Raw genomic sequence first — 41,490 nt, 5'->3', positions numbered from 1 at the left:
CGGGTCCGAAGTTCAGTGACAGCAGCCCGGTCCCCGAGCGCCCCAATGTGGCCTTGGTTGCGTTCAACGCACCCAAGGCGGCCTTCGGTGCGTTCAACGCACCGAAGGCCACATTGGGCCGCTCTTCCCGGACGTCAAACAACTTGCGACGCGCGACACTAGGTGTTGCTCAGCCACCCGCGCGCCAAGCATCCCGGCGGGCACAGCGGCCTCACTGAGCTGAAGGCAGCAGATCCAAAACCCCGGTCCACGACCGCCGGACATCCAGCCGGTGCAGCGTCACCCCGGCGCCCGCGAGGGTGTCGAGGTGGCGCCGCCACGCCGGGTGGTGCTTCCGGGTGTCCTGGATCTGGTACGCCACCACCACCGTGATCCCCGGCGCGCCCAGCACGTCGCCGAGGACCGTCAGCGCCTGGTTGTCCGCGATGCCCAGCGCCAGCTTCGCGACCGAGTTCGCCGACGCGGGCGCGAACAGGAACACCGAAGGGTCCGGATGCGGCCGCGGCTCGCCGGGCAGCCGGGAGACGCTGCGGACCGGCAGGTCGGTGCACGCCGCGAGCTCGTCGAGGCCACCGGCCGATTCCAGCCAGCGGTGAGCGGCCGGGGTCAGCGTGATCGCCGGGCGCCAGCCGCGCTCGGCCGCCGGGCGGGCCAGCTCGGCGGCGAACCGGACGTCCAGCCCGCCGCACGAGCTGGCGACCAGCCCGAGGTCCCTCACGGTTTGCGCAGCACGGCGCAGAACATCGCGTCCGTGCCGTGGCGGTGCGGCCACAGCTGGACGTACGGCCCGTCACCGAGCTCCGGGACGCCCGCGAAGAACTCGCGTGAGTCCACCACTTCGGCCTTCAGCCGCCGCGCCGTCTCCGCGAAGACGCCTTCGGTCTCGGCCAGGTGCGGCGAGCAGACGACGTAGGTCAACGCGCCGCCCGGCCGCAGCAGGTCGTAGGCCGCGGTGATCAGCTCGCCCTGCAGCTTCGTCAGGTCCGCGACGTCGGACGGCTGACGGCGCCAGCGCGCCTCGGGCCGCCGCCGCAGCGCGCCGAGCCCGCTGCACGGCGCGTCGACGAGGATCCGGTCGTACCCCGGCTCCAGGCCGCTCTCCCGCCCGTCGGCCACGTGCACCTTCACCGGCAACCCGCTCGTGGCCTTCTCGACGAGCTTCGCGCGGTGCGGCGCCTTCTCCACGGCGTCGACGGCCGCCCCGCTCAACGCGGCCAGCGCGCCGAGCAGCGCCGCCTTGCCGCCGGGACCGGCGCAGAGGTCGAGCCAGCGCTCGTCGGTGCCCTCGATCGGCACCTTCGTCGCGGCGATCGCGCAGAGCTGGCTGCCCTCGTCCTGCACCGCGGCCAGCCGCTCGCGGACCGGCTCGACGTCGGCCGGATCGCCGGCGCCGGCGGGCAGGCGCACGCCGTAGGGCGAGTACGGCGCCGGGTCGCCGCCGGTGATCGCGGCGAGCTCGTCGGCGCTGATCTCGCCGGGACGCGCCACGAGGTGCACCTCGGGACGCGCGTCGTCGGCTTCCAGCGCGGCCTTGAGGCCGGCGCCCTTGTCACCCAGTGCTTCGGCGAACGACCGCGCGATCCAGCGCGGGTGCGCGGTGCGCAGCGCGTAGGCCCCGATCGGGTCGGCCGCCTCGTCCGGCGCCAGCTCGTCGAGCCACGTCGTTTCGTCCTTTTCGGACACCTTGCGCAGGATGGCGTTCGCGAAACCCGTGGCCCACGAACCGGCTTCCGCGCGCACGAGGTCCACAGTGGACGTCACGGCGGCGTGCTCGGGGATGCGCGTGCGCAGCAGCTGGTAGACGCCGAGGCGCAGCGCGTCGAGCACCGCCGGGTCGGTCTGCTTGAGGGGGCGCTCGGCGCAGGACTCGATGATCGCGTCGAGCAGGCCCTGCGCGCGCGACGTGCCGTACGTGAGTTCGGTGGCCAGCGCCGCGTCCCGTCCCGTGATCCGCCGCTCCCGCAGCAGGTCCGGCAGGACGAGGTTGGCGTAGGCGTCCTTCGTCCGGACGGCCGCGAGGACGTCGAACGCGGCCTGCCGGGCCGGGTCGACCTCCGGCGGGCGGCGCGGCCCTTCCTTGCGCGGTGCCGGACGGCCCCGCTGGGGCCGTGACGGGCGTCGTTCCCTGTGGTCGTTCACCGGAGGCGCTCTCCCTGGTCGATCCTTGTTCCGCGCGCCCAGTCGGTGGCCGCCATCCGTTTCTTGCCGGGTGCCTGGACTTCGCCGAGCCGCAGCGGCTTCGTCGCCGTCCCGACCAGCACCCGCTTGCGTTCGACCACGATCTCGCCCGGCGGCGGGCCGGGTTCGTCGAGCACCGTGACCGGGCCGAGCTTGAACCGCTCGCCGCGGAACTCCGCCCAGGCGCCCGGCTCCGGGGTGACCGACCGGATCAGCCGGTCGACCGCCGGCGCCGGGTCGGCGAAGGACACCCGCGCGTCCTCGACCGTCACCTTCGGCGCGTAGCTGACGCCCTCGGCGGGCTGCTCCCGCGCGACGAGGCTGCCATCGGCCAGACCGTCCATGGTGGACAGCAGCAGCTTGGCCCCGGACTCCGCGAGCCGCCCGAGCAGGGCGCCGGCGGTGTCGGTGGCCCCGATCGCCTCGGTGACGACGCCGTAGACCGGGCCGGCGTCCAGTTCCTTGACGATCCGGAAGGTCGAGGCGCCGGTGATCTCGTCCCCGGCGCGGATCGCGGCCTGCACGGGCGCGGCGCCGCGCCACGCGGGCAGCAGCGAGAAGTGCAGGTTCACCCAGCCCAGCCGCGGAATGTCGAGGGCGGCCTGCGGCAGCAGCGCCCCGTAGGCGACGACGGGGCAGGCGTCCGGCGCGAGCTCGGTGAGCCGCGCGAGAAAGGCGGGGTCCCCGGCGCGCGAGGGCGTGAGGACCTCGATGCCGTGTTCGTCGGCGAGGGCACCGACGGGCGACCGCACGACCCGCCGGCCGCGCCCGGCCTGCGCATCGGGCCGCGTGACGACGGCGACGACCTCGTGCCGCCCGGAGTCGAGCAGGGCACGCAGGGCGGGGACCGCCGGGTCGGGAGTGCCGGCGAAGACGAGCTTCATCGGCCCACCCCCGGCGGAAGCAGGGTTTCAGGTGGCTGGAACATCGGGGCCGAGTCTAGAAGGCCCCGTTCAGCTGGGCGCGGCCAGCTCAGGCCTGGCTGTCCACAAGGTCACCGCGATGTGGACAACCAGGTCCCGGCGACGTGCTTTCGCGGCTTTTCGTCGGGGGGTGGCGATAGGCTGGACAAGGGCACGCCCCCCAGGGAGGGCAGGGTTCCGGCAAAGTATTTTGTGCTGGTCATGGGGTGATTCCGAAGAGTGTGAGTGGCCGGGTGGTGTGGCGGAGGGCTGCGGCGATGCTGGTGTGTCCTGCGGTGCGTAGGGCGCTGATGGCGAGGTTGCGCAGGGAGGCCATCGCTCGGGGTCCGGTGCCAGTGCGGACGCGGGATGCGTCTTCGTTGTAGGTGGTGTCGCGGACCCAGTGCAGCCGGTTTTCGATTTCCCGGTGTCGGCGTAGGTGGCCGGCGATGCTGGCGGGGCCGGTGCTGGCGGGCAGGCAACAGCAGGCACGGCTCTCTCACAGATCATGGGCTTCGACAACCACATGATCACCACCGAGAGCCGTGTCTGCCTGCACCAACACGACTTTGCCGGAACCCTGCCAGGGAGGGCGGGGGCTTTTTTTCCCGCCGGTGCCGGGTCGCTAGGCAGTGCGCGCGGCCTGCCCGCCTCTCCCGATGCAATCGACCTGCCCGCCTCTCCCGAACGAAAAGGCGGGCCTCGACCTCAGCCCTACCAGCGCGCCGGCCACACCACCTGCGCCGCACCCTGCCCGCGCCGCACCGGTTCCGCCGCGGCCAACCACCGGCCGTCCCTCAGGCGCTCCACGCCCGTCGCCGCGCCGATCTCTGCCGGGGCCGTCGAGAAGCCCTGGCCTCGGGCCTGCAGCGCCGCCGTCTCCGGCTGGTCCAGGAATGCCTGCTCCACCTGGGCCTGCGCCGAGTTGCGCTGCGACGCCCGCGGGGCCGCGATCGCGTCCTCCAGCGACAAGCCGCGGTCGAGGCGGCCGAGGATCACCTGGAGCACCGTCGTGATGATCGACGCTCCGCCCGGGGAACCGGTCGCGAAGAACGGGCGGCCGTGGTCGAGGACGATCGTCGGGGCCATCGACGAGCGGGGGCGCTTGCCCGGGCCCGGGAGGTTCGGGTCCGGGACACCCGGCGTCACCGGCGTGAACGAGAAGTCGGTCAGCTCGTTGTTCAGCAGGAACCCGCGGCCCGGCACGACGATGCCGCTGCCACCCTCCTGCTCGATCGTCAACGTGTAGGCGACGACGTTGCCCCACTTGTCCGCCACCGTCAGGTGCGTCGTGTTCTCACCCTCGTACGGCGTAGGGGCCGCCACCGAGCCCGCGGCGCACGATGCCGGGTGCCGGGGGTCGGCCGGGGCGACCGGGCTGGTCGCCGCCTTGTCCTTCGAGATCAGGCACGCCCGGGAGTCGGCGAACCGCTGGCTCAGCAGCTCGCGCGCCGGGACGTCGACGAACGCCGGATCGCCGATCCAGCGGTTGCGGTCGGCGAAGGCGAAGCGGGTCGACTCCAGGAAGTACTGCAGGTAGTCGGCCTTGCTCGCGTGCTTCAGGTCGAAGTTCTCGAGGATGTTGAGCGCCTCGCCGACCGTCAGCCCGCCCGACGACGGCGCCGGCATGCCGTAGACGTCGAGGCCCTCGTAGCGCGCGTGGGTCGGGTCGCGCTCGATGGCTCGGTAAGCGGCGAGGTCGCCCGTGGTGAGGTTCCCGGGGCGGGCGTTCAGCGTCGAAGCCGGGTCGACCGGCGGTTTCTGCACGGTCTTGGCGATGTCCGCGCCGATCGGGCCCCGGTACAGCGCGTCGACGCCGGACCGCTCGAGCTGCGCGTACGTGGCCGCCAGGTCGGGGTTCTTGAAGACCGTCCCCGGCGCCGGGGGCGCGCCACCCGGCAGGTACAGCGACCGCGTCGACGGGAACGCGGAGAACCGCGCCGCGTTGTTCGCGATCTGCGTCTGGAACGTCTGGTCGACGACGAAGCCGGTGCGCGCGAGGTTCTCGGCGGGCCTCAGCGACTTCGCCAGCGACCGCGTCCCCCACTTGCGCAGGGCTTCGGCCCAGGTCGCGGGCGTGCCGGGCACGCCGACGCTCAGGCCGCTGGTGACGGCGTCGGCGAACGCGAGCGGCTTGCCGTTTTCGACGAAGAGGTTCTCGTCGGCGGTCTTCGGCGCGGTCTCGCGGCCGTCCAGGGTGTGCACGCGGTGGGTCTTGGCGTCGTAGTAGACGAAGAACCCGCCGCCGCCGACCCCGGCCGAGAACGGGTCGGTGACGCCGAGCGCGGCGGCGACCGCGACGGCCGCGTCGACGGCGTTCCCGCCGTCGCGCAGGACCTGCGTGCCGATCGCGGTGGCGTCGGCGTCGATGCTGGCGACAGCGCCTCCGAAGCCGACGGCGACCGGCGACTTCGGCGTGGGCGTGGCGGCGGTGGCGGGCACGGCGGCGCCGGCGGTGAGCACGGCGGCGACGGCCAGGACGAGCGTGGTGCGGCTCCAGTGCGCGGGCATGCGAGCGAGTCTGCCCCTTGGTCAAGGCGGCTTCAAGACATCGACCGACTTATGCACGGTTCTCGGATCGCTTCCCGACCGGAAGACTGGGTGGCGGAGATCGCTCAGCGACGTGGAGGAAACCCGTGCGCCTTTCCGCCCTGCTCCCCTTGCTTTCCGCCGTGCCGATGTTCGTGCTCCCCGGCGTCGCCGCGGCCACGCCGGCGCGGAGCTGCTTCGACGCGGCCGTCCCGCTGACCGTGGAGGAGCAGCGGCTGACCGCGACGATGCCGTCCGGTGGGCCGGCCGTCGGCCCCGAACTGGTCCGGCTGGCCGGGCTGGCCCCCTTCGTCGCCGACGTCGAGCACGACCTCTGCGCCGCACGCACCCCGCGCCGGGCCGAACGGGTGGTCGCGCAGGCCGGTGCCCGGCTGTGGCGGACCGCGGTCGACCGCGCCCAGGGCCGCACGCCCGGCCTCGGCACGCTCGACCGCTTCGACGACCGGCCGCTGTACTGGGCGCGGCTGCAGCTCAGCAGCGCGGTGCGGCAATGGCGGCCGTCCTTCCCGCTTCCGGCGTCGCAGCGGGTGTCGCTGCTCGCGGCGTTCGACCGCGGATCGCGCGGCCTCGACGACGTCCGGTTCCCGCTCGGGAAGACGCGGCGGGTCATGGTGAGCGGCTTCGACCCGTTCCAGCTCGACGGCGCCGGTGTCCGGATCTCGAACCCGGCCGGCGCCGCGGCCCTGCAGCTGGACGGGCGGATCCTCGCCACGCCGTCGGGGCCGGCCGTGGTGCAGGCGGTGAACTTCCCGGTCGTGTGGGGCTACTTCGACGCGGGCATCGTGGAAGCGGCCTACGGCACGGCGTTGCGCGACCGCGCGCGACGGCCGGACGTGATCATGACCATCAGCCAGGGGCGCCCGGGCCGGTTCGACATCGAACGCTGGGCCGGCGCCTGGCGCGGCGGCTTCCCCGACAACGACAACGTGTCGATCACCGGCGGCGTGCCACCGGCCGCGGGCTGGCCGCAGCCGGACGTCCAGTTCATCGAGACGACGCTGCCGTACGACCGGATGCTGGCCGCACCGGCCGGCGCCTATCCGGTGAACTTCAATCAGGCGTTCTGTGTCTGGCCGGACGCGGCCCACCCGGGCACCGGAACCCCGGTGTGCCGCTCGGACGCCCCCGCCGCGGGCGAGATCGCCGCCTCCGGCGGGGGCGGGAACTACCTGTCCAACGAATCGATGTTCCGCAGCAACCGCGTCCGCACCGGCCTGGGGTTGACGTCGGTGGCCGGCGGGCACCTGCACACCCCGGTCCTGGGCGAGCCGACGGCCCCGGACGCGCTGACGGACGCGGACTTCGAAGCCCGCCGCTAGGCGATCGCGGCCCAGGTGCTCACGTTGACGACGGCGGCCGCGAGCGGCCCGGGCACCGCCGCTCCGCCCGGAGTCACGGAATCGCCGCGTGCCGCGGTGGAATCGTTGCCGGGCACGGTCCTGCCGGGCTGAGCAGCGCACGGTTCGCCGCCGGGGACGTAGGCGCTCCCTCACCGGCTGCCCACACAATGGGTGATACACCCACCCGAAATCGGATCGATCACGGAATTACTTTCGCATTCTGATTCCGGTTTCCGGTCGTACACTGAGCGGATGGGCAGCCAGGAGCAGCACGCACTCGATTCCCTCTACGCGATCGACAATGTGCTGACGATCGATATCACGCTGCCGCAGGCGGACTGGGACGCCGTGCGCAGCGAGCAGCCCGCCGGTGGGGTGTGCAACTTCGACTGGACCGGCGGCAGCCGTTACACCTGGCGGAAGGCGACGTCGGTCGAGCTGTCCGGGACGAAGTTCCCCGCGCGGACGGCGTTCCCCGACGTCGGGATCAAGAAGAAGTCGTTCTGCGGCTCGATCAACAGCGACAAGCCCTGCCTGCACATCGACTTCGGGAAGTTCCTCGACGCGAACAAGGATCCGGTCCGCGAGCTGATCGGGTCGCGGTACCTGACGCTCAACAACTCCGTCCAGGACCTGTCCTACGTCCGGCAGCTGCTCGGCTACAAACTGTTCGAGCTCGCCGGTCTCCCCCATTCCCGCGGCAATTACGCTCAGGTGCGCGTGAACGGCGTGCCGATCGGGCAGGGCGTGGCCGGCGTCGACAGCCCCGGGGTCTTCGTCAACGTCGAGCCGATCATGCCGCGGTACATCGAGCGGAACTTCGGCCACCCGAACGGCAACCTCTACGAACTGGAACACCAGGACGACTTCGTCGCCGCCCGGCTGCCACTCATCGGGGTGGAGCCGCTGTCGAAGTTCGACGACAAGGCCGATCTGCGGTTCGCCATCGACCACATCGCCGCGCACGGGGTGGCCGGGGCGAGCGAAGTCTTCGACCTCGACCAGTTCATCAAGATCTACGCGATGGAGTTCTTGCTCAAGCACTGGGACGGCTACTCCCGCAACACCAACAACACCTACGTCTACAACGACGTGGACGCCGTCGCCGATCCGGGCGTCGGCGACATCGATTTCAAGCTGATCCCGTGGGGCCTCGACCAGACCCTCCAGCCCACCCGGCACTTCCGGCTCGACACCGTCGGGCTCCTCGCCAAGCTCGTGCGCGACGACCCGGCGCGGCGGGCTCAGGTGGTCGACCAGGTCCGCAGCTACCGCGAAACCGTGTTCGGCTTCCGGACCCAGCAGGACGTGCTCAAGCCGTTGCTCGACGGGATGGGGACCGTGCTGGCCGGGCTCGGCGTGCCGGACCCGCCCACGCAGCTCACCGCCGTGCGCAAGCAGCTGCGGCTCGCCGCGTCCGCCGGCTACCTCTGCGGCGGCCTGCCCGGCGCCGAGGGCGCCTACGTCCGCGACGACGTCACCAACGAGTGCCTGCACGCCAGCGGCAGCGAAGCCATCCCGGCCACGGCGGCCGAGCCCGGCGGGGGCGAGGTCGTGCACCGGCTGCGGCCGGCGAACGTCGACGACACGGACCTGTGGTGCTTCGCGCCGCTCGGCACCGGGCAATCGGTGGGCAGCAAGGCGTCCGGCCGGGTGCTCCACGCGACCACGACGACCTCGAGCCAGGGCCACGAACTGCTCTGCACGCGCGCGGCCGACGACTCCGCCCACGCCGACGAGTTTTCGGTGACCGCGATCGACCCGGTCGGCGACGAATTCACGTTCAGCGGCTATTTCACGATGACGAGCGTCCGGACCGGGCTGGGCGCGGCTTTCGGCACGGATCCGACGGCGGCCGGGAAACCGCGGGTCCACCAGGACCCCACGCCGTCGAAGCTGTACTTTTCCTGAAATCAGAGAACCGCGTAGCCGCCGGCGTCATCGACGATCAAGATCCGCCGCCCGCCGTAGACCGGAAACGTCGTGACGCCCTCCGGCTTCGCGGTCCGGTGGAAGGTGACGTCGAGCAGCCCGGCGTGGTCGTCGGCGCGGTGCCACGCGGCGAGCCGGAAGGGCGCGTCGCCGTGGCTGGTCGAACGCCCGAGCAGCAGCAGGAAATCGCCGGTGGCCGCGTCCCCGGAAATGTCCCGGATCCCTTGCGTCCCCTCCGGCCGGGGCAGCCGCACGTGGATCAGTTCGGGCCGGCCCAGTGACGCGGTCGTCCACCGGGCGCCGCCGACGTCGGCGGGCACCCGGACCAGCGTGACGCGGCCCGGGCTCGCCGGTCCCCGCAGGCCGAACAGCAGCGCGCCCGCCTTCCGGTCCCAGGTCAGGCCTTCCACGTTGAGCCCGCCCGCGTCCGGCTCCCGCCGCCCGGCCGCGGCGAGCGCGGGTTCGCGGGCGAGCAGCCAGTCCCGGAACCCGGTCATCGGTTCCGCGGGCAGCTCACCGTGGGGCGAGTAGCGGACGCGCACGAGGCCGTCGCAGCGCCGGTTTCCGTCCCCGACGCACAGAGACGACGAAACGACGAGGAAGATTTCGCCGTTCACGTCGACCCGGGTAAGGCCTTCGGGATCGCGCAGCATTCCCTTGCCGACGCCGGCCAACGGGCGGCGGTGAATGCGTTCGACCGCCAAGATGCCGGGATCGAACGTCATTTCGAACAAGGCGGTGGGGTCTTTGTTGTCGATGAAGACGAACCGCCGGAAATCCACCTGCGCCACCCCGGAAGCGTTGAACGGCTCGGTGCCGTTCCGCTCCGGGAAAGGTACCGGCCGGACCTTCGTCATGGCCCCAAAATACCGCCATCGCGGCGGAAATCCGGAAAATCAGATCAGGTCGAGCGGATCCACCTGGATGCGGATCGGTTCGGTGGCCTTCCGGGCGTCCCGGCGGGCCGCCGCCGCGTGGATCGAGGCCGCCAGGGCCTTGCCCTCCGCGCGGGACACGCGCACCAGCGCCCGCTCCCGGTCCGCGTTGCCCTCCTCGTCCAGCTCGCCGATCGGGACCGGGCCCAGGACCTCCCCGGACGACGGCAGCGGCAGGTCCTCCAGCAGGGCCGCCACCGCGTCCGGGCTGCCCTCCACGCTCGCCATCCGCATCGCCGGCGGGAAGCCCAGCTCGCGCCGCTCCCCCAGCTCTTGGGCCGCGTGCCAGGCCGGGTCCCAGCGGACCAGGGCCTGGACCACCGCCAGCCCCGCCTCCGCGCCGACGATCACGCGGCCGCCCGCCGCGGCCGGGCGGACCAGGGCCGCCGCCGCCATCCAGCGGCGCAGGGTCTCCTCGCCCGCCCGCAGGTCCTGGCGGCCCAGCAGCGCCCAGCCGTCCAGCAGCAGGGCCGCGCCGTAGCCGCCGTCGGCCACCGGTTCCGCGCCCGGCGTGCACACCACCAGCGCCGGTTTGCCCGGCACCGAGTCCAGCACCTCCGCCGCCCCGGACGTGCGGACCGGGATGCCCGGGAACGCGCGGCCGAGCTCCTCCGCCGTCCGCTTCGCGCCGACGATCACCGCGCGCAGCCGGACCGAGCCGCACGCCGTGCAGCGGAACGCCGTTTCGGGGACGCCGCACCAGCGGCAGGCCGGCGGTTTCGGCTGCCCGTCGAGCGATCCGCCGGGCAGGGCCAGCGGCCCCGCGCACCGGCGGCAGTGCGCGGGCGTGCGGCAGTTTCCGCAGGCCAGGCCGGGCACGTACCCGCGCCGCGGCACCTGGATCAGGGCCGGGAGGTCCGCCGCGAACGCCTGGCGCGCCGCCTCGAAGGCCACCGCCGGCAGGCGCGCCACCCGGGCGGCCTCGTCCCGGGCGACGTCGAAGTCCTCGCCGACCGGGGTGACGCGCGGGGCCGCCGCGCGCAGCGTCACGCGGTCCGCCAGGACCGGTGCGGCCCAGCCGGACTCGACGAGCAGCTGGGCCTCGGCCGTCCGGGCGAAGCCGCCGACCAGCAGCGACGCCTTCGCCGCGTGGGCGCGGTCCATCAGGACGTCGCGGACGTGCGGGTACGGCGCGTGCTGGTCGAGGTGCAGGTCGTCGCCGTCGTCCCAGACGGCGAACAGACCGGGGTCGCGGACCGGGGCGAACATCGCCGCCCGCGTCCCGACGACCACCCGCACCGCGCCGCGCAGCACGGCCAGCCAGCGGCGGTACCGCTCGGCGGGCCCGAGCCCGGCGATCAGCGCCACGACGGCGTCCTCGCCCACGACCGCCGCGCAGGCCGCGTGCACCCGGGTCAGGTCGCGGTGGTCCGGCACCACCAGCACCGCGCCCCGCCCCGCCCCGGCCACCGTGCCGGCGGCCTCGGCGAGCCGGCGGGGCCAGTCCTCGCCCGGCAGGGCCTGCCAGACGGCGTTCGCGGGCTTGCCCTCGGCCAGTGCCTCCACGAACGCCGGGCCACGCTGGTAACGCGCCCAGGCCGTCGCGTCCGGCGCTTCCGGTGGTCCCGCCGGCGGGACCGGCGGCTCGCCTTCGGCCTTGGCGTGCCGGGGCGGGATGGCGAGCCGCAGGACGTCGGACAGCGTGCCGCCGTAGCGGTCGGCGACCGCCCGGCACACCGCGTGCAGCGACGGCGGCAGCACCGGCTCGGCCGACGTCACGCGGTCGAGGAACGCCAGCTTGCTGCCGTAGTCGCTGGTCTCGCCGCGTTCGATCAGGTAGCCGTCGACGAGCTGCCCGGCGAACCGGACGCGGACGCGGCAGCCCGGCACGGCGGTGTCGTGCAGCTTCTCCGGCACGAGGTAGTCGAAGGTGCGGTCCAGGTGCGCCAGGGGGATGTCGACGACGATCCGCGCGACCGGCAGCTCGGGTGCGCGCGACTGAGCGCCCTTCGCCTTCTCCCCCGGCTTCGGCGCCTTCTTCCGGGCACGCGAGGGCGCCGCCTTGGCGGCGGGCGGCTTCTCCGGGAGGTCCCAGAGAGCTTCGGGCTCGGAACTGCTCACGCCGTGATCTCTACCAGACCCCTCCGACAACCCGGACACGAGGAAGGCCACCCCGGGAGAACCGCGGGGTGGCCTTCACCGGATCGTGCGTCAGGCTCCCGCGGCCGCCTTGAGGGCCTCGGCGCGGGCCGTGCTCTCCCAGGGGAGGTCCAGCTCGGGCCGGCCGAAGTGGCCGTACGCCGCCGTCGGGGCGTAGATCGGGCGCAGCAGGTCGAGGTCGCGGATGATCGCCGCCGGCCGGAGGTCGAAGACCTCGGTGATGGCCTGCTGAATCTTCGACGGGTCGACCGTCTCGGTGCCGAACGTCTCGACGAACAGGCCGACCGGGGCCGCCTTGCCGATCGCGTAGGCGACCTGGACCTCGGTGCGGGAGGCCAGGCCCGCGGCGACGACGTTCTTGGCCACCCAGCGCATCGCGTACGCGGCGGAACGGTCGACCTTGGACGGGTCCTTGCCGGAGAACGCGCCGCCGCCGTGACGGGCCATGCCGCCGTAGGTGTCGACGATGATCTTGCGGCCGGTCAGGCCGGCGTCGCCCATCGGGCCGCCGATGACGAACCGGCCGGTCGGGTTGACCAGCAGGCGCGCGTTCGAGGTGTCGATGCCCAGGTTCTCGAGCTCGGGGCCGACGACGTGCTCCTTGACGTCGACGCTGAGCATCTTCTCCAGGTCGATGCCGTCGGCGTGCTGCGAGGACACGACGACGGTGTCGAGGCGCACCGGCTGGTCGCCGGCGTACTCGATGGTGACCTGGGTCTTGCCGTCCGGGCGCAGGTACGGCAGCACGCCGTCCTTGCGGACCGCGGTCAGGCGCTTCGAGAGGCGGTGGGCCAGCGCGATCGGCAGCGGCATCAGCTCGGGGGTGTCCGAGCAGGCGTAGCCGAACATCAGGCCCTGGTCGCCGGCGCCCTGGCGGTTGATCTCGTCTTCGTCGGATTCGACGCGCGACTCGTACGCGGTGTCGACACCCTGGGCGATGTCGGGCGACTGCGAGCCGATCGCGACGTTGACGCCGCAGGAGTTGCCGTCGAAGCCCTTGGCGGAGGAGTCGTAGCCGATCTTGAGGATGACGTCGCGGACGATCGTCGGGATGTCGGCGTACGCCTCGGTGGTCACCTCGCCGGCCACGTGCACCTGGCCGGTGGTGATCAGGGTTTCGACGGCGACGCGGCTGCGCGGGTCCTTCGACAGCAAGCCGTCGAGGATCGAGTCGCTGATGGCGTCGCAGATCTTGTCGGGGTGCCCTTCGGTCACCGACTCCGAGGTGAACAATCTGCTGCTGGACGCGGTCACGGTGGCCGTCACTTCCTCACCTAGTCGTCGGATGCCTCGAAAGTTAGGCACCCCTTAGCTATGCAAGCGTACTGACTATCGCTCGGGGGACGGTCAACGCTTCATGAAGCTCACAACAGCGTCCCACAACGTGGACGCCAGTTCAGCCTTCGCACCGAGAGGTATAGGGATTTCCGTGCCGTCGGACCCGAGCAGCCAGCCCGAATTGTCCTCGGTGCCGAACGCTTTCCCGTCGCCGACGGCGTTGACCACCAGCAGATCCGCGCCCTTGCGCTTGAGCTTCGCGCGGGCGTGGTCGAGCACGCCACCCTGCGCGTCGCCGGTTTCCGCGGCGAACCCCACGACGACCTGCCCGGGACGCCGGTTTCGCACCAATTCGGCGAGGATGTCGGCGTTGCGGTCCAGGGTGATGACCGGATCCGGTTGGTCGTCGGACTTCTTGATCTTGTGGTCGGCCCGGTTCGCCGGCCGGAAGTCGGCGACGGCGGCGGCCATCACGACGACGTCCGCGGACTGGGACGCGGCGTGCACGGCCTGCCGCAGCTCCTCGGCCGTCGAGACGTGCTCCACGGCCGCGCCCGCCGGGTCCGGCAGCGCGACGGTGTGCGCGGTGACCAGGGTGACGTCGGCGCCGCGCTGGGCGGCGACGCGGGCCAGCGCGTAGCCCTGCTTGCCGGACGAGCGGTTGCCCAGGTAGCGCACCGGGTCGAGGGGCTCGCGGGTACCGCCCGCCGAAACCACCACGCGGACGCCTTCGAGGTCGCGCGGGAGGGCGTCCGGGCGGGCCAGCAGCAGCCGCGCCAGGTCGACGATCTCGGCCGGGTTCGCCAGGCGGCCCTTGCCGGTGTCGACACCGGTCAGCCGGCCGGAGTCGGGCTCGGTCACGACCACGCCGCGCGAGCGCAGCAGGGCGACGTTGTCGCGGGTCGCGGGGTGCTCCCACATCTCCGTGTGCATCGCCGGGAAGAAGGCGACCGGGCACCGGGCGGTGAGCAGGGTGTTGGTCAGCAGGTCGTCGGCGAGGCCGTGGGCGGCCTTGGCGAGCAGGTTCGCCGTGGCCGGGACGACCAGGACCAGGTCGGCTTCCTTGCCGACGCGGACGTGCTGGACCTCGGGGACCTCGGTGAACACGCCCGTGTGCACCGGGTGCCCGGAGAGGGCTTCGAAGGTCGCCGCGCCGACGAAGTTCAGCGCGGCTTCGGTGGGGACCACGCGGACGTCGTGACCGGATTCGGTCAGCCCGCGCAGCACCTCACAGGCCTTGTAGGCGGCGATGCCGCCGCCCACGCCCAGGACGACGCGGGGCTTACTCACCCTCGGTGTGCTCGAGCAGGCCGCCGTGGATCTCGCGCAGCGCGATCGAGAGCGGCTTCTCGCGCGGGCCCGGCTCGACGAGCGGGCCGACGTACTCGAGCAGACCCTCGCCCAGCTGGGCGTAGTAGTCGTTGATCTGGCGGGCGCGCTTCGCCGAGTAGATCACCAGCGCGTACTTGGAGCTGACCTTCTCGAGCAGGTCGTCGATCGGGGGGTTGGTGATGCCCTCGAGCTCTTCGGTCAGGGCTACCTGGGTGGTCACTCGTGGTGCTCCGCTTCGTCGGAAAACTGATCAGCTGTAATCAAGTTTAGCAAGTGCTCGGCGGCCTCCCGCACGTCGGCGTTGACGAGGCGGTGGTCGAACTCCCCCGCCGCCGCCAGCTCGCGCTCCGCTTCGGCCAGCCGGGCCTGTACGGCGGCCTCGTTTTCGGTGCCGCGCCCGGTGAGCCTGCCGACCAGTTCCTCCCACGACGGCGGCATCAGCATCACCAGCCGGGCCTCCGGCATCGCCGCGCGGACCTGGCGGGCGCCCTGCAGTTCGATCTCCAGGACGGCCGGGCGGCCCTCGGCGAGTGCCTTCTCGACCGGCTCGCGCGGAGTGCCGTAGCGGTTGCCGGCGAACTCGGCCCATTCCAGCAGCCGTCCGTCGGCGACCATCGCGTCGAACTCCGCGCGGTCGACGAAGTGGTAGTGCGCCCCGTCGACTTCGCCGGGACGCGGGTGGCGGGTGGTGACCGAGACGCTGAACCAGACGTCGGGCTCCAGCTTCCGCAGCTCGCCCACCACGCTCGACTTCCCGACTCCCGAAGGCCCCGATACGACGGTGAGCCGGTGGCGGGAGAACTCCCCCGCCACCGGCTCACTGCCTCGGTCGGCGCCCCGGCTCACCGGGTAGTCACGACCGGCGCCGTTCACTCGCCGCTGAACTCGGCCAGCAGCGCCTTGCGCTGCCGGTCGCCGAGGCCACGAAGGCGACGGCTGGGGGCGATCTCCAGTCGTTCCATGGTCTGCTGCGCGCGGACCTTGCCGACGCCCGGGAGGGCCTCGAGCAGAGCCGAAACCTTCATCTTGCCGAGGACTTCGTTCTCCTCGGCCTGCTTCAGCACGTCGACCAGAGTGGTACCGCCCCGCTTCAGCCGCTCCTTCAGCTCAGCACGGATCTTGCGAGCGGCGGCGGCCTTCTCCAGCGCCGCAGCGCGCTGTTCCTCTGTCAGCTGGGGAAGTGCCACGTTTTCCTCCGGTAGTTCTCAAAACTGGGTGGGTGACGCGACGGTACCCACCCGTGAGCACCGGCCACAATGCGGGGGTGCCTGGTGGGGGCCCGTTCCGGCCCCTGCTATTGGTCGTTTTCCTGCGGGTCGGCCAGCACTTCGGCGACCCGTTCGACCGCTTGGCGCAAAGCCGCTTGCTCCGGACCGTGCTTCAGGATGTCCCGGGACGACGCGGGCAGCACGCCCGGCAGGGACGCACCGAACAGGGCCCGCAAATCGGCCACAGTGGCTCCCTGGGCCCCGAAACCGGGCGCCAGCACCGGACCGGTCAACCGCGAAAGATCGAGCTCTCCCGGCGGAACGGTGGCCCCGACGACGACACCCACATCGCCGAGCGGTTCCGCGCCTGCGTTGAGTGCCGCGGCCGAGTCGACGATCGCCTGCGCGACCGTGCGCCCGTCGGGCAGCTTCGCGTTCTGCACTTCGCCCGCTTCGGGGTTCGAAGTCCGCGCGAGCACGAAGAGGCCGCGCCCCGCCGAGACCGCCGTTTCGGCGCATTGGGCCAAAGAGCCGAAGCCGAGGTACGGCGAAACGGTGATCGCGTCGGCGGCGATCACCGCACCCTCGGCGACGTACGCGGCGGTGTAGGCGCCCATCGTGGAGCCGATGTCGCCGCGCTTGACGTCCAGCAGCACCAGCGCGCCGGCTTCGCGGGCGGTCTCGACCACCCGTTCCAGCACCCGGACACCGGCCGCCCCGAAACTTTCGAAGAACGCCGACTGCGGCTTCACGATCGCCGCGTGCGCCGCCAGGACCTCCGTCGCGGACAGCGCGAACCGTTCCAGGCCCGAGACGTCCACCGGGAGCCCCCAGGCCTCGATCAGGCCCGGGTGGGGGTCGATCCCGGCGCACAGCGGGCCGCGGGCCGCGACGGCCTTGGCCAGCCGCGCCCCGAACCGCTCCCCCGCCGAAGCCGCCGTCACGACTTCGCCTTCAGCGCCGCCTGCAGCTCCTGCAGGGACTTGACCCCGATGTCGCCCCGGATCAGCGCTTCGATGCCGTGCACGGCCGCCGCGGCGCCCTGCACGGTCGTCACGCACGGGATGTCCCGCGACACCGCGGCGGTGCGGATTTCGTAGCCGTCGACGCGCGGACCACTGTTCCCGTAGGGAGTGTTGATCACCATGTCGACATCGCCGTTCAGGATGACGTCCACGATGTTCGGCTCGGCTTCGGTCGAACCCTCGTAGTGCTTGCGCACCACCGTGCACGGGATCCCGTTGCGCCGCAGCACTTCCGCGGTGCCGGAGGTGGCGAGGATCTCGAACCCGAGGTCCGCCAGCCGCTTCACCGGGAACACCAGCGAGCGCTTGTCGCGGTTGGCCACCGAGACGAACACCCGGCCGGACGTCGGCAGCGAGCCGTACGCGCCGCTCTGCGACTTGGCGAACGCCTTGCCGAAGGAGACGTCGACGCCCATCACCTCGCCGGTGGACTTCATCTCCGGGCCCAGCAGCGAGTCGACGCCGTGGCCTTCGGGGGTGCGGAAGCGGTGGAAGGGCAGCACGGCCTCCTTCACCGCGACCGGCGAGTCGGCCGGCATCCGCCCGCCGTCGCCCTCGGCCGGCAGGACGCCGCTCTCGCGCAGGTCCTTGATCGTCGAGCCGGTCATGATCAGCGCGGCGGCCTTGGCCAGCGGCACGGCCGTCGCCTTGGACACGAACGGCACCGTCCGCGACGCGCGCGGGTTGGCCTCCAGGACGTACAGGACGTCGTCCTTGAGCGCGTACTGGACGTTCAGGAGCCCGCGCACGCCCACGCCGCGGGCGATGGCCTCGGTGGAGCGCCGGACGGCCTCCAGGTCGGTGTGCCCGAGCGTGATCGGCGGCAGCGCGCACGAGGAGTCACCGGAGTGGATGCCGGCTTCCTCGATGTGCTCCATGACGCCGCCGAGGTAGAGCTCCTCGCCGTCGAACAGCGCGTCGACGTCGATTTCGATGGCGTCGTCGAGGAACCGGTCCACGAGCACCGGGTGCTCGGGGTTGATCTCGGTGGCGCGGCTGATGTAGCCGGCGAGGGTCTCCTCGTCGTAGACGATCTCCATGCCGCGCCCGCCGAGCACGTACGACGGCCGCACCAGCACCGGGTAGCCGATCTCGTCGGCGATCCGCTTGGCGCCCTCGAACGACGTCGCCGTGCCGTAGCGCGGCGCGGGCAGCCCGGCCTCGGTGAGCACCTCGCCGAACGCGCCGCGGTCCTCGGCCAGGTGGATCGCCTCCGGCGGCGTGCCGACCACCGGCACCCCGGCGTCGGCGAGCCGCTTCGCCAGGCCCAGCGGGGTCTGGCCGCCGAGCTGGACGATGACGCCGGCGACCGTGCCGGACGCCTGCTCGGCGTGCACGACCTCGAGCACGTCCTCGAAGGACAGCGGCTCGAAGTACAGCCGGTCGGACGTGTCGTAGTCGGTGGACACGGTTTCCGGGTTGCAGTTGACCATCACGGCCTCGAACCCGGCCTCCCGCAACGCGATCGCCGCGTGCACGCAGGAGTAGTCGAACTCGATGCCCTGCCCGATCCGGTTGGGGCCGCTGCCGAGGATGAGCACCTTCGGCTTGTCCGACTGGACGGCCACTTCGGACTGGGCCTCGGGGTCGGACTCGTAAGCCGAGTAGTGGTACGGCGTCTTGGCGGCGAACTCGGCCGCGCAGGTGTCGACGGTCTTGAACACCGGCCGCACGCCGAGGCGGTGGCGGAGGGTGCGGACGCCGTCCTCGCCGGCCAGTTCCGGCCGCAGCGCGGCGATCTGGCGGTCCGACAGCCCGGTGCGCTTGGCGCGGCGCAGCAGCTCGCCGTCGAGCACCGGCGCGTCACGGACCTCGGCGCCGACCTCGCCGATGTAGGCGATCTGGTCGATGAACCACGGGTCGATGCCACTCGCTTCGTGGACCTGCTCGACGGAGGCGCCGAGCCGCAGCGCCCGCTCCACTTCGTACAGCCGGCCCTCGTGCGGCGTGCGCAGCTCGTCCAAAGTGGACTCCAGCGTGGCGCCGGCGGGGTCGGGCAGCGTCCAGAAGCCGGTCGCCTTGGTCTCGATCGACCGCATCACCTTGCCGAGCGCCTCGGGGAAGCTGCGGCCGAACGACATCGCTTCGCCGACGCTCTTCATCGTCGTGGTCAGCGTCGGGTCCGCGCCCGGGAACTTTTCGAAGGCGAACCGCGGCATCTTCACGACGACGTAGTCCAAAGTGGGCTCGAACGCGGCCGGCGTCTCGCCGGTGATGTCGTTCTGGATCTCGTCGAGCGTGTAGCCGATGGCGAGCTTCGCGGCGATCTTGGCGATCGGGAAGCCGGTGGCCTTCGACGCCAGCGCGGAAGACCGCGACACGCGCGGGTTCATCTCGATGACGACCATCCGGCCGTCACGCGGGTTGATCGCGAACTGGATGTTGCAGCCACCGGTGTCGACGCCGACCTCGCGCAGCACGGCGATGCCGACGTCCCGCATCACCTGGTACTCGCGGTCGGTGAGGGTCATCGTCGGCGCGACGGTGACCGAGTCGCCGGTGTGCACGCCCATCGCGTCGATGTTCTCGATCGAGCAGACGACCACGACGTTGTCGTGCTTGTCGCGCATCAGCTCGAGCTCGTACTCCTTCCAGCCGAGCACGCTCTCCTCGATGAGCACCTCGGTGACCGGGGATTCGGTGAGCCCGGTGGAGGCGAGCCGTTCGAGGTCCTCGGGCGTGTGCGCCATGCCGGAGCCGAGCCCGCCCATGGTGAACGACGGCCGGATGACCACCGGCAGCCCGAGCTCCTTGACGGTGTCGCGGACCTCGTCCATGTCGTGGCAGACGCGGGAGCGCGGAACGTCGGCACCGATGGTGCGCACGATGTCCTTGAACTTCTGCCGGTCTTCACCGCGCTGGATGGCGTCGATGTCGGCACCGATCAGCTCGACGCCGTACTTGTCGAGCACCCCGCGCTCGTGCAGGGCGACCGCGCAGTTGAGCGCGGTCTGCCCGCCGAGGGTGGCCAGAAGAGCATCGACGGGCGTACCCCGTTGACTTTCACACGCGATGACCTTCTCGACGAAGTCCGGCGTCACCGGCTCGATGTAGGTGGCGTCGGCGAACTCGGGGTCGGTCATGATGGTGGCCGGGTTCGAGTTCACCAGGGACACGCGCAGGCCTTCGCTGCGCAGCACCCGGCAGGCCTGGGTACCGGAGTAGTCGAACTCCGCGGCCTGCCCGATCACGATCGGCCCGGAGCCGATCACCAGCACGTGCTGGATGTCCGTCCTCTTCGGCATCAGGCCTTCTTCTCCATGAGCGAAACGAAATCGTCGAACAGGGGGGCCGCGTCGTGCGGGCCGGCCGCGGCTTCGGGGTGGTACTGCACCGAGAACGCCGGGACGTCCAGCGCCCGGACGCCCTCGACCGTGTCGTCGTTGGGGCAGTAGTGGCTGATCTGCGCCGCCCCGAACGGGGACTCGAACCGCTGGCCCGGCTCACCCTCGAGGGCGAAGCCGTGGTTCTGCGCCGTGATCGCCACCGACCGGGTCGCCACGTCGATCACCGGGATGTTGATGCCGCGGTGGCCGTAGCGCATCTTGTACGTCCCCAGGCCCAGCGCGCGGCCGAGGACCTGGTTGCCGAAGCAGATGCCGAACAGCGGGATTTCGCGGCCCAGCACCTGCTTGGTGAGCTCGGTCGCGTGCGTGGTCGTGGCCGGGTCGCCCGGGCCGTTGGAGAGGAACACGCCGTGCGGCTCGATCGCCAGCAGGTCGTCCAGCGTCGACGTCGAGGGCAGCACGTGCACCTCGATGCCGCGCTTGACCATCTGCCGCGGGGTGTTGGACTTGATGCCCAGGTCCAGCGCGACCACCCGGAAGCGTGGCTCGCCGTCGGGCGAGACGACGTACGGCTTGGGCGTCGAAACCTGGCCCGCCAGGTCGGCGCCTTCCATCTTCGGGCTCGCCAGCACCGAAGCGACCATGTCGTCGACGGTGCCCAGCGCGTCACCGGAGAAGACCCCGGCGCGCATCGCGCCGAGCTCGCGCAGGTGGCGGGTCAGCGAGCGGGTGTCGACCTCGGCGATGCCGACGACCCCCTGGCGCACCAGTTCCTCGTCCAGCGTCCGGCGAGAGCGCCAGTTGGACGGCGTCCGGGCGGGGTCGCGCACCACGTACCCGTTCACCCAGATCTTCGAGGACTCGTCGTCCTCGTCGTTCCAGCCGGTGTTGCCGATCTGCGGCGCGGTCTGCACCACGATCTGCCCGTGGTAGGACGGGTCGGTCAGCGTTTCCTGGTAGCCGGTCATGCCGGTGCAGAACACCGCCTCGCCGAGGGTTCGCCCCTGCGCGCCGTAGGCAGCGCCGCGGAACACCCGGCCGTCTTCGAGTACCAGTGCGGCCTGAGCGCGCGCGTTCACTGGGCACCTCCCTTGATCTTGAGCTGTTCGATCCACTGTGGATAGTCGTCGAGGTCGTCGCCGCGGAAGCCGGTGTCGAGGTCGGCGCCGCCGAGCCGCCAGGTGATGACGAGCAGCGCGTCGGTGCCCATCACCTTCCCGGCGATCTTCGTGTCGCGCCGGATGCCGGTGACGGCGTCCCGCGGGATCCAGAAGTCGGGCGCTCCCCCGCGCTCGACGGCGACACCGCCGTCGTGCAGCCGCCAGACCGCGCCGGTGCGCAGTCCCGCGCCGCGGGTGACGATCCGGTCCTGCCAGTTCCCGGCGGTGGTGGTGGCCAGGTAGACGCCGGTGGACTCCAGCAGCGCGTCGCCGGCGTCTTCGGGGATCGCGGGGAACGGCGGCACCCGGGCGCTCTGCGAGCGGGACTTGCGGCGCCAGCCCAGGTACATGCCCCACAGGCAGAGCAGGACGAAGGCGAAGATCGCCAGCACGAGCCAGAAGCGCTCCATCAGCAGATCTTCCCGTCCCGCGCGGTGATCCGCCCGCGCAGCAGCGTCGCGGTCACCACGCCGGGCAGCCGCATTCCCTCGTACGGGGTGTTGGCCGCGAGGCTGGCCAGCTCGGCACCCCGGACCGTCCACTCGGCGTCCGGGTCGACCAGCGTCAGGTTCGCCGGCTCGCCGGCGGCGATCGGGCGGCCCTGGTCGGCCAGGTTGCCGATCTCGGCGGGCCGCTCGCTCATCACGCGGGCGACGCCGCGCCAGTCGAGCAGGCCGGTGCGCACCATCGTCTCGGCCACGATGGACAGCGCCGTCTGCAGCCCGAGCATGCCCGGCCGGGCCGCGGTCCACTCGGTGTCCTTGTCCTGCACCGCGTGCGGCGCGTGGTCGGTGGCGACGCAGTCGATGGTCCCGTCGGCCAGCGCGGTCCGCAGCTTCTCCGCGTCGGACTCGGTGCGCAGCGGCGGGTTCACCTTGTTCACCGGGTCGTAGGTGGCCAGGCGCTCGTCGGTGAGCAGCAGGTGGTGGGGCGTGACCTCGGCCGACACCTTGGTGCCGCGGTCCTTCGCCCAGCGCAGCACGTCCGCGGTGCCCGAAGTGGAGACATGGCAGACGTGCAGCCGCGCGTTCGCGTGCAGGGCCAGCAGGCAGTCGCGGGCCACGATGGACTCTTCGGCGGCGGCGGGCCAGCCGGTGTAGCCGAGCCTCGCCGCGCGCTCGCCCTCGTGGGCCTGGGCGCCGACGGTCAGCCGCGGCTCCTCGGCGTGCTGCGCGATGACGACGTCGAGCGCGGTCGAGTACTCCAGCGCGCGGCGCATCAGCAGCGGGTCGGCGACGCAGAGGCCGTCGTCGGAGAACACCTTCACCCGCGCCTGCGAGGTGGCCATCGTGCCCAGCTCGGCGAGCTTCTCGCCCTTGAGCCCGACGGTGACCGCGCCGACCGGGTGGACGTCGACCAGGCCGACCTCCCGGCCACGCCGCCAGACGTGGTCGACGATCACCGCGTTGTCGGCGACCGGGTCGGTGTTGGCCATGGCGAACACCGCGGTGTACCCGCCGAGCGCCGCCGCGGCCGAGCCGGTTTCGATCGTCTCGGTGTCCTCGCGGCCGGGTTCGCGCAGGTGGGTGTGCAGGTCGACGAAGCCGGGGAGGAGCACCTGCCCGGCGGCGTCGATGACGTCGGCGTCTTCCGGGACCTCGATCGCGCCGATCGCGGTGATCACGCCGTCCTCGATCAGGACGTCGACCGGGTCACCCTCGCCGTACGGGCGGGCGCCCTGGATCACGGTGCTCACGCGGCGGCTCCTTCACTGGCCAGGAGGTGGTAGAGGACCGCCATGCGCACGTGGACGCCGTTGCGGACCTGTTCGGTGATGGCCGAGGCCGGGGAGTCGGCGACCGCGCTCGCGATCTCCATCCCGCGCAGCATCGGGCCGGGGTGCAGGACGACCGCGTGGTCCGGCAGCAGCTTCTGCCGCCGTTCCGACAGGCCGTACGCGATCGAGTACTCACGCGCGCTCGGGAAGAACCCGCCGTGCATCCGCTCCGCCTGGACGCGCAGCATCATGACGGCGTCGACCGCGGGCAGCTCGGCGTCCAGGTCGTGCGAAACGGTCACCGGAAGGCTTTCGACACCGTAAGGCAGCAACGTCGGCGGCGCGACGAGCACGACTTCGGCGCCCAGGGCCGAGAGCAGGTGGATGTTCGAGCGGGCGACCCGGCTGTGCAGGACGTCGCCGACGATCGCGATCCGGCGGTCCTTGAGCGAACCCAGGCGCTCGCGCAGGGTCGCCGCGTCGAGCAGCGCCTGCGTCGGGTGCTCGTGGGTGCCGTCGCCGGCGTTGACCACCGAGGTGCCGGGCTCGGCCAGCCACTCCGAGAGGCGCTGGGCGGCGCCGCTGGCCGGGTGCCGGACGATCACGCAGTCGGCGCCCGCGGCGGCCAGCGTCAGCGCCGTGTCGCGAAGGGACTCCCCCTTGTTGACCGAGGAGCTGGACGCGGAGACGTTGATCACGTCCGCGCTCATCCACTTGCCGGCGATCTCGAACGACACCCGGGTGCGGGTCGAGTTCTCGTAGAACAGGGTGATCACCGTGCGGCCGCGCAGCGTCGGCAGCTTCTTGACCTCGCGGCCGAGCAGCGTGTGCTTCAGCTCGTCGGCGGTGTCGAGCACGGCCGTGGCCAGCGCCGGGTCCAGGCCGTCGGTGGCGAGCAGGTGCTTCACGAGTCCTCTCCAGCAGCTTCGGACGGGCCGGTTTCCGCGGGACGCAGCAGGACCGCGTCCCGGCCGTCGATCTCGGCCAGCAGGACGGACACGCCCTCGGTGCGGGCGGTCGGGACGTTCTTGCCCACGTAGTCGGCGCGGATCGGCAGCTCGCGGTGACCGCGGTCGACCAGCACGGCCAGCTGGACCGCGCGCGGGCGGCCATGATCACGCAGGGCATCGAGCGCGGCCCGGATCGTGCGGCCGGAGAAGAGGACGTCGTCGACCAGGATCACCACGCGGTCGTCGATGCCGTCGGCGGGCAGCTGCGTCTGTTCGAGCGCGCGCGGCGGGCGGCGGCGGAGGTCGTCCCGGTAGAGGGTGACGTCCAGGGCGCCGGCGGGCGGGCGGACCCCGGAGAACTCGCCGATCTTGTCGGCCAGGCGGACCGCGAGCGGCGTGCCCCGGGACGGGATGCCGAGCAACACGGGCGGGGTAGTGCTCTCCGCACCGTTCGCGGTCTTTTCGATGACCTGATGGGCCATTCGGGCGATAGTGCGCGCGACATCGCCGGCCGTCAGGAGCTCGCGCTCCCCGGCCGAACCAGCCGCGTCACGCGGGCGTGACGACAAACCGGACTCCTTCCCCGCCTCACCGGACGGGTCCTTAAAGGACGTCTGTTCCCCTGCTGGTCGGGGCTTTCCCACCGACAGTAGCAGGCACTTTGCTCAGTCTTCCGGGTGGTGTGGCGTGATTCGCGGCAAGCTTCTGCTTGACCTGGTGACAACAATGCGTAACCATTACTCTGAGTATTCGACTCAGCGAGTCCCCCGGCCCGGTCACCCCGACCGGGAGGGGGTGAAGAACGGAGAACGACCAGATGGGCGATTACGCCAAGGCGCTCGGGGCCAAGCTCCGCGGGATCCGCCAGCAGCAGGGCCTGTCCCTGCACGGGGTCGAGCAGAAGTCCGGTGGGCGCTGGAAGGCCGTCGTCGTCGGCTCGTACGAGCGTGGCGACCGCGCCGTCACCGTCCAGAAGCTGGCCGAGCTGGCCGACTTCTACGGCGTGCCGGTGGTCGAGCTGCTGCCCGAGGGCCGGGTCCCCTCCGGTGCCGAGCCCGCCACGAAGATCGTGATCAACCTCGAGCGCCTGCAGCAGCTGCCGGCCGAGAAGGTGGGCCCGCTGGCGCGCTACGCGGCGACGATCCAGAGCCAGCGCGGCGACTACAACGGCAAGGTGCTCTCGATCCGCACCGAGGACCTGCGGTCCCTGGCGATCATCTACGACATGACCCCGGGCGAGCTGACCGAGCAGCTCATCGACTGGGGCGTGCTGCCGCCGGAGGCGCGTCCTTCCAAGGAGGACTGATCTCCTCGTGTGCGGTGCCGACGCAGTGAGCGTCCCCCGGTGGGGCACCGGAGACGCTCACTGAATCGTCGGGGGGCTCGTTCGGGGGCGAGCCTGCCCCGCGGTCACCTGACCGGGGGGCGTTACAGAACGGCGCGCAGGCGGTCGGCGATCGTGCCGATCCGGCCAAGGACGCCGTTGACGAACCGCGGCGAGTCGTCCGTGGACAGTTCCTTCGCCAGGCCGACGGCCTCGTCGATCGCGACCGGGTCCGGCACGTCCTCGGCCCAGAGCAGCTCGTAGACCCCGACCCGCAGCACCGCGAGGTCGACCTTCGGCATCCGGTCCAGGGTCCAGCCCTGCGCGTGCTCGGCCAGCAGCTCGTCGATCTGGGCCTTCCGGCCGGTCACGCCTTCGACCAGGCTGATCGTGTAGTCCGCGATCGGGTCGACCTCGGTCGCGCCGACCCGGTCGGCCAGCAGCGTCACCGCGTCGGTGTCGCGCTGCACGGCCTCGTACAGCATCTCCACCGCGCGGCGGCGGGCCTGCCGGCGGCTGATCGCGCCGCCGCGGTTCGGGTGGGGTTTCGACGTCGGCATCAGCTGGAGACGCGGCCCAGGTAACGGCCGTCGCGGGTGTCGACCTTGATCTTCTCGCCGGTGGACAGGAACAGCGGGACCTGGATCTCCGCGCCGGTCTCCAGCGTCGCCGGCTTGGTGCCGCCGGTGGAGCGGTCGCCCTGCAGGCCCGGGTCGGTGTGCTGGATGACGATCTCGACCGAGGTCGGGAGCTCGATGTAGAGCGCCTCGTTCTCGTGCACCGCGACCTGGACCTCGGTGTTCTCGAGCATGTAGTTGGCGTTGTCGCCGACGACCGAGGCCAGCACGGTGATCTGGTCGTAGGTGTCACCGTCCATGAACACGAAGTCCTGGCCGTCCTTGTACAGGTAGGTCATGTTCCGGCGGTCCACCGTGGCCGTCTCGACCTTCGTGCCCGCGTTGAACGTCTTGTCGACCACCTTGCCGGTCAGCACGTGCTTGAGCGTCGTGCGCACGAAGGCACCGCCCTTGCCCGGCTTGACGTGCTGGAACGCGGTGACGGTCCACAGCTGGCCCTCGAGGTTGAGGACGAGCCCGTTCTTCAGGTCGTTGGTCGTGGCCACGAGCTTGCAGTCTCCTGTGTCGAATCTTCGGGTTCGAGGCCGCTGTCAGACGACCACGAGGTTCTTGGTGCTCAGGGTGAGGAGTTCGGGCTCCCCAGCCCGCACGACGAGCGTGTCCTCGATGCGCACGCCACCGCGCCCCGCCAGGTACACGCCGGGCTCGACGGTGACCGCCATACCGGCGGCCAGTGTACCGACGCCCGTCGCGGCGAAGCTGGGCGCCTCGTGGATCTGCAGGCCGACGCCGTGCCCGAGGCCGTGCGCGAAGCGCTCTCCGTGCCCGGCGTCCTTGATCAGGTCCCGGGCCGCGGCGTCCACATGGGACACATCGGCGCCCGGCGCGACGGCGGCGACCCCGGCCGCCTGGGCGGCGTGCACGAGGTCGTAGACCTCCCGCTGCCAGTCCGCGGGTTCGCCGAGGACGAAGGTACGGGTCATGTCGGAGTGGTAGCCGTCGACGGTGGCGCCGAAGTCCAGCTTGACGAAGTCGCCGCGCTCGAGCTCGGCGTGCGTCGGCTGGTGGTGCGGGATGGCGGAGTGCGCCCCGGCGGCGACGATGGAGGCGAAACTGGGGGCCGAAGAGCCGTGCTCCAGCATCCGGTTCTCCAGGTCACGGGCGATTTCCAGCTCGGTCCGCCCCGGCCGCAGCCCTCCGGCGGCGACCAGGTCGTCCAGCGCCCGGTCGGCGGCGGCGCACGCTTGGCGCAGCGCTTCGATCTCGGCTTCGTCCTTGACTTCGCGCAGCTGCTCGACGAGGCCGGGCGTCCGTTTCAGGGGCACCCGCTCCCGGAGCGCTTCGTAGGTCTCGACGCTGACGTGCTGGCTCTCGAACCCGAGCCGCCCGTAGGTCTTGGTGTCCCCGGCGGCCCGCGCCACGAGGGCCGCGGCACTGGCCCGGTCGACGACGGTCTCGAGATCGGGCACCTCGGCGGCCGACTGGGTGGTGTAGCGGCCGTCGGTGCAGAAGAGCGTCTCGCCGTCGCCGCCGGCGTGCAGCAGAACGGCGGCGTTCGAGCCGGTGAACCCGGTCAGGTAACGGATGTTCAGCAGATCGGTGACCAGCAGCGCGTCGACACCGGCTCCGGTCAGGAGCCCGCGCAGCGCCGCCCGGCGACGTCCATGGGTTTCAGGCACCCGTCCACCCTAGTGCGCGCGCTTCCCGGGGGAAGCGACTCGCCAGTAGGCCGCCTAGACTCCGCAGGATGAGCGCCTGGGTGATTCGCGGACTGGTGATGGCGGTGCTGCACGGCGTCGCCCTGACGGTGCTGGCCAAGTACGCCGTGTACCACCCGACGGACCAGACGCTCCCGGTGTCCTTGGCGCTGGCGGTCCTGGTCGGGGCGGCGGCGCTGTGGAGCGCGCTGGACGCGTGGCGCGGCCTGCCGGACCGCGGGCGCGTGTGGTTCATCTCCGCGCTGATCGCGGGACCGGTCGCGGGAATCCTGTACGTGATCGGCCGAGCGGTGTTCGTGGACCAGACGGGCGTGTCCGAGCTGGGCGGCGCCCTGACGGGCGGGGCGGCGTTCTCGGCGCTGCTGGTGCTGATCCCGGCCGGGCTGGGGCTGTTCGTGGGCGGGCGGATCGGGCGGTCGCCGGAGCCGGAGCCGGAGTCGGGCGAGGAGGCGCGGGAAGTGCCTTCTCCGCGGCCTCGGCGGGTTCGGCCGCCCAGCCGGGAGCCGCGCGGATAGCCCGCGGCCTCCCGCCACACCCGGGCGGCGCTTCACCGACGGCCAGCGGCTTCTCGCCACTCCAGGGCGGCGCTTCGCCGATACCCGGCGGCCTCCCCCACACCGAGCGGCGCCTCGCCGATAGCCAGCGGCTTCCCGCCACACCAAGGCGGCGCCTCGCCGACAAGCCGCCGGCCTTCCACCACACCCAGGCGACGCTTGGCCGACGGCCGGCCGCGGTCACCGGATCCGCGTGCGCGCGACGTCTCGCCGATAGCCGGCAGCCTCCCCCAACACCCGAGCAGCGCCCCGCCCACAGCCGGCCGCGGCCACCGGGTCCGCGTCAACCGGTCAGCGCCGGACCCGCCCGATAGCCGTCCCACTGCGCGTCGGTCACCGGGCGCGCCGTCGAGTCGTTGGCCGCCGCGACCACCGGGTCCGAGATCCGCCACAGCCGGTGGTCGTCGAGGACCAGCGCGAATCCGCGGCCGGGCGCCTGGACCGCCTCGGCCCCCGCGCGCAGCCGGGCCGCCACCGGCAGGGCCGCCATCGCCGGCGGCGCCTTCTCCAGCAGTTCGCCGGCCAGGGCCGCGGCGACCCCGCGCCGGTCGATGCGGACCCGCTGTCCCGCCCGGACCAGGTCCATCGTCCGCTCCGGCGAAGGCGCCGTCACGCCGTCGAACGTCGCGGCCACCCGGCCGGGGTTCTCGCAGGCCCGGCTGCCCAGCAGGTCGATCCCGAAGTGCCGCAGGTCGGTCGGGGCGGCGGCCCCGCCCAGCGAGGTCGCGCGCACCAGGTCGAACGGCACCCGGTCGCACGGGTCGGCCGACGACAGCGGCGCGTGCCCGTCCGCGCGCCGCACCAGGCCCGGCCCTTCCTGCCACGGCCCGGGCACCAGCACGGACCGGTACGGGTGCTCGCTGAAGTCCGCGGTCCAGAACGTCAGCGCCGTCCCGCCGTCGGTCTCGTGCGCGACGACGAACGCGGCGAGCGCGCCCACCCACATCAGGTCCGCGCTGAACCCGTCGACGATCGACCGGGCCCGCGGCGCCGACGTCGAGGCCACCGGCACGAACCCGCCGACGTCCAAGGCCTGCACACCCGACCCGAACGCCGGGTCGCGGGAGCGGAGCAGGAACTGCCCGGCGCCGTTGCCGCCCGTGGCGCGGCCGGTGGTGTCGGTGAACATCAGGTAGAACCAGCCGTCGAGGTAGACCGCCGACGGCTGGCCCGCGCCGTAGACGTTCGCGCGGTGCACGTCGTGCGACGGCCCGAGGATCGGCCGCCCGCCGGCCGCGCGGGTCCAGTGGATCCCGTCGGGGCTGGTCGCGAGCCCGATCGAGTTGCCGAGCGCGTGGTCCCCGGCGGCGCCGGTGTAGTACAGGTAGTAGGTCGAGCCGACGCGCAGCACGGACGGATCGCAGGTGTGCATGCCGTCGAACTGCCCGGGCGCCCCGGAGAACACGGCGGCCGGGATCCCGCCGTCCGGTCCGGTGAACGGCCCGTCGAAGGACGGCGCCCGGGCGTAGAGGATGTCGTCCCCGGCCGGCCCGGCACCGCCGTACTGGCTGCACCACCACATCCGGGTCTGCCCCCGGTCGAGCATCACGGACGGTCCGTAGTTGTAGACGGCATCGGCCCCACCGGCGGCGATGACCCCACCACTCTGCCGGGGGTCACCCGAAGGAAGGTCGACGTCGGTGGGCCGCGGCGACGAGGCGGCCTTCCCGCCCGCGATCGCCGGCTGTTCCCCGGCCGCCTGCGGCTGGGCGTACCCCTCGGTGCAGCCCGCGAGCAGCAGCCCCGCCAGGACACTGGCGAACAGGGCACGAGCGGGTCGCCGACCCCGACGACGAAACGGGTGCACGACATCGGAGTGTAGCGAGACACCACCCGTCCGAGCGGTAGTGCACCTGTCCGGCGGTCCTCCGATCGTGGGGACGCTGGTCGGGCTATGTCCCGAGGCGGGCGCCGCACGGTCCGGCGGCCGGGGCCTTCGCCCACGATCGCCCCGGCCGCCGGGCTGCCCCCTCACGGAGCTCGGTCACGCGACGGCGAGAGGCCCTCCGACAGCCAACCTCTAAGCGATCACGCACCCACGGGTAGCCCCTCGGCCGCTAACCCCCTTGAGCGCGGCCACACGCCCGCGGAAGCCCCGCGGCCGCCAACCCTCTCAAGCGCGGCCACCCCCGGCGGGCGGCCCTTGACCCGCCTCCCCTCGAGCGCGGTCACACACCCGGCGGGCAACCCCCTCCACCCGCCAACCCTTCGAGCGCGATCACACGCCCGCCGGTGGCCCGTCCGTCGCAACCAGCTCGACCTCGAACCCGGCATCGTTCTCCAGGTACGCGGCATAGTGAGCAGGCCCGCCCGCGTGCGGGTACCGGTCCGCGAACAGCGGCCGCCAGCCGTGGGCCGTCGCGCGGGCCGCCAGGTCGTCGACCTTTGCCCGGGTGGCCACGTGCAGGGCCAGGTGGTTCAAGCCCGGCCGGGTGCGCTCGTGCTCCGCCGCGCTCAGCGCCGGCGATGCCTCGGCCACCAGGTACGTTCCGCCGAGCCGCCAGCTGACCCCCGCCGGCCAGCGCTGGAACTCGCGCCAGCCCAGCTCGCCGAGCAGCCAGCCCCAGCTGCGCTCGGCTTCGGCGAGGTCGGGCACCCACAGCTCGATGTGGTGCGGCCGCCCGTGCACGGCCGGCAGCGCCACCAGCACGCGGTGCAGGTCGCCGTAGTGGACGCCGCTGCCGACGTCGAGGAAACCCAGGCGCCCGGCCACTTTCCGGCTCGCCGCGTTCCGCTCGTGGACCAGCGCCCACACCGCCGGGAGCCCGAGCGTGCCGAGGCCGTGGTCGAGCAGCGCGCGGGCGGCCTCGGTGGCCAGGCCCTGCCCCGCGTGCGCGCTCGCGACGTAGTAGCCCAGCTCGGGCACCTCGCCCGGCAGCTCCCCAGACGGGCGCAGATGCGCGACGCCGATCACCGCGCCGTCGCGCTCGATCACCCAGTGGCCCTGGCCGGCCGGGCCGCGGTAGGCCAGCCGGCGATCCACCATCGCGTTCGCCGTGGCCGGGTCCGAGAAGTCCACCGCGAAGAACCGGCTCATCTCCGGGTCGGCGAACACCTTCACGACGGCTTCGCGGTCGGCCTCGGTCAGCGGCCGCAGCGTCAGCCGCGGCGTCGCCAGCAGGGTCATCCCGCGTGGGTGGCGAGCCAGCGCAGGGCGAGCGGGTAGCCGTCCACGCCGAGGCCCGCGATCACGGCCGTCGCGATGTCCGAAAGCACGCTGTGGTGCCGGAACGCTTCCCGCTTGTGCACGTTGGAGATGTGCAGCTCGATCAGCGGCGCGCTCAGCTGCGCCGCGGCGTCGCGGACCGCGATCGAGTAGTGCGTCCACGCGCCGGCGTTGAGCACCACCGGATGCCCGCCGTCGGCGGCCTCGTGCAGCCAGCCGACCAGCTCGCCCTCGTGGTCGGTCTGCCGGACCTCGACCTCGATCCCCAGCTCGTCCCCGGTCTTGACGCACAGCGCCGCGAGGTCGTCGTGCGTCGTCGAGCCGTAGACCGACGGCTCGCGCTTGCCGAGCCGGCCGAGGTTGGGGCCGTTGAACACGAACGCCTTCACAGCAGCACGCTCCCGCCGCTGCCGGCCGGCTCCGCCGCGATCGCCGAGTAGGCGGCCGCGAGCAGCGCCGGGTCCGGGCCTTCGAGCCGCCCGGGCTTGCCGAGGGCGTCGAGGACGACGAACCGCAGCGCGCCGGAGCGCGACTTCTTGTCGCCCTTCATGGTCTGCAGCAGCTGCGGCAACGCGTCGGCGTCGTAGGTCGTCGGCAGGCCGAGCAGCTTCAGCACGGCCGCGTGGCGCTCGGCCGTGGCGTCGTCGAGCCGCCCGGCCAGCCGCGCCAGCTCGGCGGCGAAGACCAGCCCGACGCTGACCGCGGCACCGTGGCGCCACCGGTACCGCTCGCGGCGCTCGATGGCGTGGCCGAGGGTGTGGCCGTAGTTGAGGATCTCGCGCAGGTCGGACTCGCGCAGGTCGGCGGCCACGACGTCGGCCTTGACCCGGATCGACCGGCGGACCAGCTCGGCCAGGACGTCGCCGGCCGGGTCGAGCGCCGCGGCCGGGTCGGCCTCGATCAGCTCGAGGATCCGCGGGTCGGCGATGAAGCCGGCCTTGACGACCTCGGCCATCCCGGCGACGAGCTCGTTCGGCGGAAGCGTCTCCAGCGTGGCGAGGTCGACAAACACCGCGCTCGGCTCGTGGAACACCCCGACGAGGTTCTTGCCGGCCTCGGTGTTGATGCCGGTCTTGCCGCCGACCGAGGCGTCGACCATGCCGAGCAGCGTCGTCGGCACGTTGACCAGCCGGACCCCGCGCATCCACGTGCCCGCGACGAACCCGGCGAGGTCGGTGACCGCACCACCGCCGAGGCCGACCACGGCGCCGCGGCGGTCCAGCCCCATCCGGCCGAGCACCTCCCAGCAGAAGCCCGCGACGGTCAGCGCCTTGCCGTCCTCGGCGTCCGGGATCTCGACGCGGTGGGCGTCGAGGCCCGCCGCGTTCAGCTCGTCGCGGATGGCCTCGGCCGTGGCGGTCAGCGTCGGCGGGTGGATCAGCGCGATCTTCGAGGCATCGGCCAGGTGCTCGGTGAGGTCGCCGAGCAGGCCGCGCCCGACCACGACGTCGTAGGGCTGGGCGGTGGCGACCGGGATGCGCACCGGATCGGACAGCGCCGGATCAGACACGGGGTTCCTCACTCCTTGGCTTCGGCGGGCGCGGCGAGCTCCGCCACGAGGTGCGCGACGATCTCGGACGGCGTCCGGTCGTCGGTGACGATCTCGACGGTGGCGACCTCGCGGTAGACGGGCACCCGCTCGTCGAGCAGTTTCTTGAAGGTGGCGCGGGGGTTCACCCCGGCCAGCAGCGGCCGCGCACTCGAAAGACCGGTGCGCTGCACGCCGGCGGCGAGGCCGACGCTGAGGAACACGACGGTGTGCCGGGCCAGCCGGGCCCGGGTACCGGGGGTGAGCGGCGCGCCGCCGCCGAGGGAGAGCACGCCGTCGTGCTCCGCCAGCGCGGTGGCGACCGCTTCCTCTTCCAGCGCGCGGAAAGCCGGTTCCCCGTCTTCGGCGAAGATGTCGGAGACGCTGCGCCCGGCGCGCGCGACGATGTCGTCGTCACTGTCCCGGAACGCGACGCCGAGCGCGGCCGCCAGCAGCGGGCCGACCGTGCTCTTGCCCGAACCGGGCGGCCCGACGATCACCGCGCGGGGACTCACCACCGCTCCTCGAGGGCCTTGAGGTACGCCTCGGCGTTGCGCTTGCTCTCGGCGAGCGAGTCGCCGCCGAACTTCTCGAGCGCGGCGTCGGCGAGGACGAGCGCCACCACCGACTCCAGCACGACCCCGGCGCGGGGCACCGCGCAGACGTCGGACCGCTGGTGGATCGCCACCGCGGGCTCACCGGTCTTGACGTCTACTGTGGACAGTGCTTTGGGGACGGTCGAGATCGGCTTCATGGCCACCCGGACGCGCAGCGGCTCGCCGTTGGTGATGCCGCCTTCCAGGCCGCCCGCGCGGTTGGACCGGCGGGTGACGCCGACCGGGCCGGAGCCGCGGTCGATCTCGTCGTGCGCCTGGCTGCCCCAGCGGCGTGCGGTGGTGAAGCCGTCGCCGACCTCGACGCCTTTCATCGCCTGGACACCCATCAGGGCGCCGGCCAGCCGCGCGTCGAGCCGGCGGTCCCAGTGCACGTGCGAGCCGAGGCCCGGCGGGAGGCCGTAGGCGAGGACCTCGATCACGCCGCCGACGGTGTCGCCGGCCTTCCGCACGGCGTCCACCTCGGCGACCATCGCGTCGGTGCCTTCCTGGCTGAAGGCGCGCACCGGGCTCTCGTCGATGGCGGCCAGGTCGGCGGCGACGGGCAGCGGGCCCTCGGGCGCGTCCGCGCCGCCGATCGAGACGACGTGGCTGAGGATCTCGACGTCCAGCAGCTGCTTCAGGAAGTTGCGGGCGACGGTGCCGAGCGCGGTCCGCGACGCCGTCTCCCGGGCGCTCGCGCGCTCCAGGACGGGACGGGCCTCCTCGAAGCCGTACTTCTGCATGCCGGGCAGGTCCGCGTGGCCGGGGCGGGGCCGGGTGAGCGGTTCGTTGCGCGCGAGGCCTTCGAGGACCTGCGGGTCGACCGGGTCGGCCGCCATGACCTGCTCCCACTTGGGCCACTCGGCGTTCTCGATCTGCACCGCGACCGGGCCGCCCTGGGTGAGGCCGTGGCGGACGCCGCCGAGGAACTCGATGTGGTCGGTCTCGAAGCCCATCCGCGGGCTGCGGCCGAAGCCGAGGCGCCGCCGGGCCAGCTGCTCGGTGACGTCGGCGGTGGTGACGGCAACCCCGGCGGGCATGCCTTCGAGCACGGCCGCCAGCGCGGGTCCGTGCGATTCACCTGCGGTGATCCAGCGCAACATGGGCTCAATCCTGTCACGGGCGCGGCGCGGGCCGGGACATGCCTCCGGTCACTCGTCGAGGCGGAAGGGCCGGGGCGGCCGGCGTCGCGTACCCGGAGGGTCGGTAGGCGTACCCAGAGGGTCGGTTGGCGTACCCAGAGGGTCGGCTCGCGCACCCAGACGGTCGGCCGGCGTGCCTGGGCGGTCGGATCGCATACCCGGACGGTCGGCCGGCGTACCTGGAGGGTCGGCTCGCGTGATTGGGCGGTCGACTCGCGTGATTGGAGGGTCGACTCGCGTGATTGGGGGGTCGACTCGGGGTGAGGTGAGGTGGGTGGCTCATCCGGGACCCCCTGCGGCCCGGATGAGCCACCGGTCTCACAACGTCAGCCGGAGCAGGGGGAGGCCGCTCGTCAAGCGGATCTCCAGTGCCGCCAGGTCGGGTCGCCGCACGGCCGTGCCGATCACGATGCGGGCCGTGTCGTCCGGGACCGCCTTCCAGGTCGCCAGCTGCGTCTCCGTCCCGGAGCGGGAGACCGCCACGAGGAGGTAGTCGCCGCCGCTGCGGGTGCCCGTGTAGCTGCACGACATGTCGACCTGCGTCCCCCAGTCGAACGCCGCCAGGCGGGCGTCCGCGCGGACCGGGAACTGGCCCAGCGCCGTCATCGCGACCGGCGGCGGCACCGCGGGCGGAGCCGAAGCCGGCCAGGCCACCACCACGCCCAGTGCGACGCAGGCCGCCACCGCGACCGCCGCCGACGCCGTCGTCACCGCGAACCGGATCCGGCGGCCGCGCCGGACGCGGCGGAGCACCGCCGGCAGCAGGTCCGGCGGGGGTGGGCCGGCGTCCGGGACGGTCGTCGGGGAGTCGACCCTGGCCAGCAGCCCGGGCAGGCCCGCCAGCTCGCGCACCGAAGCCGCGCATCGGTCGCACGAACGCAGGTGCTCCTCGAAGCGCTGCCGGTCCTCCGGGGCGAGCGCCCCCAGCACGTAGGCGGCGTCGAACGTCGCGAAGGGGTCTTCGCTCACTGGGTCACTCCCCTCTCCTCGAGCACCAGGCGGAGTGCGCGCAACGCGTAGTGCGTGCGCGACTTGACGGTCCCTTCGGCCACCCCCAGCTTCAGTGCCGCGTCGGCGACCGAATACCCCTGGAAGTAGCACAGCAGCAGCACCTCGCGGTGCCGTTCCGACAGCTCGGCCAGCGCCTCGGCGACCAGCCAGCCCTGCACCGCGCGGTCGGTGCCGTCGGCGACCACGCGGTCCGGCGGCCGGTCGGTCATCACCTCCGACCGGGCCGACGCCGACCGCCAGCCGTCGATCGCGATCCGCCGGGCGACCGTGAACAGCCACGCCCGCGCCGACCCCTGCGACTGGTCCAGCACCGCCGGCGACCGCCAGGCCCGCAGCAGCGTCTCCTGGACGACGTCCTCGGCCCGGATCCGGTCACCGGAGGTCAGGTGCAGCGCGTAGGACCACAGCGCGGTCGCGTGCTCTTCGTGCAGCGCCCGCATGAGCGCCTCTTCGGCGACCTCGCCCACGAACTCAGGCCGCGACCCGGCGCCGGTCCTTCACGAACAGCAGCGCCAGACCGCCCACGATGCAGACCGCCTCGGTGATGACGCCCCAGTACTCCGGCTGGCTGTTGAACTGGTCGTGGTTGCCCATGAACCCGACGGTGGCGGCCAGCACGTACGCGCCGAGCGTCAGCGCCCCGAACCCGGCCGCGCCCAGCGCCGGCAGCCAGTGCCGCCAGGCCAGGACGGCGATCGCGAGCACCAGCCCGGCGATCGCGTCGAGCAGGAACAGCGTGCCGGTGATGCCCGAATAACCCTGCGTCCACAAGAAGTAGTGCACGCCCGCCGAGCCGAGCAGCGCGGCCGCCACGACGATGCGTAGAACCCAACTCACCATGATCGTTCCTCCACTCCACACCCACTCCGGTACATACACGGAACAGGGGGCGATCCGGTTCACCGGGAATTGAACCGAACGGGTGGCGCTCTCGTTCTTTAGGTCATGACAGCCGAACTGCACTCCCGCCGCACCGTCCTGTCCACCGGTGCCGCCGTCGCCGGTGCCGCCGTCGGCGCCGTCGCCCTCACCGCCTGCTCGTCGGAATCGAACGGCAAATCGGGCACCGCGCAGGCGCCGATCGCCGCCGGGACGCCGCTGGTCGCGCTCGCCGAAGTCCCCGTCGGGCAGGCGAAGGCGGCGAAGGCCCCGGACGGGTCCGACGTGATCGTGGCCCGCACGTCCGAGTCGGCCTGCGCCGCGTTCAGCGCCGTGTGCACGCACCAGGGCTGCACCGTCACGCCGAAGGGCGCCGACCTGGTCTGCCCGTGCCACGGTTCGGTGTTCAACGCGCTCACCGGCGAGGTCAAGCAGGGCCCGGCGAACAAGCCGCTGCCGTCGGTGCCGGTCAAGGTCGAGAACGGGAAGGTCGTCACCGGCTGACGAGCCGGACGCGCGAACGGGCCCTTGTGGATGATCCACAAGGGCCCGTTCGCGTGCTTTCCGGGGGTCCGGGTGGCGAAGCCCCCGGCCCGGGGCGAAGCCCCGGTTGTCACCGCGTGACACTGAGAACTCAGGCGTCCCAGGCGAACAGCCGGTCGCCGGCGGCGACCTCGCGCTCGGTGTCCAAACCGGACAAAACCTCCGCCGAGGCGTCCAGCGCGACGACCGGGACGATCGCCGAGTAGCCCGCCGCGGTCACCGCCTCCGGGTCCCAGCTGACGATCGGCTGACCGGCCCGCACCTGCTCGCCCTTGACGACGTGCAGCGTGAAGCCTTCGCCCTTTTCCTTGACCGTGTCGATGCCCAGGTGGACCAGCACGGCCTGGCCGCCCTCGGTCGCGATGACGTAGGCGTGCGGGTGCAGCGTCGCCACCGTGCCGTCGACCGGGGCGACCGCGTCCGACCGGCCGCCCGCGGGCTGCACCGCGAGGCCCGGACCCACCATGGCCTGCGCGAACACCGGGTCCGGGACCTCGGTGATCGGCACCACCCGGCCCGCGACCGGGCTGAGGATGTCGAACGTCACAGCAGGTCCTCGATGTCGCTGGCGATGGTGTCCGCCTCCGGCCCGACGATCACCTGCAGGGCCGCCGACCCCATCTTGACCACGCCCATGGCGCCGGCCTTCTTCAGCGCGCCCTCGTCGACGAGGCTCATGTCCTCGACCTCGCAGCGCAGCCGCGTGATGCAGCCCTCGATCTCGGTGAGATTCTCCTTGCCGCCGAGTGCGGCGAGGATCTTTTCGGGCCTGTCATCCGCCATCGCGGTCTCCTTGATCACTGTTTGTTCCCAACCTGACGCGAACCGCGTGTCCACCTGTACTACGCCGTTCGCCCGCATGCACCCCGCCGCGGGCCACGAACGGATAACGGTGGTTGACACCCGTCCGCGCGGCGGAGCATCCTGCCCCATCAGATCATTGGTCTAGACCGGAACGTACCAATGTTCGGGGCCGGATGCGAGCACCGGTCCCCGGTGGAACGAGAACGAGGAGGGTGACGCCGATGAGCGCGGCCGCGCACGTCCCGCCACCCGACCGGGTCGTCAACGGGCCCACGCCCAAGCACGCCCAGCTGCGGGAAATCCTCCGCCGCACGGTGGAGCGCGAGCTCCCGCCGGGCGCGCCGATCCCGTCGGAACGCGAGCTGGCCCAGCGCTACGGCGTGTCGCGGCTCACGGTCCGGTCGGCGATCGGCAAGCTGGTCGAGGAGGGGCTGCTCGCCCGGGTCCGCGGCAAGGGCACGTTCACCGCGGCCCGGCGGATGGAGCTGCAGCTCTACCTGATGTCGTTCACCGACGACATGCGGAGGCGGGGGCTGACCCCGACGACCGAGGTGGTCTCGGCGGCCACCGAGGTACCGCCCACCGCCTCGGCACACGCCCTCGGCCTGACCGAGGGCGCGTCCGCGCACCACCTGGTGCGGCTGCGCCACGCCGACGGCGTGCCCCTGGCCGTCGAGCGCGGCTGGTACCACGCGGGCCGGGCTCCCGGCCTGCTCGGGCTCGACCTGACCCAGTCCATTTACTCGCAACTGGCCGAGACGTACGGTGTGCGTCCCGACCAGGCGTGGCAGACGGTCTGGGCCGAAGGCGCGGACCGCGAGACGGCCCGGCTGCTCGGCATGCGTGCCGGCAGTCCCCTGCTCGTGTTCCGGCGGGTCTCCAGCGCCAACGGCGACCCGATCGAAGACATCACGTCCTGGTACCGGGGAGATCACTACCAGGTGACCATGCAGTTGGACCGGAACACCCCGGAACCCGGTCAACCACCCCACTATGGAGGATCCAGATGAGCTCCACCACCGCGGAGGGGGCGAAGAAGACCGGCGGAGGCCTCGCCGGCCTTCAGCGCTTCGGCCGCAGCCTCATGCTCCCCATCGCCACGCTGCCTGCGGCCGGCCTGCTCAGCAGGCTGGGCCAGCCCGACGTCCTCGGTGCGGACGGGCTGGGCTGGGACAAGGTCGCCGACGTAGTCGGCGCGGCAGGCGGTGGCCTGTTCGACTGGCTCCCGCTGCTGTTCGCGATCGGTATCGCGGTCGGCTTCGCCCGCAAGGGCGACGGCTCCACGGCGGTCGCCGCGGCCGTCGGCTGGGTCGTGTTCAACAAGGTCATCCAGGCCATCGCGCCGATCAAGAGCCAGGAGGGCTACAAGCCCGGCTGGGACCTCGCTCCCATCCACTGGCCCTACAGCGTCCTGACCGGCATCATCTCCGGCATCGTCGCGGCGCTGCTGTGGCAGCGCTTCTACCGGATCAAGCTCCCCGCCTGGCTGGCGTTCTTCGGCGGCCGCCGGTTCGTGCCGATCATCACCGCGTTCGCGATGATCATCCTGGGTGTCGTCTTCGGCATCGTCTTCAAGTGGGTCGACGCGGGCATCCACAACATCGGCGAGGTCGTCGTCGGCTCCCCGGTGGTCGGCGGCGGGATCTACGGCCTGCTGAACCGCCTGCTCATCCCGGTCGGTCTGCACCAGCTCCTGAACGTCCCGGTGTGGTTCATCTTCGGCGGCGGCGACCTGACCAACTTCTTCAACCACGTGCAGGGCTCGGGCTCCTTCATGACCGGGTTCTTCCCGATCTTCATGTTCGCCCTGCCGGCGGCGGCGCTGGCGATCTGGCAGACCGCCCGCCCGGCGCAGAAGAAGGTCGTCGGCGGTGTGATGATCGCGGCCGCGCTGACCTCGTTCATCACCGGTGTCACCGAACCGATCGAGTTCTCGTTCATGTTCGTGGCCTGGCCGCTGTACATCTTCCACGCGATCATGACCGGCCTGTCGCTGGCGCTGGTGAACGCCCTGGGCATCAAGCTCGGGTTCTCGTTCTCCGGCGGTGCGATCGACTTCGCGCTCAACTCGAGCCTGGACACCGCGCACAAGGCGTGGCTGCTCATCCCGATCGGGCTCGTGTTCGCGGTGATCTACTACCTCGTGTTCCGGATCGTCATCACGAAGTGGAACCTGCGCACCCCGGGCCGCGAGGACGACTCGATCGAGTCGGACCTCGAGCGGACAGCCGCGAAGTAAGATCCGTACCGACGTACCCCAGTAGGGAGAGGACGAACATGCCGGAGAAACGCGTCGCCGTGGCCAGCAAGGTGGGGCTGCACGCCCGGCCGGCCGCGCTGGTGGCGAAGGCGGCCGCGGCGCAGCCCGTCGCGGTGCAGATCGCCAAGGCCGGCGGAAGCCCGGTGGCCGCCGGCAGCGTGCTCAACCTGATGACGCTGGCCGCCGGTTACGGCGACGAGGTCGTCATCAGCGCCGAGGGCGAGGGCGCCGAGGAGGCCGTGGAAGCGGTCGCCCAGCTGGTCGCCACCGACCTGGACGCCTGAGTCACACCCCCCGCGAAGGCCCCCGTACCGGCTCCCCGACAGCCGGTGCGGGGGCCTTCGCGGCGTTCACAGCAGCACTGCTGGCGGAGTGCGCCGCACCTGGTCCACCCGGGAACCGTGGTCGACGGCCAGGATGACCGGCGCGAACGCCGAACCCGGCGGCGCCGGGGTGCCGGCGAGTTCCCGGGCGGGAGACCGGCGCGGCGCGGCGTTTCGTAGGCTGGCCCCATGGAGAGCGTGCGCCTGATCGACGAATGGCCGGTGGACAACGCCGCGACGGCCGTGGTGGCGGCGGACGGGAGCGTCGTGGGCAGCCACGGCGACACCGCGCGCAAGTTCCGGCTGGCCTCGGTCTCCAAGCCGCTGACCGCCTACGCCGCGCTCATCGCGGTCGAGGAAGGCGTCGTGGAGCTCGACACCCCGGCCGGGCCCGAGGGATCGACCGTACGGCACCTGCTCGCGCACACCTCCGGGCTGGCCTTCGACGCGCACAAGGCGATGGCCCCGCCGGGCACGCGGCGGCTCTACTCCAACGCCGGGTTCGAGCAGCTGGCCGATGCGCTGGCCGAGCACTCCGGCATCCCCTTCGCGCAGTACCAGGCCGAGGCGCTGTTCGCCCCGCTCGGCATGACTTCGACCGTGCTGGAGGGCTCGCCCGCCTCCGGCGCGGTGTCCACTGTGGACGACCTGGCCGCCTTCGCCGCCGAGCTGCAGGCCCCGAAGCTGCTGGACCCGGCGACCGTCACCGAGGCGACGAACGTCGTGTTCCCCGGGCTTTCCGGCGTGCTGCCCGGCTTCGGCCACCAGAAGCCCAACGACTGGGGCCTCGGCTTCGAGATCCGCGACCACAAGAGCCCGCACTGGACCGGCGCGCACAGCTCACCGCGGACGTTCGGCCACTTCGGCCAATCGGGCACGTTCCTCTGGACCGACCCGGACGCCCGCGCGGCCTGCATCGCACTGACCGACCGCGCCTTCGGCCCCTGGGCCACCGAAGCCTGGCCGCACTACACCGACGCCGTCCTGGCGGAACTCGGCGCGTGAAGCGGGTCCTCCACGCCACCCTCCTGCTGCTCACCGCGGACGTTCGGCCACTTCGGCCAATCGGGCACATTCCTCTGGACCGACCCGGACGCCCGCGCGGCCTGCATCGCACTGACCGACCGCGCCTTCGGCCCCTGGGCCACCGAAGCCTGGCCGCACTACACC

40 protein-coding genes and 2 pseudogenes are annotated in these 41,490 nt (G+C 72.3%); 9 read left to right on the top strand and 33 right to left on the bottom strand.

The genetic code is table 11. The annotated features are described in order from the left end of the window. Positions 1-211 precede the first annotated feature (211 nt). The 5 genes and pseudogenes from AB0M30_RS41670 to ggt form a co-directional block, all read right to left on the bottom strand. Complete coding sequence (locus AB0M30_RS41670; protein WP_364596367.1) at positions 212-718, bottom strand: flavoprotein; 507 nt, start codon at positions 716-718, stop codon at positions 212-214. Further along, positions 715-2,139, bottom strand: a complete 1,425-nt coding sequence (locus AB0M30_RS41665) for a transcription antitermination factor NusB (protein WP_364596364.1) — start codon at positions 2,137-2,139, stop codon at positions 715-717. The genes AB0M30_RS41670 and AB0M30_RS41665 overlap by 4 nt, the downstream gene beginning before the upstream one ends. Beyond that, positions 2,136-3,062, bottom strand: a complete 927-nt coding sequence (gene fmt, locus AB0M30_RS41660; protein WP_364596361.1) for a methionyl-tRNA formyltransferase — start codon at positions 3,060-3,062, stop codon at positions 2,136-2,138. The genes AB0M30_RS41665 and fmt overlap by 4 nt, the downstream gene beginning before the upstream one ends. Before the next feature lie 238 nt (positions 3,063-3,300). Then, positions 3,301-3,501 (bottom strand): annotated as a pseudogene (locus AB0M30_RS41655) (ISAs1 family transposase); the annotation flags it as partial. 293 nt (positions 3,502-3,794) lie between these two features. Continuing rightward, positions 3,795-5,591, bottom strand: a complete 1,797-nt coding sequence (ggt, locus tag AB0M30_RS41650) for a gamma-glutamyltransferase (RefSeq protein WP_364596358.1) — start codon at positions 5,589-5,591, stop codon at positions 3,795-3,797. 125 nt (positions 5,592-5,716) lie between these two features. On the opposite strand from ggt, the pseudogene AB0M30_RS41645 reads away from it, so the two are divergent. Next, a pseudogene (locus AB0M30_RS41645) lies at positions 5,717-7,081 on the top strand (hypothetical protein). A gap of 141 nt (positions 7,082-7,222) precedes the next feature. Next, a complete protein-coding gene (locus AB0M30_RS41640) occupies positions 7,223-8,881 on the top strand; it encodes a CotH kinase family protein (protein WP_364596355.1) in 1,659 nt (552 codons plus the stop codon). A gap of 2 nt (positions 8,882-8,883) precedes the next feature. On the opposite strand, the gene AB0M30_RS41635 is transcribed toward AB0M30_RS41640, so the two are convergent. The 14 genes from AB0M30_RS41635 to pyrR all read right to left on the bottom strand — a co-directional run bounded on the left by AB0M30_RS41635 (position 8,884) and on the right by pyrR (position 24,463). Then, entirely contained in the window at positions 8,884-9,759 is an 876-nt protein-coding gene (locus AB0M30_RS41635; RefSeq protein ID WP_364596353.1) for a hypothetical protein, read from the bottom strand. Between the two features lie 39 nt (positions 9,760-9,798). Then, entirely contained in the window at positions 9,799-11,898 is a 2,100-nt protein-coding gene (locus AB0M30_RS41630) for a primosomal protein N' (RefSeq protein WP_364596350.1), read from the bottom strand. A gap of 90 nt (positions 11,899-11,988) precedes the next feature. Further along, on the bottom strand, positions 11,989-13,191 hold the full coding sequence (metK, locus tag AB0M30_RS41625) for a methionine adenosyltransferase (protein ID WP_360183539.1): 1,203 nt from the start codon (positions 13,189-13,191) through the stop codon (positions 11,989-11,991). Positions 13,192-13,284: 93 nt separating this feature from the next. Beyond that, positions 13,285-14,505, bottom strand: coding sequence for a bifunctional phosphopantothenoylcysteine decarboxylase/phosphopantothenate--cysteine ligase CoaBC (gene coaBC, locus AB0M30_RS41620; RefSeq protein ID WP_364596347.1), 1,221 nt, complete (start codon positions 14,503-14,505; stop codon positions 13,285-13,287). Then, positions 14,498-14,767 carry a DNA-directed RNA polymerase subunit omega gene (gene rpoZ, locus AB0M30_RS41615; RefSeq protein ID WP_013224624.1) on the bottom strand — a complete coding sequence of 90 codons (270 nt, stop codon included), beginning with the start codon at positions 14,765-14,767 and terminating at the stop codon, positions 14,498-14,500. Before rpoZ ends, coaBC begins: the two co-directional genes overlap by 8 nt. Then, the gene (gene gmk / locus AB0M30_RS41610) at positions 14,764-15,420 is read right to left on the bottom strand and encodes a guanylate kinase (RefSeq protein WP_014466863.1); all 657 of its coding nucleotides are present in this window, start codon (positions 15,418-15,420) and stop codon (positions 14,764-14,766) included. The genes rpoZ and gmk overlap by 4 nt, the downstream gene beginning before the upstream one ends. After that, a complete protein-coding gene (gene mihF, locus AB0M30_RS41605; RefSeq protein WP_013224622.1) occupies positions 15,417-15,734 on the bottom strand; it encodes an integration host factor, actinobacterial type in 318 nt (105 codons plus the stop codon). Before mihF ends, gmk begins: the two co-directional genes overlap by 4 nt. 107 nt (positions 15,735-15,841) lie before the next feature. Then, complete coding sequence (gene pyrF / locus AB0M30_RS41600; protein WP_364596344.1) at positions 15,842-16,699, bottom strand: orotidine-5'-phosphate decarboxylase; 858 nt, start codon at positions 16,697-16,699, stop codon at positions 15,842-15,844. After that, positions 16,696-20,025 carry a carbamoyl-phosphate synthase large subunit gene (gene carB / locus AB0M30_RS41595; protein WP_364596341.1) on the bottom strand — a complete coding sequence of 1,110 codons (3,330 nt, stop codon included), beginning with the start codon at positions 20,023-20,025 and terminating at the stop codon, positions 16,696-16,698. Before carB ends, pyrF begins: the two co-directional genes overlap by 4 nt. After that, the gene (gene carA, locus AB0M30_RS41590) at positions 20,025-21,146 is read right to left on the bottom strand and encodes a glutamine-hydrolyzing carbamoyl-phosphate synthase small subunit (protein ID WP_364596339.1); all 1,122 of its coding nucleotides are present in this window, start codon (positions 21,144-21,146) and stop codon (positions 20,025-20,027) included. The genes carB and carA overlap by 1 nt, the downstream gene beginning before the upstream one ends. Continuing rightward, entirely contained in the window at positions 21,143-21,637 is a 495-nt protein-coding gene (locus tag AB0M30_RS41585) for a transporter (protein WP_364596336.1), read from the bottom strand. The genes carA and AB0M30_RS41585 overlap by 4 nt, the downstream gene beginning before the upstream one ends. Next, entirely contained in the window at positions 21,637-22,923 is a 1,287-nt protein-coding gene (locus tag AB0M30_RS41580) for a dihydroorotase (RefSeq protein WP_364596333.1), read from the bottom strand. Before AB0M30_RS41580 ends, AB0M30_RS41585 begins: the two co-directional genes overlap by 1 nt. After that, entirely contained in the window at positions 22,920-23,852 is a 933-nt protein-coding gene (locus AB0M30_RS41575) for an aspartate carbamoyltransferase catalytic subunit (RefSeq protein ID WP_086841743.1), read from the bottom strand. The genes AB0M30_RS41580 and AB0M30_RS41575 overlap by 4 nt, the downstream gene beginning before the upstream one ends. Further along, the gene (pyrR, locus tag AB0M30_RS41570) at positions 23,849-24,463 is read right to left on the bottom strand and encodes a bifunctional pyr operon transcriptional regulator/uracil phosphoribosyltransferase PyrR (RefSeq protein ID WP_364596330.1); all 615 of its coding nucleotides are present in this window, start codon (positions 24,461-24,463) and stop codon (positions 23,849-23,851) included. Before pyrR ends, AB0M30_RS41575 begins: the two co-directional genes overlap by 4 nt. 248 nt (positions 24,464-24,711) lie before the next feature. Between pyrR and AB0M30_RS41565 the strand changes: the two genes are divergently transcribed. Next, positions 24,712-25,200: a helix-turn-helix domain-containing protein gene (locus AB0M30_RS41565; RefSeq protein ID WP_003096372.1), complete on the top strand. Its 489-nt coding sequence runs from the start codon at positions 24,712-24,714 to the stop codon at positions 25,198-25,200. Positions 25,201-25,322: 122 nt separating this feature from the next. Here AB0M30_RS41565 and nusB read toward each other — a convergent pair whose 3' ends face one another. Genes nusB through AB0M30_RS41550 form a run of 3 tightly spaced genes read right to left on the bottom strand, consistent with a single transcriptional unit; the run spans position 25,323 to position 27,475 of the window. After that, the gene (gene nusB / locus AB0M30_RS41560) at positions 25,323-25,778 is read right to left on the bottom strand and encodes a transcription antitermination factor NusB (RefSeq protein WP_285989999.1); all 456 of its coding nucleotides are present in this window, start codon (positions 25,776-25,778) and stop codon (positions 25,323-25,325) included. After that, positions 25,778-26,341 carry an elongation factor P gene (gene efp / locus AB0M30_RS41555; protein ID WP_360183477.1) on the bottom strand — a complete coding sequence of 188 codons (564 nt, stop codon included), beginning with the start codon at positions 26,339-26,341 and terminating at the stop codon, positions 25,778-25,780. The genes nusB and efp overlap by 1 nt, the downstream gene beginning before the upstream one ends. A 45-nt stretch (positions 26,342-26,386) precedes the next feature. Continuing rightward, a complete protein-coding gene (locus AB0M30_RS41550; RefSeq protein ID WP_364596326.1) occupies positions 26,387-27,475 on the bottom strand; it encodes a Xaa-Pro peptidase family protein in 1,089 nt (362 codons plus the stop codon). A 68-nt stretch (positions 27,476-27,543) separates the two neighbouring features. On the opposite strand from AB0M30_RS41550, the gene AB0M30_RS41545 reads away from it, so the two are divergent. Continuing rightward, positions 27,544-28,029 carry a B-4DMT family transporter gene (locus AB0M30_RS41545; RefSeq protein WP_364596324.1) on the top strand — a complete coding sequence of 162 codons (486 nt, stop codon included), beginning with the start codon at positions 27,544-27,546 and terminating at the stop codon, positions 28,027-28,029. Positions 28,030-28,351: 322 nt separating this feature from the next. On the opposite strand, the gene AB0M30_RS41540 is transcribed toward AB0M30_RS41545, so the two are convergent. From AB0M30_RS41540 to AB0M30_RS41500, 9 genes are all read right to left on the bottom strand, one after another. Continuing rightward, complete coding sequence (locus AB0M30_RS41540; protein ID WP_364596376.1) at positions 28,352-29,833, bottom strand: beta-xylosidase; 1,482 nt, start codon at positions 29,831-29,833, stop codon at positions 28,352-28,354. Positions 29,834-30,286: 453 nt separating this feature from the next. Continuing rightward, complete coding sequence (locus AB0M30_RS41535) at positions 30,287-31,195, bottom strand: GNAT family N-acetyltransferase (protein ID WP_364596321.1); 909 nt, start codon at positions 31,193-31,195, stop codon at positions 30,287-30,289. After that, complete coding sequence (aroQ, locus tag AB0M30_RS41530) at positions 31,192-31,623, bottom strand: type II 3-dehydroquinate dehydratase (protein WP_364596318.1); 432 nt, start codon at positions 31,621-31,623, stop codon at positions 31,192-31,194. Before aroQ ends, AB0M30_RS41535 begins: the two co-directional genes overlap by 4 nt. Beyond that, entirely contained in the window at positions 31,620-32,729 is a 1,110-nt protein-coding gene (gene aroB, locus AB0M30_RS41525) for a 3-dehydroquinate synthase (protein ID WP_364596374.1), read from the bottom strand. The genes aroQ and aroB overlap by 4 nt, the downstream gene beginning before the upstream one ends. Positions 32,730-32,752: 23 nt before the next feature. Further along, a complete protein-coding gene (locus tag AB0M30_RS41520; RefSeq protein WP_360183487.1) occupies positions 32,753-33,277 on the bottom strand; it encodes a shikimate kinase in 525 nt (174 codons plus the stop codon). Then, positions 33,274-34,461, bottom strand: a complete 1,188-nt coding sequence (gene aroC, locus AB0M30_RS41515) for a chorismate synthase (RefSeq protein ID WP_364596315.1) — start codon at positions 34,459-34,461, stop codon at positions 33,274-33,276. The genes AB0M30_RS41520 and aroC overlap by 4 nt, the downstream gene beginning before the upstream one ends. Positions 34,462-34,818: 357 nt before the next feature. Next, positions 34,819-35,469, bottom strand: a complete 651-nt coding sequence (locus AB0M30_RS41510) for a zf-HC2 domain-containing protein (RefSeq protein WP_364596312.1) — start codon at positions 35,467-35,469, stop codon at positions 34,819-34,821. After that, positions 35,466-35,978: a sigma-70 family RNA polymerase sigma factor gene (locus tag AB0M30_RS41505; protein ID WP_360183493.1), complete on the bottom strand. Its 513-nt coding sequence runs from the start codon at positions 35,976-35,978 to the stop codon at positions 35,466-35,468. The genes AB0M30_RS41510 and AB0M30_RS41505 overlap by 4 nt, the downstream gene beginning before the upstream one ends. A gap of 4 nt (positions 35,979-35,982) precedes the next feature. Further along, a complete protein-coding gene (locus tag AB0M30_RS41500) occupies positions 35,983-36,351 on the bottom strand; it encodes a hypothetical protein (RefSeq protein ID WP_360183495.1) in 369 nt (122 codons plus the stop codon). A 105-nt stretch (positions 36,352-36,456) separates the two neighbouring features. Between AB0M30_RS41500 and AB0M30_RS41495 the strand changes: the two genes are divergently transcribed. Continuing rightward, positions 36,457-36,894 carry a Rieske (2Fe-2S) protein gene (locus AB0M30_RS41495; protein ID WP_360183497.1) on the top strand — a complete coding sequence of 146 codons (438 nt, stop codon included), beginning with the start codon at positions 36,457-36,459 and terminating at the stop codon, positions 36,892-36,894. A 130-nt stretch (positions 36,895-37,024) separates the two neighbouring features. Here the strand turns inward: AB0M30_RS41495 and AB0M30_RS41490 are convergent, their stop codons facing one another. Then, entirely contained in the window at positions 37,025-37,480 is a 456-nt protein-coding gene (locus AB0M30_RS41490; protein ID WP_360183499.1) for a PTS glucose transporter subunit IIA, read from the bottom strand. Then, complete coding sequence (locus AB0M30_RS41485) at positions 37,477-37,716, bottom strand: PTS glucose/sucrose transporter subunit IIB (protein ID WP_199191094.1); 240 nt, start codon at positions 37,714-37,716, stop codon at positions 37,477-37,479. The genes AB0M30_RS41490 and AB0M30_RS41485 overlap by 4 nt, the downstream gene beginning before the upstream one ends. A 242-nt stretch (positions 37,717-37,958) precedes the next feature. On the opposite strand from AB0M30_RS41485, the gene AB0M30_RS41480 reads away from it, so the two are divergent. The 4 genes from AB0M30_RS41480 to AB0M30_RS41465 all read left to right on the top strand — a co-directional run bounded on the left by AB0M30_RS41480 (position 37,959) and on the right by AB0M30_RS41465 (position 41,325). Further along, complete coding sequence (locus AB0M30_RS41480; protein WP_103336002.1) at positions 37,959-38,747, top strand: GntR family transcriptional regulator; 789 nt, start codon at positions 37,959-37,961, stop codon at positions 38,745-38,747. Next, the gene (locus tag AB0M30_RS41475; protein WP_364596305.1) at positions 38,744-39,976 is read left to right on the top strand and encodes a PTS transporter subunit EIIC; all 1,233 of its coding nucleotides are present in this window, start codon (positions 38,744-38,746) and stop codon (positions 39,974-39,976) included. Before AB0M30_RS41480 ends, AB0M30_RS41475 begins: the two co-directional genes overlap by 4 nt. Before the next feature lie 38 nt (positions 39,977-40,014). Further along, positions 40,015-40,281 (top strand): HPr family phosphocarrier protein, encoded by a 267-nt coding sequence (locus AB0M30_RS41470; protein ID WP_013224593.1) that lies wholly within the window; start codon positions 40,015-40,017, stop codon positions 40,279-40,281. Between the two features lie 228 nt (positions 40,282-40,509). Continuing rightward, positions 40,510-41,325, top strand: coding sequence for a serine hydrolase domain-containing protein (locus AB0M30_RS41465; protein ID WP_364596302.1), 816 nt, complete (start codon positions 40,510-40,512; stop codon positions 41,323-41,325). Positions 41,326-41,490: the final 165 nt, after the last annotated feature.

Origin of the sequence: Amycolatopsis sp. NPDC051716, from assembly GCF_040681595.1 — a bacterium.
Classification (GTDB): Bacteria; Actinomycetota; Actinomycetes; order Mycobacteriales; family Pseudonocardiaceae; genus Amycolatopsis.
This window is presented reverse-complemented; position numbering and strand designations above follow the sequence as displayed.

What these genes read in the sequence shown, in the direction of transcription:
- carB (WP_364596341.1), bottom strand. Translation starts at nt 20,025, where the DNA reads ATGCCGAAGAGGACGGACATCCAGCACGTGCTGGTGATCGGCTCCGGG.
- AB0M30_RS41635 (WP_364596353.1), bottom strand. Translation starts at nt 9,759, where the DNA reads ATGACGAAGGTCCGGCCGGTACCTTTCCCGGAGCGGAACGGCACCGAG.
- AB0M30_RS41480 (WP_103336002.1), top strand. Translation starts at nt 37,959, where the DNA reads ATGAGCGCGGCCGCGCACGTCCCGCCACCCGACCGGGTCGTCAACGGG.
- AB0M30_RS41475 (WP_364596305.1), top strand. Translation starts at nt 38,744, where the DNA reads ATGAGCTCCACCACCGCGGAGGGGGCGAAGAAGACCGGCGGAGGCCTC.
- AB0M30_RS41545 (WP_364596324.1), top strand. Translation starts at nt 27,544, where the DNA reads ATGAGCGCCTGGGTGATTCGCGGACTGGTGATGGCGGTGCTGCACGGC.
- nusB (WP_285989999.1), bottom strand. Translation starts at nt 25,778, where the DNA reads ATGCCGACGTCGAAACCCCACCCGAACCGCGGCGGCGCGATCAGCCGC.
- AB0M30_RS41465 (WP_364596302.1), top strand. Translation starts at nt 40,510, where the DNA reads ATGGAGAGCGTGCGCCTGATCGACGAATGGCCGGTGGACAACGCCGCG.
- AB0M30_RS41585 (WP_364596336.1), bottom strand. Translation starts at nt 21,637, where the DNA reads ATGGAGCGCTTCTGGCTCGTGCTGGCGATCTTCGCCTTCGTCCTGCTC.
- AB0M30_RS41500 (WP_360183495.1), bottom strand. Translation starts at nt 36,351, where the DNA reads ATGGTGAGTTGGGTTCTACGCATCGTCGTGGCGGCCGCGCTGCTCGGC.
- fmt (WP_364596361.1), bottom strand. Translation starts at nt 3,062, where the DNA reads ATGAAGCTCGTCTTCGCCGGCACTCCCGACCCGGCGGTCCCCGCCCTG.
- AB0M30_RS41640 (WP_364596355.1), top strand. Translation starts at nt 7,223, where the DNA reads ATGGGCAGCCAGGAGCAGCACGCACTCGATTCCCTCTACGCGATCGAC.
- AB0M30_RS41495 (WP_360183497.1), top strand. Translation starts at nt 36,457, where the DNA reads ATGACAGCCGAACTGCACTCCCGCCGCACCGTCCTGTCCACCGGTGCC.
- AB0M30_RS41535 (WP_364596321.1), bottom strand. Translation starts at nt 31,195, where the DNA reads ATGACCCTGCTGGCGACGCCGCGGCTGACGCTGCGGCCGCTGACCGAG.
- AB0M30_RS41565 (WP_003096372.1), top strand. Translation starts at nt 24,712, where the DNA reads ATGGGCGATTACGCCAAGGCGCTCGGGGCCAAGCTCCGCGGGATCCGC.
- aroC (WP_364596315.1), bottom strand. Translation starts at nt 34,461, where the DNA reads ATGTTGCGCTGGATCACCGCAGGTGAATCGCACGGACCCGCGCTGGCG.
- AB0M30_RS41470 (WP_013224593.1), top strand. Translation starts at nt 40,015, where the DNA reads ATGCCGGAGAAACGCGTCGCCGTGGCCAGCAAGGTGGGGCTGCACGCC.
- AB0M30_RS41485 (WP_199191094.1), bottom strand. Translation starts at nt 37,716, where the DNA reads ATGGCGGATGACAGGCCCGAAAAGATCCTCGCCGCACTCGGCGGCAAG.
- ggt (WP_364596358.1), bottom strand. Translation starts at nt 5,591, where the DNA reads ATGCCCGCGCACTGGAGCCGCACCACGCTCGTCCTGGCCGTCGCCGCC.